This window comes from Levilactobacillus muriae (assembly GCF_045862015.1).
GTDB classification, from domain to species: domain Bacteria; phylum Bacillota; class Bacilli; order Lactobacillales; family Lactobacillaceae; genus Levilactobacillus; species Levilactobacillus muriae.
Genome location: NZ_BAAFRU010000004.1, coordinates 1 through 57,671, shown reverse-complemented (window position 1 = coordinate 57,671; position 57,671 = coordinate 1). Strand labels below are relative to the sequence as shown.

The window sequence follows — 57,671 nt, the reverse complement described above, 5'->3', positions numbered from 1 at the left end:
CAATGGCACTGGTACCATCCGCGTTCTTAGTGGTGTCGCTGACCAACTTGTAGCCCTTAGCGACAGCCGGATCGATCACGGAAGCGGAATCGAAGGTACTGGTGGTGCCAATGGCGCCCCGTAGTTCGGGATTGGTCGTGTAGTCTAAGGTTTGAACGATCTTGCCCGTCGTGGCGTCCTTAACAGTAACAGTGGCGCGCTTGGCGTTGGCGTAAACCATACGGATGGCTTGTTTAGCCCCAGCGAATGGAATATCGGCTGATTGACTGATATCGGTCCAAGTCTTGTCCGTCACACTGTCATCATCCACACTGGTTTCGGCACCGGTATAAACGTAGTCTGGGAAGTCCTTTTCGTAACTGGTCAAAGGCAACTGTACATTTGAAGTCCCGTTGTAGCTGTCGGTCACCGGCGTCCCATCCTCGTTGGTGATTGGCGTGAAGTTACCGTCAGCGTCCTTGGTCCCATAATCAACGGAAACGTTCCAAGGCAAGACATCCTTATAGAACAGAATCGTCCAGTTCTTGGAAGTATCCGTCAAAGTCGTGGTCCAATTAGGTTGAGCAGTCGCTTTACCGTTATTGGCTAAGTAGTCCGAATACAACCCCGTACCATCTAGAATCAGGTGTGAGAACGTATACCCCTTAGCAACCTGTTGGTTCAGGAAGGTCATAATCGTGGCGTTAGCTTGCACGTCCACTTCGGAACCCACATCACCAGAAATCAAGGTGGAAGGTGCCAATGTAAGTTGTTGCCCATCGGCTTGAAGCAGTTGAATGTTAACGTTTAAGTCGCTAACATTTTCGGCCATATCGTAGGGTTGAATGATGTACCCCGCAAAGTCACTGTTTGTATCCGCCCAAGTCGTAGACAGGCTCCCATAATCCGTGCTCGTCCCGGCAAGTAAGTTATACCAATTCAACGTGTTCGCGTTAATATTACCGGCATCCGCACTGGATGGGAATAAGGAAGGATACAGCGCCCCAGTAGCATTGTCAAATCCCTTAACTGGCAGATTACTTGCGCCTAAATCCTTAATGATGAAAGATGGCGTGGTGTAGCTCAGGGTGCCATCAGCTGTGGTGTTCTGGTCCTTACCCAGCTTGGTGCTAACCGTAATTGGCGCCAACAGGATGTGCTGCTCTTTTAGAGTTGTTCCCGTCTTAATATTCAAGTTTTTATCCGTAGCTAATGGTGAAATATCGGTGATCTGATTATAAGGCATGTCGACCGTGGTCAGCTGATCCTTATTGCTCAACGCAGAAATATCATTCACGGAGAACAACGTGATGCTAACCGTCTTCAGATTTTGCAAATTACTCAGCGCCCGAATATCCCATAGATTTCCGGACTGCATCCCATTGCCAAACGTATTTAAACTCACCATCGGATCGGGGTAAAGATACAGGGTTTGTAAATTAGTCGCATTCTGAAGCCCTTCTAACGATGTCATCGACATTAATGCCAAGTAGTAGCTTGTGTACTGCTGTTCAGCGCCGTTAACCGACTGTAACGGTTCCGTCGTTGAGATGTTCGTAACCGTTGCCAATTCAGCTTTCGTAAAATTATTTCTGAAATCCGCAATGGTTGCGTACTTCGAAGCAAAGTTATTCTGCCAAATGAGGTATTGCAGGCCAGCGTCGGGCATCCATTCATCAATGTAGAGTGGATATGTCCCATCGGTGAAATGAACTGGCGAATTCATATCTATTCCTTTGGCATCCTGAGCAATACTATTCGCATAAGCCTCACCTGACCAAACCTTTGATCCCTGAACCTGGTAATACTTGTCGTAAGCCTTTGGCACACTCAAGTCAGTGCTGACGCCATTAGCATCCGAGTGATCATAAGTATACTGAAGTCGCTGCGTCTTGCTGACGTTAAAGACTGGTTGACCCGTGACCTTATCCGTCAAGTCATCCGGATTTTGCACGGTGATCCCCGTCTGCACGTTAGTCGGTGCTGGCGCCACTGCATCTGCTGCTGCGATACTCAAGCTTTCTGCTTCTGCTGCCGGTTTCCCAGTACCAGTGGTCGTCCCACCAGCTGCGTTAGCCCCCTCATTAGTCGATTCCTGAGCAGGCGCTTTGGCTGCTGGTTGTGCCGCTGGCTGCTGGTTTTCGGTTACTTGTTCTGATGATTGCTGATTTCCCGCGCTCCCGGAAGATGCTGCTGCCGGTGTCTTTGGATCAGCCGAAGATGCTGGCGCTTGTGGCTGCTGTTGCTCACTAGCACTAACTGCCGCTACCTTACTTGCTGGTGTCACGGGCGTCGATGCCTTCAGGGATACTTTTGATGCCCCACTGACTGGTTGATTGCCATCAACCGATTCCGTCGCCGGGGCACTATCATCCGCCTGAACCGTCTGTGTGGTCTGTGGTCCCGCAATGATACCGACTGCCATACTCGTTACCGTGATACCGGCTACCAACCAGCCCTTGTGTGACTTGTACATCTTATAATGTGTTTTCCGTTCAAAGTTCTTCATGATTGGTCCCCCTCATTAACTATGACCAAACTAAGATAATTTGATACCAAACTTATATCGTGTATCATTCTATAAGTCCCTTTTCAATACCCATTATAACCAGGTTGTGAGGAATAATCAACGACGTAAAATTTTGCGGCACATAAATGTTCTTTGTGACAAGCAAGAATGCTGCAACGACGGGACATTCCATAATAATCATTTTAAATAAAAGTCATCAAATTGCATGACAAATCGATCGGATTTCGTATTAAATTGTGCACTATTTAAACGCTTTATCGGTATTTGCAATGCTAATTAAAAGAACTAAGAGCACCCTAACTTGAAGTGGTCATGCTTCCGTCATCCCCTTCAGTCCAGTAGTCACGACTTCGTTTCCTAACTGCACAAAAAGAGAGTGGGATAAAAGGCGGTTAGCTGGCGAGCCGGAAGCCCGCCCTTTGACTGGAGGCGTTCCCCACAGCAAGCGGAATCCCTGGCAGCCGGAGTGCGACTGTTTTCAATAATTTAGCTGTGTTAATTCCCACAGTGGCAAAAGTAATGTGCACGTTTCAGCAATATAGCTTTGGAGAGCGAAAAAAGAGTCTGGGGGATTTCCCCAGGCTCTAAGATAATCATTCGACTAGACCGGGTTCACACCCGTTTCAGGACTCGTCAGCTTTTCTGTTGACGCTTCACTAGATTCTGGACATACACAATGACTTTGCGTTTGTTCTCACTGCTTAGCTGCCCATATAAACTCGCAATCTCACCATTGGGTAATCCTAGTAAGTTACCCACATCTACATCTAAAGCCACTGCAAACGTCTCTGCCTTATTCAAGGGAAAGGTCCGCGAGCCACTTTCATACCGAGACAGTGTTGACTTGGCAATTCCCGTTCTTCGCGCAAGTTCAGAAAGCGAGATCGCCTTGCGCGTTCTGATTTTTACAATCGAGTCAATGACTTCTTCACTGGTTCTAACGATCTTCACCCCCTGACTATGTTGTATGAAGTATACCAAAAAAGTTCCCATACATAAACATTTGATGCGAAACCGGAACGTTTCGTTGACAATTGGGAACGATAACGGTATCGTTCATTGGTGAAAAGGAGGTTGGATACATTGCATTTTGACTTAAGAAGAATCAAAGCAGAACGCGTCGCAGCTGGCATCACTCAAGCCGAAATGGCCCAGCGTTTAGGAATGAGTCGAAGCTCGTACTGGAAGCGCGAAGCTGGTACTGTTCCCATTGATGTCAAAGAATTTGCATCCATCCTTACTGCCATTGGGATTAACCGAGATCAGATCTCGATTTTTTTCAGAGCTTAACCCACCCAACTGGCAACTTTTACATATTTCGGAGGTGGAGACATGGACAATAATGTGCAAACAATGTCCAAAGATTCTTTATTGGATACGCTTTCTGTTCTGGATAAAGCAGAAAGAATTTACGAGGGGGCGTTAACACAGAAACAAGCGATTAGTGATAACTGGCAACAGAAGTTGTATGACGTAGCCGATAATCAATACAGGAAACGCGTTTGGCAAGTAACTGGGGTCCTCACCCTTCCTTTCGCCTACTTATACCTTACCAGTGATGGTGGGCAAGGCCTTTCTTCAAAGATTGGTTCGATATTGCTTTTTTGGGGAATCTTATGGTTGGTTTATAAGCCGCTCGATAAACTTTTCAATATCAAACCGGAGTACCTAAAAAACTATTCAAAGAAACATATGTCCTCAAATCAAGATATTCTGATTCAAAAAAATAAAGCCAGCGATAAGGTGCAATACAACCTGAAAGGTCTAAAAAAGCTCGCCGACGCGGTCAACTACCCTGAGCGATACCTTTATAATTACGACCCAGCTAGAATTTACGACATTATCTCTGTTGGTCGTGCTGATACATTCAAGGAGTCTCTAAACGTGCTGGAAACCGATAAGTATCATGCTAAGATGCAGCAAACTTCTGAACTTACTTATCAATCCGCACGACAGGCCGAGATGGAAGCCCGAGCCGCCAAAGAATGGGCGGCCACCGCTGCCTTTTACGCCGCGACGAACAATCGCAAATAGCTTCTTGTCATCACATGCTTAGCAAGTTTACACCTATAATTAATTATAAAATAGACGGTCTGGGCAAACTCTCCGCTTATTTTTCATCCTCTGGAGGCTTTTACTATGAAGAAATTAGTCATGACGGCACTTGCTGCCGCCCTATTCATCAGCGGTGGTGTCACCGTTGCACAAGCGAAAACGTATACCCAACATGGCCATGCGCTCAGCAACTACAATGTCGCCAAGTACAAGACGGTTAATAATAAAAATATGTTCGTGAACCGTTCCAGTTTCCAACAGAGCTACAGCAACATTTTCCAAACTAGCCCTACCAGCATCACCAGCACCAAAGGCAAGTCCGCAACATTTAAATCCGCCGTCTTTCTTCCCGTCACCTACAACCGTTCGGCCGATTGGGGCAATCCGCAAAGCGCCGTACTTTCCAAGGATGGTAAGACGCTTTACGAATTGATCACGGACAGCAGTCAGAGCACCCGCGGTTGGATCGTTCGCTACAATCTCGGCGCCCTTAAAAAGTTTGGTATTAATACGACGCACATGGATGCCCTCCGCCGTGCAAGCTACGATCACTCGGTTGGCAAGCTCACCAAGACTGATAAGGCCATCCTCACAAATATCAAGATTGGGCCAAAATTCAATACGGGCCACGGCCAATCACTGGCCATGAATCCCAAGAATGGCCAGCTCTGGTTCGTGGGCAAGCCCGTCAGTGTAAAGACCAACGTTCAGCAAGTTTCGACCAGCACCTTGAAACCCGTTAAGCAGATTAACTTCACTTTAAAATCTTCTGTGACGATGGGCTCCAACCTGACCTTCGATAAAAAGGGAAACGCCTACTTCTTTACCTACGCCAATGGCGGCTGGGCACCTAAACGCTCCGTTAAGATCTACCAGGGTAAGATCGGCAGCAAGTCCGTGAAGTTCCACTTGGTCATGCAAGGCTTGCGGCACGCACCGGGCACTAAGACGCAATCTATCGCTTACAATGCCAAGCGTAACCGCCTGTACTTTGTCTCAGACAGCAGTATCTCCTCGATTCCACTGAGCAAATTAGGTCACTTAAAAGCGAGTCAGGTTGAAACCACTAACTTCAATGGTCATCGTGAATTTGAAGCCCTCCAGTTCACCAGCAATGGCGCCGGCTACTTGTTGACCAACAAGGCTGCTGAGCTGATGAAGACCACCACCAATAATTACTAAGGAAGTTGCTTATGTCTAAGAAAATCAAATGGTTCCTATTAATCGTGGCATTGGCCGCTGTGACCGTCCTGGCCATTCAACCAACGACCACCGCACAAGCCAAGTGGCACCATATCACCTACCAAGGTAAGACGTACCAGTCAAAATACACCATTAAACAAATGCGTCACAAGTACCACCTCAAGTACAAGAAGACTTACCACGGGTCGGGCGTCATGCGCTACTCGACAACCTATAATGACTTTTCCATCGTCCACGGCGCGCACACGGGTCACTGGGAAGGTGGGCGCTGGCAAAGTGGCAAGAAGCTCAAAGGCAACTATGCCATGTTTGTGAGCCAACCTACTGGCGATGGCAGTATCGTGGACTATCAGAGTATTGTGAGTCTAAAGACCGGTCACTTGTATAAAGCTCACAATAACTAGGATTTAAGCGTCTTCACAATTTAAAAACGGGAGGATATTATGAATAAGATTGTTAAAGGATTAGTCGTCACGGGACTCACCGTGACTGGTTTCATGGGCATGGCGTCTTTCGCCACCCCTCAAGCCAGCGCCTCAAGCGTCCACTACGTCAAATGGAACAAGCCCATGAAACATCACTCAGTGGCCGTTAACGGCCGCAAAGCGTCCTGGAAGGGTTACACCTTGAAGAAGGTCTCCAACAAGCACTACCGCTTCAAGACCGCTGCCAAGTTGAACAGCACGAGGTACCAGGTTCACACCTTAACGACGCTCCGTCACGCCAAGATTGACCACAGCATCTACTACGGCGTCCGGATCGGTAAGAAAGGCCAGATGGTTTGGGTCAACCGAAAGTACCTGACTGGCTTCGTTGAGAATCTGAACAGCAAAGCCACGACATCAACTAAAAGCTCTTCAAAAAAGGCCACGAACACAAAGAAGGTCTCTAAGAAGACGACTAATAAGACAACCAAAAAAACTTCTAATATCAGCAAAACAGCCGGCAAGATGTATGTGAATACAACTAAACATATCACTTGGACCCAATGGTTGAATCTACCGGCCTTTGGCGCTGAAGGTAACGGGATTCCCTTGTATAACGTCGACAACGTGCCTTACGATGAAGATGGCTTCCCTTACGTTTCAAACAAGATGGGAAGTGCATCGCCAATTGAGGTCACGCAACTGAAAAGTGACTTTACTGCGGCAGCATACGCCGCGATTCCTGACAAATCCAATACTTATTATATGAGTGATAAGAATGCCTTATACCATCCAACTAACCCAGAAGTCGGTCAAGCTATTCGCGACAAGATACCAAACGATACCTCTATCGCCAACTCAAAACAAACACAGGCGCAAGCTGGTAATCGCGTTGCCGAGATTTCATCCAACTTTACCCTTGCGAACATGACGGTTGGTGAAACCAAGACAGCGCAAATGTGGAGCTCGGTCTATGGTAACTTAAAGCTCAGTGACGCCGCACGTAACACATTCACCATGCAAGTCGCTGATCCCACGGTTGCTTCTGCGCCAAGCAAAACGACCACGGGTAAATTTACAATCACTGCCAAACATTCCGGAAGTACCACGATCAAAGTAACCAGTGTCAATAATCCGAACCTCTACGAAACATTCACGATTAATGTGAAATAACCATTCGGGATTGGTCTGAAACGAAGAAGGTTGCGGACTTATCCTCCAACTTCTATATCGCTAACCTGCACGTTGGCGATACCAAGAAGGTTCAGATGTGGTCTGGGACGGTCGGTGGTCTCAAGCTCTCCGACCTTCAAATGAACTCTTACACCATGACCAGTGCTAACCCAGCTGTCGTGACGGCTCCCAGCAAGACAACCAACGGGACCTTCACGATTATCGCAACTGGTGTTGGCAAGTCCAGTATTACCGTCCGCAGCGTCAACAATCCTAAGTTGAGTGAACGGATCGACGTGACCGTTAGCTAATTCAACAATAACGTATGACCTAAAATCTTCTAACTACACCCCTGTAGCTAGAAGATTTTTCGCTTTTTCCCAATCTTTTCGCCGAAAGCACTGGCTAATTCTCGACTAATTTAGCATCAAAAGCTTGAATCCGGTCAACGCAAAACCACTGTCAACCCAACGATTGACAGTGGCGAATTGTGGCTATTTTTTGTAAAAGTAAGTACGTTGCGGTGTACCATCACCGAAATGATCGAGGAAGACTAAGGCTGGTTTTCCCTTATGATTAACTTTCCTAATCGTTTCATCAAAAATACTATTCATCCGGTACCAGCTGATTCGCCAAGTTCCGGCATGCTTTTCTTTCTTTACGCTGAGGTCACTGTGATTATAGTAATGCGACTTCTTTTTCCCCGACCAATTGACCAACGTATCCTTTCTACCGTGATAATAAGATTGGTAGTGGTACACATACTTTGTAATCTTTAGCGTGTGCGTGATTGCCGGGTCCTCATCGTCCACGTTCACCCACGTGCCCTTGAATGACTTCGGCATTGTCGTATAGTGGATCTTCGCCTCGGCAGTAGCGGTTGGCATGGCCGCCCCACCCATCAGCAGGCCAGCTAGCACCGCCATCATGGAAATCAATAATTTTGTTTTCATTCGAATATTCTCCTCCTACTGTTGCGCTATTTATGCATCGGGTCGTGGAACTGAACGTCATCGTCAGAGATCGTCTTCAGCACCTGATAGTGATCGATTCTGTGCCAGGTCTTCTGACTCCGGTTAAGACCCTTGTTAGGATCAATATGATTCCACAACCGTTTCGTCCAGACCGTCATGTGCTTACCGGACTGTTGGACCTTGTAGCGCTGATCAGGATACCCGGATGCTTTCACGGTCGATTTGATCTGATAAGTATGCTTCCCCGTCTTCGTATAGGTAGTCGCCGGATCAACCATGTAACGCCGCGAATTGATCAAGAGTTCAACGAATGAATTCTCAAACTTACCATTCTTATAGTAAGACCGCATGACGTCGGCAAAGAAGTACCCACTGCCCTTACGATTGCCAGTTTCAATAAAGTTACGCGTATAGAACTGCTTACTGGATCCAAACCGTGATATTTTCTGACTCCCCCAGAGCCGGTGTTGCTTCAAAGCTTTGGGTAACCCCTTGTGCCAGGTGCTGGCGCTGGCCGACGTACTGACGGCCATGCCGCCTAATCCTCCAACGGCGAGTGCTAAAATCAGTGCCACTAAAAGCTTCTTCAATCGTTTCATCGCTATTCTCCTCATTTTCTGAATACCGCTAGTACTTGTAGAAAACGTTGCTGTACCCAAAGACCTTGATGTTCTTACCAACCTTGTCCACCGACATCGTTAACTTCTTGCCACCCTTGAACATGCCTGAGGCGTGCGCATCGTAGCGAATGACGTAGTGATTATGACCGGTCTTCTTGTAATGAACGTTGTAGCCTTTCTGAATAGGCATTCCTGAACCCCAAAACCAGGTCGACTTGGCACGAATCTTGGCCATCATCATGAGGTCCGCCCCGTAATGCTTGGTTTTAAACTTGCCACGAACGTTCTTAGGCGTCCCTTTGTGCCATTTAACCTTCGTTGTCTTGTGCTGGTACACCGGCGTTGTAGCTGCCTGAGCCGTTGTACCACCGACGCTGAATAATAGGAGTGCTGCACCCATAATAAGTCCTGTCTTTTTAATCATGACTGCCTCCGTCTTAAATTTCCGGCTGTTCAGCCGAGATTACACGATTCAATCGATGGTGACTGTACTTGCCTACTTCTTATCGTAATAAATGTTCAGGGGGGATCCGTCATCGTATGTATTCAGACTAACCAACGCCTGCTTGCCATTGTGCTTCACACGCTTGTACGTCGTATTAAAGTCATTATTCATGCCATACTGACTAATCCGCCAACGCCCATGTTTCCCCTTCTTAACGCCGAGGTTACTGTGATTATAAAAATGCGATTTTTTCTTTCCCGACCAGTTCGCCGTCGAAATAGTTCTGCCATTCACGACATACGTCATTTTATAAGTGTACTTGGAGATTTTGAGGGTCTCCCGATACGTATATATGGTGCCTGAAATATCATCATGGCTCAAATTAACCCACGTGCCAATGAATGATTTGGGCATTTGCGTGTCATGTATCTTGGCTTCCGCGGTTGTATTGGGCTGTGCAATGCCGCCCAAAGCTAAACCACCCGCTAAGGCCAAAGTCGATACCAGTAATTTTGATTTCATATGATCCCATGCTCCCTTGAATTTCGGACAACACCAATGGTGAGCCACCGCCTCCTAGGGTTGCGCTGACTCACCATGGTACTGATTTATTTTCGTGTGTTCATCGCTGTAAAGATATTAGCGGCTGCAGAGACCTTCGCCGCGGATTTGGCAGACTCTGACACGGCCAGGTTCTGCTGCTGAATAGCGATTTGATCGTTTTGAAAATCCTGATTTTCAGCCACGTTGAAGGCTTCTTGCAGCGTGGTTGCCCGGTTCTCTCTGACCAAATGAATCAATCGGTCGATGATCCAGTAGCTATAGAATTTCTGCGGGAAGTCCTGTAGCCCTTCAATGTATGCCGGTTGGGCCTTCTCATTAGCTATCTTCTGATTAATCTGATCCATCTTGACTTTGAGTTTTCCCAGGGCCGAGGAACGCGTGACCCTCAAGGCAATGTAACCGCCAACCAGGACGACAAGGAGGATAACTAATAAACTCACTTCCCCCGCCATAAGGGCAATGAACAACACCACAACCAAGAGAATATTCCGACGCTTCTTATACTTCTTTTGTTCGGCATCCGACTGGGACTGCACGACAGACAGGTCGTGGCGTAAGTCCTGCACGCTTGCCGTTAGTTGTTGTTTAGCCGTGAGGTACGCAATAATTTCTTCTTTTTTCATAAATGATACTCTCCGTTCTTTGCCTGACTGACGCCGTCTTAATTACTGGCTTGCGTGTATTTGTAGCCACTCGTCAAATTAGCGAGACCATCCGCTGAATTAATCACAAAAGTTTTCTTATCGTCTGACAATGTGGCATTCATGTTATAGCCACCAATCTTCATATTTAACTGATCTTTGTCGATCTTATAGGTTCCCGTATGAATTTTTTCGCCATCGGCATACTCAATTACTTTGTCACCATCAAATTTCAACGTGTCAGTTGATTCAGACAGTAGGAAGGTTGTGGTATGTGAATACTTGCCGCTCAAGTGCTTGGGCATCATCATTACCCCGGCAATGATAATCACAGCGATCAGGACGACCCCGCCACCAATCAACCATCCGCGTTTGATTTTGCCATTTCCATCTTTCATTGCTTGCATGTGTACTTTCTCCTAATCATTTTGATTCCTAACGCCAGCAATTCGCCGAGTTAGTCGTTGAATCCAGCTATGTATCTCACATCTTGCATTCAGCACTGGCTATGGCAATCCTGTCATAGCCCTCACTGAAGATTCTTGACACTACTACTTACCCTAGCCCCACCCTTTTCTGACTTAGCCTGCCCGGTTCTTCGTTCCACAACTGTCTATCAGTAACGTTACTTGGATTCTGTCAGTCATCACTAACCATCCCGCGTCCAATAGGCGCTGGATTGCTTGACGATTCGATTGATCTGGTAGTGTCTGGCACCGATTCGGCCTCAAAAATTTCAGTCACTTCGTATTGTATCTCGAATACTGTTAATACTGGTATTCTATACAGCTTATATTAATAAATTGTGTTTTAAATGTCAATATACCATTTACTTTGTACTGTTATTCTAGGTATAGGACTCTGCTATTCTGTAACGAGGGTGAACTTATGAACACAGATTTCTTCGGTGAACGCTTGAAGGCAGTTCGCAAATCAAAGCGCCTCACGCAACTGGGATTGGCTAACCGATTGGACGTCAGCAAAGGCACAGTTTCCGCCTACGAACAAGGTTTGTCCTATCCGTCACTTGAAACATTCGTCAAGATCTGCGGCATTCTTGATACATCAGCGGACTACCTGTTGGGCGTCTCGGATAATCTACCCTTTAAAATGGGCGGCCTAACGGAAGAACAAGTTGGCAGTATTCTGCAATTTGTCTCGTTGATTGAACATGCTAATGAGATTACGAATAGCCACGACAGTCATTAATAAGGCATCGCGTCGGCCCAGTTCAAAAATTATGATCGAAACAAAAACACGCTTACCATTGTCGGTAAGCGTGTTTTTTGGTACTTTTCAAGCCTCAGCTGAAGGTTTAAAGTTACACCACGCAAAACTACTGGGAATCCTTAAGCAGCGTCGACTTCGTGATAGATACCTTGGGACCTAAGGAACTTACCCATGAACTGGCTATTATCAAACCAGGGTGCCGTCTCCTTTCACTACGGACGGGGCCAAGCGTCACGAGGTGGACTACCACTTTATCCACGTCCGCAGCGATGGCCAGCAACTACGGGCATTGACCAAAATCATTGAAGATAACGCCATTGTACCGCCGCTGATCCCCAAGAATTTTCTTTAGACCAAGTCAACGATGCGCAGGCCTACCTGGCCAACGGGCACCCCAAAGGTAAGGTCCTCATTCACTTTGACGGAAAAGAAGCCCGCTTATGACCCCCTACATCAATGTTCCCACCAAAACCTTAGTCACCCCAGCACAGAAGACCTTTGCTTATCGCAAAATTGGCGTGCCCGATGATGTGCCCGTGATCGCGCCGATTCACCTTTCGGGCAATCTCGACAACTGGGACCCCGTCGTGATTGACGGCCTTGCCCAAGAACACCAAGGCGTCGGCGGGTCGGGCGGTAAAGCGGCCAAAACCATTCAGGGCATGGCCCAGGAAATTCGCGAATTTATTCACGCGCTCGGTCTCAAGTGGGGCGACCTGTTTGGCTTCTCAATGGGTGGCTTCGTTGCACAGGAAGTGATCAACTAAGAACCGACCTTAATCAGGCGTGCAATCTTGACCGGGACAGGGCCCCGCGGCGGTCAAGGAATTCGTGACGTCACCAAGATTTCTGATTGGTCCTTAGTCAAAGCAATCTTCACCCGCACCGCCAACGGTAAACGACAAGCGGTGCAGTTTTTGAAACGACTCACAGCCCGTCGCGAGAATCGGGATCGGTCAATCGGCTGGTCCGCCTACCGAACCCAGCTAAAAGCCATTCATCGATGGGGTTCGGAGCAGCCGATTGATTTCTCTGAACTTGAGATCCCCGTTCTAGTGACCAACGGGGATCATGATATCATGGTCCCCACCAAGCCCAATAGCGACAACCTAGCCAAGGCCTTTTCACACAGTCAGCTCATTATTTATCCGGACGCTGGCCACGCGGGGGGGTTCAGTTTGGCGGTGACTTTGTTGAGCGGGCTAACCAATTCTTGAAATAGCCCCTTTTGAATCTTCCCATCTACTCCGAATAATAGACAAGGCACCTGAGCAGCAAGTCTGTTGTTCAGGTATTTTGACGGTATTTACGGTAGTGGGAACCACTAAAGACCGGTTAAAACTGCTAGTTTTATTAGCCCATTTATGAAATAAAAGGCCCTTAACGACTGGTTAAGGGCCTTTGCTGTACCGGTATCAAAACAAAACATGTTAATCTAATCTGCATGGCTTATTGTTCTTCACTAACATGTTTTGTTCCTAATTTATCAAAATCAGAAACCGTATCCTTGTTTGTCGTTTTAGTCATCAAAAAAGTTTCATTCGAATCATTCGCCGGATTTGTATATCCTGTATACATCTCACTGAGGATTTTGACGGGTTTGTCGTAAATCAGCCGAAAACCATTCGTCATTGTATAGTTATAATAAGTCGGTACCTCTACGTCATCAGGAGCCCATTTTAGATGCTTTAGCTTTGCTGAATCTTTTTCCAATTCTAAACGTCGATGGGTGATATTTTCGAAATTCACGTTATTGCCAGAATTATCCGTTTTAACTTTGGCATTTAACAACTTGGGTGTTGGTTTTTCATATTTTGGCGTGGCTTTTAAAATCGTCGCTTCATTAGCTTTCAAGTAAGTCAATTCATCTTGATAGTCTCGAAGCGCTTTGTGGGCATCTATACTACCAAGGTAGTTTGGATGCTTTTTGTAATACCTATAGTCACTCTCCGTATTTTTAATAACGTTTTGAATGTACGTCTTATTTCCAATATTATCCTTCTGATCTATAAAGTCTTTATAGTGTTCTTTATCCTTTTTTTGAGCTAAAGTAATAATCTGATTATCACTTTTCCCATCAATATCACGCATACTAAAGTCGTTGTCTGGCATGTTATAAACCGTCGCCTTGCCATTCTTTGTCACTAAAATCTGTTCGATGTGTGTATCCTTGCTCAACTCATAATCGCTAGAGGAATCTGACTCCGCCATGTACCAAATTCTTTGATTAGCTGATTGCGCATCCCTTATGAAAGACACTTTCTTTTCATTAACCTGATTCGGCCCCGTTTTCCCACAAGCCGACAATGATAAAATGGCTATTCCTAATAAAGCGACACTCGTCAAGCGTTTGATGTAACGTTTCATATTCGAACTCTCCTCAGAAAAATTTTTTATGCAGCAATTGGGTGTTATTCAAAATAGGTGATTCTCTTCCCACAGTAAAATGCTCGCTTATGCGACAAAAGAGGCCAATTCAAGAGTGAATTGGCCTCTTCATATTCCCTTCATCAACACCGTTGACTGAAAGACCTTAGTCATACAAAATGAGTGATTTAAATCTCAGTAAAATGATCCAATCTCTCGATTTTACTATTTGATTTTAGTCATTCGCTCTGAACCCGAGGCATTCCCTGTATTGACATGCAGCACTTTAGCACTACTTTTCTTGATCTTGATGGTTTCTGTTTGCGACTTATCGTATTTTCCTTTGATGGTGTAGAGCTTGCCCTTCTTGGTGTAACGACATTTCTTCAGGGTCATGTTGTACTGCGCACCCTCAAAGTAAAGTGTTGACCCGTGGGTACGAATGCCTTCATAACGACGAGCGTTAATCTTTACCTTCTGACCGGCAAGAATATAGTACTTGGGTCCTAGCTTAGTTCGGTAAAAACTGTGCTTTAGAAATGACGGCACCCCATGATGCCAAGTCGCAGCTTGGGCATTGGTCTGCATGAAGAGTCCTGATGTGCAAACACCAACGGCGACTAACGAACCGACTATAATTTTTTTGAGATTCATCATTGTTCTCCTTTAGGTTTAATGGAAGACCCGAGCAATTCCAGCCACGTCAGAGCGTTGGCCGTTCTTGATTGGTTGCACCATGATCCGTGGTGGCCAACTTTCAATCACCTTACCCTTGCCTAAATAAATGGCCACGTGCCAAATCGTGTGCGTTCCGGGTTGGTAATAAAAGACCAAGTCGCCACGTTTCTTGTGACTGTAAGCAACGTGTTGAAACTTATTGCTGGCCCACAGGTTACGGGAATTCCATTCGTTGCCTGGATAAGCATGATGGATAGCACTGATTGGCTTGGGGTTAATCCCACCCGCATAGAGGGCCTGCATGACGAGGCCGGAACAGTCCGTACCATAAACAGGCTTGGAAGAAGAGCCAACCAGATAAGGATTGCCCTTGTACTTATAAGCTTGCTTGATCATCGCCTCAATATGGGCTGTGCGACCGTTCCAAGCATGGGCCCCTAGTGGCGCGACGTATGAATCAATACTCTTCCAGCTGGATTTAGAAAAGCCGAGTTTGACCCAGGTCTTTTCGTTGACAGTCCCTGTGACTTTCAGATGATGCTTACGCTGGAAATTCTTGACGGCATAAACCGTAGCTGAATTGTATTTGTTGTACCCATTAGCGGTACCTAAACGGTGCATGATCTTCCAGGTCTTGATGCCTTCGTAGCCACGCTTGACCGTATAACCCACCTTACCGTAAGGCTTGATCTGCGTGTAATTGACTTGATAATACTTCTTCGGGTTTTGGTAGCCGGTCGTCTTGGCAACGAATGCCTTGTTGGCGGTCACGTATTTGCCCGTATTGGTTTTTAACACGGGCGCGTGCCCCTTGACCGTAACCACCTTGGAAATCTTGGCGTAGTGGTCCTTATGTACCGTTGCCGCGTGATGTTTCTTGGCGGCATCCTTGTAATACGCAACCGTCTTCTTAACTCGGATAATACCGGGATTAGTCGTGTAATAACTGGTCTTAGCTTGCGCGGAAGTGGTGATTCCAACGCTGCTTAAACCGGCAATGACGAGTAATGCGGATAGCCAATGTTTCTTCATTATATTTTTTGCTCCTCTGTGAATTTATTTATGAATACTCACTTAATAGCTCAAGGCCCGATAAGCATCATGCTTGCGGTGCTTGTGTAAGCTAGTTAAGGTCATACTTGTTTTGCACTTTGTCCACGGGTCATTGTAGTAGGCCCGCGTACTGCTGTAGCCAGAAAGCGTGATAGCATGGTTCACAAAGCCATCGACACCAGCGACCCAGATCACGACGGGATGGCCTTGATTGATTTGGGCCTTCATCATTTTGAAGGAAGCTTCGGTCATGTCTGTAGCTGAGCCGAGATGATGCTTGACGGTCTTCATGAGGCCCTTGGGATAGATCCACCAACCAGAACGGCGATAAGGACTACCAACGAATCCCTTGTTAGGGTTCGAGCTCCGCGGCATCTCTTTGGCTAGCGACATCTTGGTGACTCTAGCTCCAGCGTACTGGAGCATCATGGTTGTCGCCGTGATTTCACAGCCAGTAGGAAGTTCCGGGCGTTGCCCAATCAAGGGAATGTTGAGCCACCGGTAGGACTTGACGGTCCCGTTGCGGTGAATCCAGCCCGTTTGGGTGTGCTGATAAGTAAACTTTAACCAAGTCCCATCGGCCATCGTTTCTTCACGCGTAATATGAACCTTTTTATTCGCGTAGTGCCGCCCGGTCGACATGGCTTTCATGTTCCTAGCCGAAGACTTGGCACCGCCCGTACGGTACACCTTGTAGTTATGTTGGCGGTTAGCCCCAATCTTGGTGTAGTAGTTCACTTTTTGCTTACCGATGACTTTGCGGTAAGTCACTTGTGGCTTTGGCCTCACCTTAGGTTTAGTTTTTGAGGCCGACGTCGCTGACGTATTGGAGGAAGATCCAACTGATTCAGATGAAGTAGACTCTCCCTTGACTGTGTTCGTCTTGGTCGTCGTTGACGAAGCGGTCGACGGTACCGTTGCCGCGTAGACTACGCCGCTGGGTGCAGCACCCAGGAAGAGGCCTAGTCCGACAACGGTCAAGCCTGCGATAAGTCGGTTCATGTCATTCTCACCCCTATATGCATAAAGTTATTAAGCCAAACGCTTTGAAGCTATTTAACGTGCACCGTCAGCAGGTGTTACTCTTGAAAAATGGCCCTGTGAATAATAGCCAACAGTGGCGCTGACTCTCTTCGCTTTAGGCGCATAAATTTTCTTATTGAAGCTGTGTGAACCCGTTAGTTTTACATAGCTAGTTCCCTTATAGGTCTTAATCCGAGCATAATTCGCTTTTTTGCCTATATTTACAGTTCCGGTAACTTTAACGTACTTCTTAGAAGACGTCTTTCTAGCCGTTAACTTTGTGATTTTGCTTTGAACGCTTGGCACACCAGTGACCTTATCCGGCCGGATGTTCGTCTCAAAGTACTGAATGAAATAGTCAGAAATATCACTAATACTACCCGGGTCAACATTATTTTCACTAATTTCCTGATCAGCTTCATCAATATCTTCATTGACGACATTTTGGTAATCAGTGTCTAAACGTCCTTTAAGCTGATCGTAAACAGCCAGCATTGCGCGATAGTCCTGCTTAAATGCTGGTGTTACCTGACCTTTCCGACCAAGCTCACTGACCGCGTGTGTCGCCAGAACATGCATGACTTCTGAGAAGTCAGCATAGGTTCCATACGCATTGACCGGCTTTCGTTCCATGCGCTTAAAGAAGGCAGCATTGAGTTGTTGTTTTACTTTAGGACTGGCCTTTTAAACCGTCTGTTTAACGCTATTTTCGTCATCCTTAAAAACTTGATAACTAATTGGTGCATCTTCATTGTTATAGGCTTGTGCTTGGTCGTGAACATGGGAACGGTGGTGGTGACACCCCCTACTAACACACTGCTCAATAGAATGGTCGTGGCTTTATTGATCCAGCTAAATTTCATTGATGTTTCCTTCTAGAATGGTGAGATTATTGTTTAACGACTTACCAATTCTTCATTTTGTGATAATACGGTTTATGCGTAAACGACTGGTTTTTTGAGAATTTGATCCGATGATGACTGTAAGTTCTGATGTAATAATGAACATGCTTGCCAGACCGGGTAACGCTCTTGATTTCATAAAGGTGCTTGCTGAGCTTGCGACAAGGTACCTGCAGCAGATAAACCTCAATTTTTCCGATACGTGTTTTAGGAAGATTAGCTTTCCGGTATTCGATGACAACGGCATCTCCGGCAAGTTCGATTTGATGGAGATGGTGGTTGACCACTTTTGTTCGATAATCGCCCCTCAGACTTTTGCCAATCCCGCTTTGCCATTTGGTTGCGGCACTTGCTTTCACTGGTGCGCCAAATAGCCCAGCACCGACCACCACCAATGCGATTGCGATCATCATTAAATAAAATTTCTTTTTCATAAATTTTGCCTCCTAAAATTTTGGATCTTCGGTGTCCGAATCGCCGATAAACGTGCCATCCTCGCGGTAATTAAATGTATAGCCTTCTGGTCCCAAGGTCAGTAAGTAACGGGCAGCTCCCACAATGGCGAAGAACAAGGCAAAACACCATAGGATAGCGTGGCCAAAGAACTTAAACATCATCTTCATCCCCGCCGCATCGCTCTTAATGGCGCTTTTCGTCTCGCCAAAGGAACGGTCATTGCCATTAAACCCGGTATTGACCAACCGAACGGCGCGAAACTGAGCTTTTCTGAAATCAGCGGCCTGCATCTCAGACAGGTTATCAAAAATTCCCTTGGCTTTTCGGCCATGTTCCCACTCGTATAACACAAGAAACCCGTTCGCAATCGGATAAAACATTGCGGCCTGAATGCCAATGAAGATAAAGTAAACCGGAAATTGACCACCCAGAAAGGCTTGCTTACCGAAGTAAATCCATGCAATGGCGGCACCAATTGCAATAGCGTAACGCGTTGCCCAAAACCGCATGTTCAGGGCGAAAAATTCCTGCTTGAAAATATCCAAAACCTTTTTAATCATGAAACTCCTCCTCATCGATAATTTGTCACTTACGCCAATATAAGCGGCTTTATAGTATAATATACAACAAACAAGTATTATTTTCCTCTTTTTATAAATAATAAGGTCTTTTTTTCTCTGTTAATGGCATAAATACTCCATTATGGTTAGCTTTAACGCCACGATAGGAGATAAGCCAACCATGCAAAACGCAATTAGTAAACTGGTAAGTCAGAAACGACGAGCCTTAGATTTGACCATTGAAAAATTGGCTGAAAGAGCTAGCGTTTCCGTTAGCCTAATATCGCGAATAGAGCGCGGAGAACTCGAGAATATAAGTCTTAACAAGTTGCAGTCTATTGCGTCGGCTCTGAACCTAAATCTAAGCGATTTCTTCACCGATGAGGCGCTAACTGGTGTCCACACTTTAGAATTAATTGCCTATCTAAAGTCCCTGCCAGAAAATCAACGTGAGATCGTCTCAGAAAGTATCTTGAAAATTTTAAAACTATAGTTGGTACTTCTCTACAATTAGATTTGCGATCTCAGCCAGCGTATACTTGCTCGCATAGGTCTGATACTCAGCCATCAAATCAATATTGCCAGTAGGCAGCCTAATTTCAAAAATACCAAATCTTCTGTAATCGATACGGTGGCCCGAATCTTGGTCGATAAGAAACTTCAAATCTTGCAATAGCTGTAGTCTGCTCAATAATGGATTCTCTACCTTTTTCATACGCAACTCACTCCCCAAAAAATAAGCTAAAAAAATAAGCTAACTTCAACCGAATTGGTTAAAGCTAGCTTAACGCCGCCACTAAATAAATAACAGACTTGTATAAATCTGAAAATTAATTTGGGGTTGTGGCAGGTAAATTTGTTTAAGTAAATTAATTTTAACATACGTGTCAAATTCTAATACAATTATAAGAAATTAAAAGGATCGCTACTAGCCAATTTCTCGGCTAGTAGCGATCCTTTTAAGTGTCCATTGCCCACGTTGCTGGTAGTGAACCCCTTATTTTTAAACTAAATTCGATCAGAAGTGGTTCTAACAAACACTGTCTTATCGGCATTTGTTACGCCATCAAGTTATGGGAATTATTCCCACTCAATAGTCGAAGGCGGCTTACTCGTCACATCGTAAAGGATGCGGTTCACGTGATCCACTTCGTTGACGATGCGGACAGAGATTTCCTGTAGCACGTCCCACGGAATGCGGGCGAAGTCGGCGGTCATACCGTCAATCGACGTCACGGCTCGGATACCGACTGCGTAGTCGTACGTCCGGCCATCACCCATGACCCCCACACTCTTGATGTTTGGTAAGACGGTAAAGTATTGCCAAATGTCGCGGTCGAGGCCGGCCTTCTTGATTTCTTCACGGAGAATCAGGTCACTATCACGCACGATTTGTAACTTGTCTGGCGTGATTTCACCAAGAACCCGAATCCCTAAACCGGGACCTGGGAACGGTTGACGCCAAACCAACGCGCTTGGCATCCCCAGCTTTTCACCCAACTCACGGGCTTCATCCTTGAATAATGAACGTAGCGGTTCGATCAACTGGAAGTGCATGTCTTCCGGCAGGCCACCCACGTTATGGTGCGACTTGATGGTCTGTGCCGTATCCGTCCCACTTTCAATGACGTCGGTATACAAGGTTCCTTGTGCCAGGAAGTCAATCCCGTCGAGCTTTTGTGCCTCGTCATTAAAGACTTGAATGAACTCGTTACCGATAATCTTTCGTTTCTGTTCAGGTTCAGTGACACCAGCCAACTTACCCAGAAAACGGTCCTGCGCATCGACTTTGACAATGTTCAGACCAAACTTCCCTTCCAGGCTGTCCATGACTTGCTTGGCTTCACCCTTCCGCAACAGGCCGTGATCCACGAAGATACTGGTCAATTGCGACCCGATGGCCTTGTGCAAGAGCACGCCGACCACGGAGGAGTCCACCCCACCGGACAGACCCAACAAGACGCGCTTGTCGCCGACCGTCTCACGGATGTGTTGAATTTGCAGGTCAATGAAGTCATCCATCGACCAGTTAGCTTTTGCGTCACAGACATCAAAAGCGAAGTGCTTCAGAATGTCATTACCGTACGTCGTATTACGAACTTCCGCGTGGAACTGAATCCCGTAGAAGTTCCGGTCAACATCTTGCATCGCAGAAATCGGGCAGTTTTCGCTCGTTGCCACACGTTCAAACCCATCGGGCACTTGGGTCACCAAGTCACCGTGGCTCATCCACACCGTCTGTGTCTTTGGTGTGTCCTTAAACAGCTTTGCATCGTCGCTTAAGACCGTAATGTCCGCCCGGCCATACTCGCGACTGTCGGCAGATTCAACCTTGCCACCGGCCAAGCTATGGGCCATCAGCTGCATCCCATAACAGATTCCCAAGATTGGAATCCCTAGCTTGAAGATCTCAGGGTCAACGTTAAACGCACTACTGTCATACACGCTATTCGGTCCACCGGAGAAGATAATCCCCTTGGGGCCCCAAGCCTTGATCTCGGCCGCACTCATGGTGTGCGCCTTCAATTCAGAGTAAACGCCCATGTCACGAATCCGGCGCGTAATCAATTGATTATATTGACTTCCGAAGTCCAAGACGATAATCTTATCGAATTTGGACATATCAACGTTTGCCAAGCCATTCACCCTTTCTTCTTTTTCAACATTGCTTATATCATACCGATTTCTGAAACGCGGGTCAATCTAAATCCAACAGAAATCCGGGAGAATTAAGTCACCCGTTAATCAATTTCACTCTCTCAGCAGTCACTACCACCGGTTACCACGCAAATTCAATCGCAGATGAAAATACGTCTGCCGGTCCAGCTTCCGTCGTTCAACCGCCACAAAACCATATTGGGCCGCCAATTTGGCAAGCTGACTACCCGGCCGCACATCCATCCCCATGGCGTTAGCGCCACTCAATCTTGCCCGGTGAATCGCGTCCCCCATCAGCCACTCGGCAAACCACCAGCCTTGATAGGTCTTCCCCTGGTAGCGGCCACGGACCGTCAGCATATCCAAATACCACTCGTCCGGCCGAGCCCGTGGTGTCACCACCACCTGCTGTGGCGGGGTGACCTGTAGCCGCTCAAATAACGCCGTCCACTGATTATCCAGTGTGTGCTCAACCGCCGCCGGATAGCCGTATGCCACGCCAACCGCGACGCCCTGGTTCTGATACACCCGCGCCTGCGGATAGCCATAGCGAAATGCCGATTGATGATAGCCGACAAATAAAAGCTGGGACAGCTGCTCCTTACTTAGACGCCGTAACCGCCGCAACTGTCGCCGCTCCAGCTCGTGGAGCACCAACATTGCCACAGCATCGGCATCCACAATGGTTGCGTCTCGTAGCATGGCAGTCCTCCTAATATTTCCGCAGCAACAGCCGATCCACCCGGTGATGGAACGTCTTATGAATAATCATATCCGCCCGATTACGCGTGGGTAAGATGTATTCCTCCAGATTCTTCAGGTCAATGTCGTGCCACACCTGCTTGGCCTTGGCGATGGCCTGGTCGTGCCCACCAATCGCATACGGATAATAGTAATTCGTGGGATCCTGAAAGGCCGTGTTCAGTAAGAGGTCGAACCGTTCCAGGAACCAGTCCTCGATCAGCCCCGGGTCTGCATCCACGTACAGGGAAAAGTCGGTAAAATCGCTCACATAAATTTGTTCATTGGTCGGTAATTGCAGGGTATTAATCCCTTCCACAATCAACACGTCAGGATGCACAATATATTCGGACTGTCCCGGCACAATATCATAAATCTTATGCGAATAGACGGGGGCCTTAATCAGCGACTGCCCGGCCTTCACGCTGTTTAAGAAGTGAATGAGGCTCGCCATATCATAACTCTCCGGGAAGCCCTTACGCGCCATGAGGTTGCGTTTCTTCAACTCCTCATTGCTATAGAGGAACCCATCGGTCGTGATCAACTGAATTCGCTGCCCTTGAAAGTAGTGATTCAGCAAGACCTCCAGCAGTCGTGCCGTCGTACTTTTTCCAACCGCCACGCTCCCGGCGATACCAATGATAAAGGGAACCCGGTGCGCCGGTCGTTGGAGAAAACGGGCCTTGTCCTGTTGAAGCCGCTGATAGTGGTCGAACTCTAGCCGCAGTAAGTGCACCAACGGAATATAAATATCCTGAACGTCTTGCAGGGAAATCCGGTCGTTAAAGGCCTTAACTTGCCGCAAGCTCTCCTGAGTCAGCGGCAACGTCGCATCGTCGGAAAACGCCCGCCACTGAGCACGGGTAAACGCATTGTAATTGATGGGATCTGACATGGGGACACCTCAACTTTTCAGAAATAATTAGCCCCATTATACCGCAGATAACGCCGGATTCCTCATGGTTCGCTAAGAAAGTTTAAAGCCAAATTTCCCACCCCATCGCGCGCCACAATAATCACTGCCCCCCCAAAAAACAAATAAAAAGGCCAAGCATATCGCTGAGCTTGACCCTGATTGTAATTAAATAATAACTGAAGGTTGAAAGTTCTAAAACACGCATTATGACTGTTGTCACAACAATACTGGGCCTAAAATTAGGCAACGTTATCCAAATATCGCCTTACCGGCCGGCAGATATGGGCTGGAGGCTCCCCACAGCAAGCGGAATCCATGCCGCCGGAGTGCGCCCATTTCAACTAGTTTAACGGTGATAACCCTACTATCACAAGAGTAACATGAACATTTCATCTTTCAACCTTCAGATAATAACCCACATCAGACACAGGCTACCGAACTAGATCAGTTTGAAATAGTCGATCACTATGTGAGCCGTGAGGGTGGTGGAAATTAGCCCAGCCGTGGGAATTCTCTAAGTGGCAGAGCCACTTGGAGAATTGGTGGTTTTGAAACTCGCTTCTCAGAGGTTCAAAACCAAGCTGGAAGACCGCTCTTCGGCTTCCAGCGTCCGCCCACAGCGTCACGGCCAATTTCCACCACCCGGTAAGGCGCAATATACAGTCTAGACCATTTCATACTCATCGGTTGGGACGTCGCTCAGTAAGGGGGAAACGTCGCCTACCGCCACCAAGCTCAGCCGGTGCATTGCCCGCGAACAAATGGTGTAGAGCAACTGGCGTTCATCGTCCACCTCAAAGCGGCTAGCCGATGCCTGCCACACAATGACCGCATCGAATTCCAGCCCCTTGGCCAGGAACGATGGGACCACGATCAGACCTGGTGCCAGTCGTTGATTTTCCGACTGGATCAGCGTGACCGCGACGCCCTGATCCCGCAATTTTTCGGTCAAATCTCGGCAATCCGCCAAGTCCTTGCCAATAATCGCGGTTGTTTCGTCCTCAGCGTCATTCTGCTTGACCAGGTCAATGACCCGTTGCAAGCCATCCGCTTCATCCGCAGCCACCGTAACCGTTGGCAGCTCACCCTCTCGATCGAAGGCCGTGACCGCTTCACCATTCTTCAAGATATGCTTGGTGAAGTCCGTCACCTGCTGTGTCGACCGGTACGACTGCGTTAACTGAACCACCTTGGTCTTGTCCGGATCGAACATCGTACTGAGTTCCTGCAGCAACGTACGACTATTTTCCTTGGTGAAGATGGCTTGGTTCAGGTCCCCCAGCATCGTGAACCGTGCGCGAGGGAAACTGAACTTCAAGAATGCCAGTTGAAAGGCATTGTAGTCCTGAATTTCATCTAAGAAGACGTAGCGCATATCCCGTTCGCCGGCCTTCCCCGTCATCTTGTCGTAGAGGTACAGGTACGGTGTGGTATCGACCAGCTGCATGCTGTGATCGCGCAATTTATCAACTGATTCTTCCACGCTGGCCTGCCAATCCGCCACACTAATGTGGTAATCACTCAGTGTCATGCGGTTCGGTATGTCCCGTAGCAGGTGCACGTACTGGTTATTGATACTCAGGAACCGCGCCCGGACGATGGCCTTACGAATCGGGCTAAACGCCTGCATGACCACCTTCCGTGCTAGGAATTGGAATTCTTTGTCGGCGGATTCAAATTCCCGCGGTTCATCCCCGTACAACGCGTTCAGATGTTCACGGTCGAGGTCCTGAATCGTCTCTTCGACCCACTTCGTCTTCATTTCACTAGAAATGCGCCGGTTGAGGATCCGAATCAACGACTCCTTCGTTGCCTGGAGCCGGTTAGCCAAGTGATAGTTACGGTTAAAGCTGTAGTAAATTTCTTGAATTTTTTCTTTCGGGATAAAGACTTTCCCGTTGAATTTAATATTTCTGAAGACCATGTCGGTGCTTTCAAGATGGTCGGCATAGCCAGTCACGGCGTCGAAGAACTCCAGGCTCCCCTTCAGGCGACTGATACGTTCCTGAGCGGGGGTGTTGGTCTCGTCAAACCGTTGGGCCAGCGTTTCCACGTCAATCTTCGGCAACCGACGCCCGGCGTACTGGTAGTACGTCATCTGGACCATGTTGTGCTCACCGAGTTCTGGCAAGACCTGGTCGATGTAGTCGTTGAACAATTGGTTCGGCGAGAATAGCATGACTTGACCGGCCGTCAAATGGCCCCGGTAGCGGTACAGCAGGTAGGCGACTCGTTGCAGAATCGCCGCCGTCTTCCCAGAACCCGCGGCCCCCTGCACGAATAACAGGTCGGAGCCAGTGTCTCGGATAATCCGGTTCTGTTCCTTCTGAATGGTCGTCACGATACTCTTCATCTTGGTATCGGAGTGCTCACTCAACGCGGACAACAACATCTGGTCAGTCACCGTTTGGTCGGTATCGTAGAGGGTGACAATCGTGCCGTCCTCAATCTGGAACTGTCGTTTGAGTTGGACGTCCACGGTCTGTTCCCCATCGGGCGTCTGGTAGCTGACGTTGCCCAACTCACCATCATAGTAAATGCTGGAGATGGGCGCCCGCCAGTCGTAGATTAGAAAATGGTCGGGTGAATCGGAAAAGGACCCCAAGCCAATGTAGATGGTTTCTGGCTTGGACTTGGCCCCTTCTTGGAAATCAATACGGGCAAAGTAGGCCTTCTTCTCCAAGCGGTTCAGGGTCGTCAACTCAGTTGTCGCGTGTTGCCAACTGTTCTGCCGTTCGGCCAACATCTGTTGTTGCTGACGCACGGATAACGCCGTTTCCAAGATGCCTTCGTAACTGTCCGTCTTGATTCTTAAGTCGTTGACGAAGTTCTTGCGAATCCCTGCCTCGTCATCCTCGGCAGAATCGATCCGCTTCTTGGATTCAGTCTGCGCGACCTTGATCTTCGCGACCACTGCATCTAAATGTTCCTGCTCATGAGCCTTAATTGAATCTGGCAAGCCAATCCCTCCTCGAATTAACCGGGCAACCTAGTCGTGATATACCTAATCATCATACCTTAGTGCCACCTCTGTAGACCGTCAGGGGCAATGGCTGGTGGGCCTCATTTTGCAGGCCCTTCATTTTCACCGATACCGCTTACGCTCCCCCCGGATTCAGCGACGCTAAGGCTAATAATTCGACTTACAATTCTACACTTAATCCCCCTATAAATAAAGAAATGTGACTGCTTAATGTCGGCTAGTTCGCGCCAACTTTGGTATAATTGAGGAGATATTTTTTCGGGGGTGACATTATGGACCAAGTTTCCGTATTAATTATTCTAACCGCCGCGTTAGTCACGCCGCTAGTCATGGCGAAATTCAAGCTCACCATGCTACCGACCGCCGTAGTGGAGATCCTAGTCGGCATCATGCTGGGACCCAGTCTCTTCAATATCGTTCACACCAACGATACGTTAACTTTATTATCAAACACCGGGGTCATCTTCCTGATGTTTCTCAGCGGGATGGAGATTGACTTCAGTCTCTTCAATCGCCGCAAGCAACCCCAGACGCCACTGGCCGCCAAGGTCGCGGGTAGTGCGCCCAAGTACTCGCCGGTCTTCATTGCTGTCAGTAGTTACGTTGCCGTGGCCGTCAGCGCCCTTCTACTCGGCTTCATCTGCCAGTGGATCGGCCTCTTCAAGGACCCCTGGTTGGCCGCAATTATCTTCATGACGATTTCTCTAGGCATCGTCATCGCGACGCTGAAGGAAAAGGAACTGTTGAGTAAACCCTTTGGTCAGACCGTTCTTCTGATTGCTGCTTTAGGGGAAATTATTCCCCTGTTCGCGCTGACCATCTACGCCTCCATCTTCGGCAAGAGTGGCAAATCACTCTGGCTGTTGCTTCTGGTCTTTCTGGCTGCCGGCATCCTGTTCCGTCGGTTCAAGCCCTTCTTTACCTTCTTCAATAGCATCAACAAATCCACGACGCAACTGGATATTCGGCTGGCGTTCTTCCTGATCTTCAGCATGGTGGTCATCGCCGAATCCGTCGGTGCCGAGGGGATCCTAGGGGCCTTCGTTGCCGGGATCGTGATGAAACTCTTACAGCCACAAGAGGACACCCGGACCCGGCTGGACGGTATTGGTTACGGGTTCTTTATCCCGATGTTCTTCATGATGAGTGGGGTCGCGCTGAACCTGCGCACACTGCTGTCCGATTCCGCCACGTTGCTCTTGATTCCCGCTTTTCTGGTCGCCTACCTGCTTGCCAAGACCGGGGTCTACTTCATCCTGCGCTTGCGGTTCAAGCGGGGCAACGCCTTTGCTGGTATGGCCATCACGTCAACCACAATCACCATGGTTTTAGCCGTCTTACAGGTTGCCAAAACCATGAAGGTCGTCACTAGTCAACAGTCTGGTGCCTTCCTCTTGGCTGCCATTTTAACCTGTGTGCTGGGTCCGTTATTGTTTAACACCGGCTACACCGCCGAGGCCGAAGACTTGAAGAAGTCGACGGTCCACTTCATTGGGACCAACCTCTTGACGGTACCAGTCGCCCAACAATTGGCGGACAGTTGGTATGATATCAGTATGTACACCGACAAACAGGCAAATTACAAAACCTACGACTCCGAAGTCAACGTTTCCCTGCTAGACTCGCTTGAGACCGACTATGTCACGGCACAGGATGTCTTCGACGCGGATATCGTGGTTCTGGGACACTTCAATGCCAATAAGAACTATGAGCTTGCTAAGGCAGCCAAAGCTTACGGTGTCAATCGCGTCATCGTGCGTTTCGAAGACCGTAACATCCTAGATGAGCGGGCCGACGAGCTGACCGATCTGGGTATCGAGGTCTACAACACCCCCAACGTCAATATCGCCATGCTGCGGAGCCTGATCGAAGCCCCAACAACGTTGCGGATGATGACGGCTTCAACCTCTGCCGTCTACGAAGTGGCGCTGCGTAATCGGCGCTACACCGACCAGCAGATTCGCAACCTGGACTTTGTAGGTGACGTCACTATCAGTCAGATCTTCCGTAACGGTCACTTTGTCCGGCCAACTGGTGGGACTCTGCTGAAGTTCAATGACCGGATTATCTTCACGAGCTCGCCGGAAAAGGCACGGGAAATCCGGCGCGAGCTAGGCATTCTCAATTAAACCTGTTACAATGGTACCCGCAACTTGAGGGACGATTAACCGCCTACGATGGCAAGGCATCGCGCTGTGGGGCGATCCTCTAGAGCCAAAAAGCGGTCTCTAGAGGCGAATGGAAGCCTTACAAAAAACGTAAGTCTCCCATCCGGCCCAGGTTCTAAGCCGGAATGACACCGACAAAGAACCTTGTCACTGCGCGAAGCCTTGCCCTCTCCGGCTAATAATCTACCACTTCGTTGCGGGTATCATTATCCAGTTGAACAGATCATTATCAACACTTTATAAAAATTCATACAGTATTTTCCAAAGCATTCATGGGTAGTAGCACACTGCATAACCTTAACCTCTAAATTAATTTAGAATTGGTTCCTGCATGTAAGCCGTGAGGGAGCCGCAAATCAATCCAGCCGTGGGAGTTCTCTTAGCGGTGAGCTTTACCGCTTAGAGAACTGGGACGTTGAAAACTCGCCTTCCAGAGGTTTTAACGTCAGTCCAGAGACCGCTCTTTGGCTCTGGACGTCCGCCCACCGCGTCACGGTTGATTTGCGGCTCCCTGTAAGGCACGGCTATCCGCAATCATCAGTAATTTAATTTTAAAGGAGCGAATGACATGGCGACAGTTGAACTTTATTTGGTCCGTCACGGCCAAACCTTTCTGAACAAGTATTTCCGCATTCAGGGGTGGATCGATGCCCCATTGACCGACAAGGGGCTGGCCGACGCTAAACGTGCTGGCGAGCGAATGGCCAAGATTCCTTTCGCGGCAGCTTATGCCAGCGATATGTCCCGGGCCCAAAAGACGGCGGACATCATCCTGGCCGCGAATCCACTCGACCAGAGTGCCCTTCAGACTGACCCCGCTTTCCGTGAAGAGAGTTTCGGCTTCTTCGAAGGTATGGATGAAGGCGAAACCTGGCACACGGTCGGCAGTCCCAAAGGGTTCCACACCTTCGACGACATGATCGCCGGGCTGACGATTGAGAGGACCAAGGACATGTTTCATGCCCAGGATCCTTACGGCGATGCCGAAGATAACGCCGCCTTCTGGGCTCGTCTCCAACCCGGATTTGATCGGGTGGTGGCCGCAGCCAACGATGGCGATAAGATCATGATTGCCACGCACAGCACGACCATCCGGAGTACCGTCTCCAAGTTCTCCGACATTGATATCTCAATTCCCGTCGACAACGGGAGTATCACCAAGCTAACCGTCACCAATGGTCGGTATCACGTCGACTACTACAACAACTCTGAGGGCCCCGTACTCTAGGTGCCCGCTCGCAAATAAAATCATTGAACGTCAAACCATGCTTGCTGGTTTGGCGTTTTTTTGGCTGCCTTGATAGTGATTGTGGCCCAACACCGTTCGGAGGTCTATTGGCAGTATTAGCATGTGGAAAGTGATCGTGACTGCTTGCTTCAACGTCAGTTCACGTTCGGTTAGTCACACAACTCGCTGGTGTAAAGATTAAGTTCTAGTAAAGGTCAGGACTTTCATGAGACTAAATCGGCGAAAATTACATTGGTAGTAGTGTAGCGACTGTTTCAAAAGTATTCATGTATGGCTAAGAGGTTAGATGATTTTTTCGCGAATACCTAAGGTTAAAATCTGGCTTAGTAAGAAGCAATCAAGGTGTGGCCGGTTCCACGACGGACGGACCTGCCGGCGATTGGGGTTGCCCTTGGTGGTCGCAAAAAAGCCCAAGAGCTGGATTGCTCTTGGGCCTTCTGTTAAAGCGTTCTTTATGCTTATGTTGCCGAAACGTGTTCCGCGAGGCAGCCGGTTCCGCTTAACCCCGCTAAGCTAAAAATCCAGGTTCGGGATTTCCACCTTAGCGACACGAAAAGCCCAAAAGCTTGACTGCTCTTGGACTTTCCTTAAGGCGTTCTTTGATTTTATGTTGCCGAAACGTGTTCCAGCAGACAACCAGCTCCGCTTAACCCCGTAAAGTCAGAAATCCAGGTTCGGGATTTCTAACTTTACGACGTTAATGCTCACTAGTTACCGCCTGCCTCCACACTCTTTAATCTTTAATCCCTAATCAATGACGCTTCTTGAGCCCGTTGCTTGTAGAGGGAAACCTCATCACTTGCAGCACGGACCCAGTGCCGTGGCGCGATTTCTACCAAGTGACGTTCCTTACCGTCATTTTCTTGGCTGCCATCATAAGCAATCTCTTCCCGTGTCCGTTCGAACTCTGGATCGGGTACTGGGACGGCTGACAATAGGCTCTTGGTGTAGTCGTGTAACGGGTGGGCGTAGATCTCGTCAGAGTCGGCGATCTCTAGCATTCGGCCGTAGTGCATCACCCCGATACGATCGGAGATGTACTTGACCATGGAGAGGTCATGGGCGATGAACAGGTACGTTAAGCCCTGCTCACGCTGTAACTGCTTCATCAAGTTCACGACTTGCGCCTGAATCGACACATCCAACGCGGAAATCGGTTCATCGGCGATCACAAACTTGGGGTTCACAGCTAACGCCCGGGCAATCCCGATCCGTTGTCGTTGCCCACCTGAGAATTCGTGGGGGTACCGGCTGGAATGATCCTTGTTCAGACCCACCGTTTCCAGTAAGTCCTCGACCTGCTTCGTCCGGTCAGCGTCATCCTTGGCAAGGTGGTTGATATCAATCCCCTCAGCCACGATGTCTTTGACCTTCATCCGTGGATTCAGTGAGGCATAGGGATCTTGGAAGATCATCTGCATCTCTTGGCGGAAATCATGTTGATCCTTCTTACTGGTGAAGGCATCAACGTTCTTACCGTCAAATAGAATCTCACCAGACGTTGGTTCGTACAAGTGAATGATGGCCCGACCAGTGGTGGTCTTACCTGAACCAGATTCACCAACTAGCCCAAAGGTTTCACCCTTATAAATATCAAATGAAATGTCATCAACGGCGCGCACTTCATCAGCCTTACCAACGTTGAAGTACTGCTTGAGGTGCTTGACCTCGAGGATTTTTTCGGCATTTTCGTAGTCCATTATTGCTGCTCCTCCTCTTCTTCAATCGGCGTCGTCGACTCTTGAGTCTTCAACCACGTCTTTTGCATCTTCGCGTACTTCTCTTGGCGTTCAACAATCTGTGCTGGCGGTGTTACCTTGGGTGCATCCGGATGGAGCAACCAAGTGGCCGCATAGTGCGTATCGGAAACTTTGAAGAATGGTGGCTCTTGTTCCGTATCAATCTTCAATGCATAGGCGTTCCGAGCCGCAAAGGCATCCCCAGTTGGTGGATCCAGTAAGTCCGGTGGCGTCCCGGGAATCGAGGGTAAGGAGTCCCCACTCGAATCCAGCGTTGGCATTGAGCTCAGTAAGCCCCACGTGTAAGGGTGCTTTGGGTTATAGAAGATTTCATCAACCGTTCCGTATTCCACGATTTTACCCGCGTACATGACGGCGACCCGGTCGGCCATCCCGGCAACCACCCCTAAATCATGGGTGATAAAGATGATCGACGTTGAAATCTTGTCTTGCAGTTCCTTCATCAAATGCAGAATCTGCGATTGGATGGTGACATCCAAAGCAGTCGTTGGTTCATCGGCAATCAGCACTTCGGGGTAGTTGATCAACGCAATCGCAATCACGATCCGTTGCCGCATCCCACCGGAGAATTGATGCGGATAGTCGTTGATCCGGTTTTCAGCATCCGTGATCCCAACTAACTTCATCATTTCCAAGGCTTGTGCCAAGGCTTTTTCCTTCTTCATGCCCTTGTGCACCATTAAGGGTTCAGCAATCTGCCGACCAATCTTCATGGTGGGATCCAACGAGGTCATTGGATCCTGGAAGATTTCGGCGATGTCTTGGCCCCGAATGGCCTGCATTTCACTTTCGCTCTTCTTCAACAGGTCTTGTCCCTTGTAAACGATCGAGCCACTGGCAATATTCGCATTCGACGCGTTCAGACCCATGATGGTCCGCGTCGTAACGGATTTCCCAGAACCAGATTCCCCAACAATGGCAAGTGTTTCACCTTTCCGTAAATCAAAGCTAACGTTCCGAATGGCCTTAACGTCACCGGCATAGGTCTTGAAGTTAACTTGTAGATTCCGGACCTCTAAAATGTCTTTTTCGTTATCCATGACGTTATCTCACCTACTCTTTCGTCCGCGGATCGAATGCATCCCGCAACCCATCACCCAAAAGGTTAAAGGCTAGCATGATAATACATAGGATCAGTGCTGGCCACCACATCTGATAAGGCAGGAACTGGAAGTTCTTTTGCCCATCATTTAACAGTGTCCCTAACGAAGCTTGTGGGGATGAAATCCCGATCCCAATATAGGACAACGTGGCTTCGAAGAAGATGGCACTAGGAATGGTAAACATCGTGTTGATGATGATGACACTCGACAGGTTTGGCAGCAGATGCTTGAAGGCAATCTTGAACGAACTTTCACCCAGCGTTTTCGCCGCCAGGATATACTCTTGTTCCTTGATTTCCAGCGTCTGCGCTCGCACCAGCCGGGCCATGTTCACCCACGAGGTTAATGCAATAGCGATGATGATAGACATCATCCCAGGTTTCAGAATCAGAATTAACAGAACGATAACCACCAGGTTAGGAATGGACAGGATGATTTCAATGACCCGTTGCATGAACGTATCAACCCGTCCCCCTTTCCAACCGGAGACTAACCCGTAGGTCACCCCGATGGTTAAGTCAAACAGTGTGGCGACGAGCGCAATGATCAGGGAGATCCGTGTCCCGTAAAGAACCCGGGAGAACAAGTCCCGACCTAAGTAGTCGGTTCCCATGATGTAATGTACACCAGTGGCCCCAGCTTGCTTGTAGGCGTCGATCCGTTGACCGGCCTGAACCAGCGTCCCATTGAACCCGTTGATACCGATTCCAGGAATTTTTGAGGGCAAGTTTGCGTATGATGGATTCACAGCGTTAGGGTTGTGTGGTGAAACGACGAGAGACCCAAAAGCCATTAAGAAGATGATACCTAAGACAATCAGAGACACCCAGGCGCCTCTGTTCTTCTTTAATCGCCGCCACGCATCCTGTCTAAAGGTCAGTGACGGTGCTGCAATTTTTTCGCTATCTAAAGCTTCGCGATCCGCAGCCGTAATGGTTTTAAAGCTATCTTCTGGGAGTTTTACTGTATCTGCCATTTATTTACCTCCTAGTTAGCCTTTCCTGTAAGCCGAATCCGTGGGTCAACGATTCCGTAAAGGATATCGGTGATCAACAGAACGACACACAACATGAATGAATAGATGATGGTCAAGCCCATGATGGTTGGGTAATCGTTCGTCAAGACGGACTTGACGAACTGTTCCCCAATCCCGGGGATGGAGAAGATGTTTTCAACAACCATCGACCCGGTCATGATGTTAACCGCTAAAGGACCCACAATCGTGATTAGTGGAATCAGACTGTTCCGTAGCGCATGGTGGTAAATAACCCCCATCCGACTCAAGCCTTTAGCCTTGGCCAACTCAATGTAATCAGAACTCAACACATCGACCATTTCCGTCCGCACGAACCGCGCCGACTCGGCTAACGGCGTCGCACCTAACGCTAAGGTTGGCAGTACTGTGTAGATAAAGCCACCCCATTCAGCGATTGGGAACCAACCCAACTTCAGCCCCAAGTAGTACTGTAACAACACAGCCAGAACGAAGGAAGGAATTGAGATCCCCAAGATGGAAACAACAGTTGTCGTGGTGTCGACCCACGTATTTTGCTTCATCGCACCGAAAGCCCCGATGATGATTCCAAGAATGACACCCACAATCATGGCTTGCAGCCCAATCTGTAAGGATGGTCCAATCCGGCTGGAGAGCAGGTAGGACACGGGTTGGTCACTGAACTGGAATGAAGTCCCGAAGTTACCTTTGACGGCCCCTGCTAGGTACAGCAGGTATTGTTGCCACACCGGCTTATCCAATCCATATTGCTGGTAAATTAACGCAATCTGGCTTTTGGACAACTTGGCTTGGTTCGTCAGTGGCGTCCCGGGTAACAACTTCATCAGGAAGAATGTGACGGTAATAACGATGAATAAGGTCAGGATCAGATAGAAGATCCGCTTTGCTAGGTACTTTGCCATTTGTTTACCTCTCAATCAGTAGACTTATTCGTTACCGTTAAGTTGTTAAGCTTAACAAGAATTATATGAAAACAACAAGACGATAAATGATTGCTATATATCGAAAAGTAAGGACTAACTGCTTCGTTAATCCTTACTCCCCGATTAAAACTATAACGTTCTCTTACGCGTAATGACTAATTTAAATTCGATTATTTAGCAATGTATGCCTTACTGAAGTCCCAGTTAGCGCCGGTTGGGAAGTAAGTAATTCCCTTGACGTTAGACTTGACCAGTTGTGATTTCCCTTGTTGGTACAGTGGGATGATCCCTTGATCCTTCATCAACGTCTTTTGAGCGTCAACTAAGTCAGCCCAACGTGCAGCTTGGTTGTTGGCATCTTTACCATCAGCAGCGGCAATATCCTTGTCGTAAGTGGCATTGACCCACTTCCCACGGTTGTAGGAGTTCGTCTTCGTGAACATTTCCAGGAAGGAGATGGCATCAGGGTAATCAGCACCCCAGCCAGAGACAACGGCTTGGAATTGACCATTTTCAGAACGTGATAAACGCGTCTTAAATGGCAAGCTTTGGTTGGTAACCTTGATGTTGCCCAACTTAGACCATTGACTTTGAACGAATTCCAATGTGTTCTTACCAGCTGGCGTATCGTCAGCCATCAGGGTCAAGTTGTAGCTTGAACGACCCGTTTCCTTCAAGGCTTCCTTCCATAACTTCTTCGCTTTGGTTAAGTTATGGTCAGTGGCTGAGGCAACGTATGCATCACTGTTGAAGTCCTTACCCTTGTAAGACATCAAACCAGTTGAGACCAAGCCCTTAGCTTGCGTTGAGCCATCAGCTAAGACCTTGTTGACGAATTGCTTCCGGTCGATAGCCAAGGATAATGCTTGACGGGCCTTCTTGTTCTTCATCATGCTGTCTTTCCGTTGGTTCAATTCAATGTAGAAGGTTGAAGCCCCTTTACGTTCAACGTATTGCTTGCTGTTCTTGTAGTTCTTAGGTTGTTGACCACTTAAGTAAGTCGCGTCCAACTTGCCGCTCTGGTATTGACTCAAAGCAGTTTGTGGATCCTTCATCGTCTTGAAGTTAATCTTCTTCAGTTTAACATTCTTTGCGTTCCAGTACTCAGTGTTTTTACTCAACGTCCAGTTATCAGACGTCCCGGTCCAGTAAGTTAACTTGAATGGACCGTTGTAGACGTTGTCCTTGGCGTTAGTCGCGAACTTCTTACCATACTTGTCAACGACTGCTTTACTCTGTGGGAAGAACATAGGACTAGCAACTAAGGATGGGAAGTAGCTCGTTGCTTGGGTCAACGTCACGACCACTTTGTAATTGCCTTCTGCCTTGATCCCTAAGCTAGAGACTGGCTTCTTGCTGGTCATGATCTCGTTAGCGTTCTTCACAGGTGCGTACATGTAAGCATACTGTGAAGCCGTCTTAGGGTTAACGGTGCGTTGCCAGGCATAAACGAAATCTTTTGCCGTAACCTTGGTACCGTTACTCCAGTTAGACTTCCGTAAGTTGAAGGTATACGTCTTACCGTCTTTAGAAACCGTATAGCTCTTGGCAACCCCAGGGTGAACTTTACTGTTCTTACCGAACCGTAACAGACCTTCATTGGTGTTGTTCAAAGTTTCTCCAGAAACCACGTCAGTTGCCGTGGCGGAATCCATTGATGGTAATGCAGAATTTTCCATCCAATTTAACGTTTGCTTGCTAGCCTCGCTAGAACTACTTGATGATGACCCACACGCTGCAAGTAATATTGCCGCGAACGTGGCCACCGTCCCGAGTTTGACTGCCGAATTGATTTTCATTAATATCCAACCCCTCTATGTGTTGTAAGTGAAATAAATTGACATCCTCAAATTTGATGTTTCCAATTGTATATTAGAAAACAATTAAAATCAATGGTAAAAACTAATAAAATTTAAATATGCAGTTATAAACCCTGTTAAATCGGGATTCATTGTGCAAAAATAAAATTTTTAAGTATAATTTTTCTCATTTTAACGATAATTTTAAGATAACGCTTACATAAATATTTACCTATTATACATTCATTATGGCTGGCCGCGTCCCCCGCTTATCCCGTTACTTTCCCGGCAGACCTCGTCCACCACTGGTCTTCAATCCCATGTGGCATCCTCAGGTTAGGCTATTGCCGTCAGAGTAGGATTCCCGTCGGCTGATAAACCGGGAAACCCAAGAACGAAAAATGGCACATTTAATGGTCTAGACGCGCCGCAATCCCAAATCACCCCTCATCATTCGCTGGATTCAGGGACTATTAATTTATGAATATTATTCAATTTATAGAAGCGGTCAAATTATGAGAAAACTGCCACTGCTTTTGATTAGAAACGAGATTGACCCTGAACGACCGCAAAAGTCACCGTAAATCGCTTTAAAATCCTCCAGGTGACGATAGGCCAGCTACATCTGCCAGATAGACACCTATGCCAAGTAAACGCACCAGCGAGCTCTCAAGATGTTTCATCTAGCTGTTGAAGGTTGAAAGTCCAAGTACACCTAACAGGCCCGGCTAACACCGTCGACACAGCTACCTACATCTCTGGCCGCCTCCGGTTATGGTTTTTTATTCCTTAACCTGACATTGCCGTGACAATCGCTGGACTAGCAACGTTAGTCCACGATGGACGATGGTTGGTCACCGTCTACGTAGGCGTGAGTGAGCCAAATTTAGGCTCAGTCGTGGGATTTTCCGAGTGAGTTAACTTGGAAAATGGCGACTTTGAAACGCGGGTTGGGCGGTTCAAAGCGAGCTGACAGACCGCTTCTCAGGCTGACAGCGTCCTACCCACAACGTTCCAGCCTAAATTTGGTGAACGGTAAGCCAAGAGGTCGGCAGATATGGGCTGGACGGTAAGGCGATGACTGGACAACATTCAGTATCTGATATACAAAAAGAGCTTTTCGAAATCAGACACATTTCGAAAAGCTCTAATAACTATAAGATCTCAATTGTTACTAGTCTGCAGGCGAGCATTACTTCGCGATGTAAGCCTGGCTGTAATCCCAGTTGGCGCCGACTGGGAAGTAAACGACGCCCTTAACCTTAGACTTCACTAATTGTGGCATCCCCGTCTGATAGATCGGAATGATCCCTTGATCCTTCAGCAGGACCTTCTGGGCATCCACGAGGTTCTGCCACCGAGCAGCCGGTTTGTTGGCATTGGTAATGGTAGCCTCGTTGATCAACTTGTCGTAAGCCTTGGAAGACCATCTCCCGTTGTTGTAAGTGTTCCCCGTGGTGAAGAGGGACAGATCGGTGATTGGATCTGGGAAGTCGGCGCTCCAGCCACTAACGACGGCTTGGAACTGACCATTTTGTGACCGAGATAATCGCGTCTTGTAAGGAATATTGGCGTTTGTCACTTTGAAATGATCCAGCTTGCCCCATTGACTCTGAATGTACTCAGTTGCGGATTTTCCGGCTGGCGTATCGTCACCCAGTAAGGTCAGTGAGTAGCTCGTCCGACCCGTTTCCTTCAGGGCTTGGTTCCATAACTTCTGGGCCTTAGCTAAATTGTAATCCGTCGCTGATGGCACGGTTGCTTCCTTGGCAAAATCCTTACCGTTGCGGATGGCTAAACCGGTAGAGACGATTCCAGTCGCTGGCGTTGAACCATCTTGTAACACTTTGTTCACGTATTGCTTACGGTTAATGACCATGGACAGGGCTTGCCGTGCCTTCGTGTTCTTTAACATGGTATCCTTTCGCTGGTTCAGTTCAACGTAAGTGATCCGAGAACTCTTCCGGGAATGGAAGTCCTTGCTGTTCTTGTAGTTCTTAGGTTGTTGGCCACTCAGTGAAATGATGTCCAACTTACCACTCTGGTATTGGCTCAGTGCCGTCTGTGGATCCTTCACAGCACTGTATTTCACATGCTGAAGCTTCACAACCTTGGCGTTCCAGTACTTCTTGTTCTTAGTTAACGTCCAGTTGTCAGAGGTCCCGGACCATGATGTCAGCTTGAAAGGTCCGTTGTAGACGTTTCGCTGGGCGTTGCTAGCATACTTGCTGCCGTATTTGTCAACGGCTCCTTTGTTCACTGGGTAAAAACATTGTTGCGCGACCAGCGTTGGGAAGTAACTCACGGGATGGGCCAGTGTGACGACCAACTTGTAGTCACCAACCTTCTTAACCCCTAGAGCAGCGGGCACCTTCTTACCATTCATCACCGCATTCGCATTTTTAATATCTGCGTAGAGGTAAGCATACTGTGAGCTAGTCTTCGGGGCAACGGTCCGGCGCCATGAGTAGACAAAGTCTTGGGCGGTCAGCTTCTCACCGTTACTCCATTGTGACTTCCGAAGGTTAAACGTATAGGTCAACCCGTCCTTAGACTTGGTATAGCTCTTCGCCAACCCAGGCTTCGTTTTGCTATTCTTACCAAATCGCAACAGGCCCTCACCTGTGTTATTCAGCGTTTCACCAGAAATGATATCGGTAGCCTTGGCGTTATCCATTGACGCTAACGCGGAGGTCTCCATGACATGAACTGTTTGATTCTTGGCCTTGTTATCGTTGGAGCTGGTACCACACGCCGCTAACGAAATCGTCGCTAACGCCGCCACCACCCCTAACTTGGCAATTGACTTAACCCTCATATAATTCCGACCCCTTCACAAATTATCCTCAAGTGACATAACGTTGACTAACATATTAGATTATAAAACGATGAGAATCAATAGCAAATTTTAATTTTTATTCACAATATCAGTGACAAAGGCCGCAAACATTGGGTTACTGCCACTTGAAAAACATTTCAGCAGGTCCTCATTATGCATGGCAATGCATCTACCAAGAGCACCGTTGATCGCATTCACCTCAAGAAACGGCGCCCACTGGATACAAAAAACTCCCAGAAGTTAGAGACAACTTCTGAGAGTTCTCGATGATTTTGACCAAATTTGACAGTATACCTACGCTGTCGGCGAGCAACCAATAATCTGTGTGGCATAGCCGGAGGCAGTCAGGGATGCAGTCCTGCAGTGACGATGGTGTTAACTCGGGCGTCAGGTCCTTCCCGGGGTTACAGCATGGGACGCGTTTGGAACCTCGCATGACCTTCGCGAGGTTCCAAACCGAGCCGGAAGCCCGCCTCTTGGCTGCAGGCGATCCCCACAGCAGGCGGAATCCCTGACTACCGCAGGCGACTCCCGCGACAAAGATTACTTGGTAGCGATGTAGGCCTTACTGAAGTCCCAGTTAGAGCTGACAGGGAAGTAGATGACACCCTTGACCTTAGACTTAACCAGTTGTGGCTTACCACTTTGAGAAACAGGGATGATTCCTTGATCCTTCAAAAGAACCTTTTGCGCATCGATCATGTTCTGCCAACGTGCGGCTGGCTTGTTTGCATTCGTGGTCGTCGCTTCATTGATCAGCTTGTCATAAGTCTTGTTAGCCCACTTACCATTGTTGTAAGCGTTGTCAGACGTGAAGAGTGACAGGTCAGTGATTGGGTCAGGGAAGTCGGCACCCCAGAGGGTAACAACGGCGTCAAATTGACCAGAGGCAGACCGAGATAACCGGGTCTTGTATGGCAAGTTTGAGTTGGTAACCTTGAAGTTAGACAGCTTGGACCATTGACTCTGAACGTATTCGGTCGTGCTCTTACCTTCGGCGGTGTCATCGGCCATCAGGGTCAATGAGTAGTTCTTCCGGCCGGTTTCCTTTAAGGCTTGCTTCCAAAGCTTTTGAGCCTTGGCAACGTTATGTTCCGTGGCAGCAGGAATCGTGCCTTCCTTGGCAAAGTCCTTGCCATTCCGGATAGCTAAGCCACTGGTAACGATCCCGGTAGCGACCTTAGACCCATCGTCCATGACCTTGTTGACAAATTGCTTCCGGTTTAAGACCAGAGACAAGGCTTGACGAGCCTTCTTGTTACGCATCATAGAATCTTTCTTTTCGTTCAATTCGATGTAAGTGACCCGAGAACTGTTTCGCGCATGGTAGTCCTTGCTGTTCTTGTAGTTCTTAGGTTGTTGACCGCTCAAGTAGATCGCGTCCAACTTACCACTCTGGTATTGACTCAGAGCGGTTTGGGGATCCTTAACGGCGCTGAACTTGATCTTGTCCAGCTTCACGTTCTTAGCGTCCCAGTACTTGCTGTTCTTGGAAAGGGTCCAGTTGTCTGACGTTCCAGTCCAGTAAGTCAACTTAAATGCCCCGTTGTAGACATTGTCCTTGGCGTTCGTGGCGTACTTCTTACCGTACTTCGTCACCACTGTCTTGTTCTGTGGGAAGAAGGCGGTCTGTGCGACCAGCGTTGGGAAGTAGCTGACTGGGTGAACCAAGGTTACTTTGACCTTGTAGTCACCGACAGCCTTGATGCCTAACGTGGAAACGGCCTTCTTGCCCTTCATAATAGCGTTGGCGTTCAGCACGTCAGCGTATAAGTAGGCGTATTGTGACCCCGTCTTCGGGTTGACTGTGCGTTGCCACCCGTAAACGAAATCGCGAGCCGTTACTTTGTCCCCATTACTCCAGTTGGACTTCCGTAGATTAAACGTGTAAGTCTTCCCGTCCTTGGACTTGGTGTAACTCTTAGCAACCCCAGGATGGGTACTACTGTTCTTACCGAACTTCAGCAGACCTTCACCTGTGTTGTTCAACGTCTCACCGGAAACAACATCGGTTGCCAGTGAATTATCCATCGTTGGTAAGGTAGAACTTTCCATCCAGGTCAAGGTTTGATCCTTAGCCTGCTTGCTACTGCTAGAAGAAGTGCCACACGCTGCTAATGAAACTGTTGCCAGCGCTGCCACCGCCCCTAATTTGACGATTGACTTTACCTTCATAAAATTCCGACCCCTCTAAATATGTAATGCTCACATTGCGGCGTTAGTTTCAGCACACATCCCCGATTGGAAAGCTACCGTGGCAACACATCCCTCACAGGAGGTCCGCTGACCCACAGCCAATCGAAATCAGCAATCGTGCCCAAAACTAGTAGCTCAAATCAAGCTTGCCTGTTGACTAAGCAACAGCAACCATTGTAGGTTAAAATTCAATGAGAATCAATACCATTTTTTAATTTTATGGTGATTTATTTATTTTTCAATGGACAATCCAGACATTGGAGACCATCGGGGAAGCCTATATCCACAGTTTTAGCCCGCCAAGTATGCCGTTAAATAGGCATTCAGCACAAGCTTATATTTGTTCACCCACACGCTGCTCTTCACTTTTAAAATGAGATATCACTAACAAAATAATTTTCATTTCGTCAATTTCGTTTCACCCTGCCTCCCAATCTCACCTGAATCATCTGTGAGGCCGGTCACGCCTTACTTACCTCGGCTAATCTTTATTCGCTTGTGAGCAAACATGTTATACTCAAGTCATAGACTTTAAAGGAGGGTGATCTTTTGGAAGAAACCCCACGTACACCCGTCATCACGATTGGTCTAAACGCTGGTCAATCCACGTTTAACTACTCTATGACGGAGCTTAGAAATTTGGTAGAAGCCAATAACATGACCGTGGCAGAAGAGATTCAACAATCTTTGACTAAGCCCAACCCCAGCACCTACTTTGGTACTGGAAAGGTTGAGGAGCTCGCCCAAATCGTGGCCGACGATGGTGTGGACATCATTATCGTGAACGATGAGCTGAGCCCTAGTCAGATTCGTAACCTGGAGAACGGGACGAAAGCCAGAATCATTGACCGGACCGGCCTGATTCTCGAGATCTTCGCCAACCGGGCACAATCTCGTGAAGCCAAGTTACAGGTTCAGCTGGCCATGTTGCAATACCAACTGCCTCGTCTGCACACCAGCGCCTCACAACGACTGGATCAACAGACTGGTAGCGGTGGTGGCGGTGGCTTCACCAACCGTGGTTCCGGTGAATCACAGACTGAAATGAGTCGCCGGACCATTCAACGTGCGATTAACCACGTGAACCACGAACTCAAAGAAATCACCCAGGCAGCAGCAACCCAACGGCAACAACGGGAACGCAACGAATTACCTTCCGTCGCTCTGGTAGGGTATACCAATGCTGGGAAATCAACGTTAATGAACGCCCTCGTCCGTGAATTTGGGAAGAATGACGACAAACAGGTCTTCGTGAAGGATATGCTGTTCGCCACGCTGGATACCAGCGTCCGGCAGTTGGTCTTCCCCGACCAAAAGAAGTTATTGTTGAGTGATACGGTTGGATTCGTGAGTCAGTTGCCAACCCAACTGGTCAAGGCCTTCCGTTCCACGTTGGCCGAAGCAGCAAGCGCAGACTTGCTGGTTCAGGTCGTAGACTATGCTGACCCGAACCGTGAAGCCATGATGGCCACCACGGAGAAGACGCTGGAAGAGATCGGCGTGACCGACGTGCCAATGATCACGGTCTTCAACAAGGCCGACCTGACAGAAGCTAGCTATCCTAGCCGCGTCGGCGACCAACTGATTCTATCGGCCAAGGATCCCGATTCCGTTGCCATGCTAGTCAAGGCAATGAAGGAAAAGGTCTTCCACAACTACGTCACCGCCAACTTCCTGGTGCCTTTCTCAGACGGCGAAATCGTCTCGTACTTAAATGAGAACGCCCACGTTCTGGATACCAGCTACGAGGCTGAAGGCACGGCCTTGAAGGTTGAGCTGCAACAGGCTGACTTCGACCGCTTCAAGAAATTCGTGGTTACTGAATAAGTCAAAAAAGATCATCCCCACACCAGTTGAGGATGATCTTTATTTGGTTACTGGTCGTTGTCACGCCTCCGGGTTGGTGAAAATGGACCGTGACACTGAGAGCACACCAATTCTCTAAGCGGTCTACCCGCCGCCAAGAGAATTCCCACAGCTGGCCCCATTTTCACCACCCCTGTGGCATACACAGTAGTAACCAGGACCGACCAACCTACCACGCCAAATAGCCATCAATGCATTCAAAATGAATGCATTGATGGCTATTTTCAATTTACTGACTGAAGGTTGAAATTCCAAGTACACCTAGAATGGCCCAGCTAACAGAGCTTTAATCCACAAAATTAGTTGGTCACTGTCTACGTAAGCGTGAGTGAGCCTAAATTTGGTGAACGGTAAGCCGGCTGGTTTAGACGACGCTACCGTCACAGCCCAACCATAATTTTTGTTAGAGCTGTTACGTAAAGCCGGGGGCAGCCAGGGATGTAGCCGGCCGTGACGATGGTGTTAGCCCGGGTGCTAGGTTCTCCCCGGGGTTACAGCACGGGACGAGCTTTAGGCCGCACCCGAACCTGGTGTGGCCTAAAGTCGAGGTGAAAGACCGCTTCACAGGCTTTCACCGGTCCCCACAGCAGGCGGAATCCCTGGCTGCCGCAGGCGACACACTGACACAACCAACGCCCTAACACAACTTAAGCTTGGCGCTTTTCCAAGTAGCGTGATAGGAGCGATAGCAGATAGCAAACGACGAAGTACATCAGCGCAATCGCGACGAACATTGGAATAATGTAGTTGGTGTTTTGCCCATAAATAATCTGTGACCGGAATAACATTTCTGGCAACAGAATAATCGTCGCCAAAGATGTATCCTTGACCAGCGAGATGAACTGACTCACGATCGCTGGAATCATCTTGACTAAGGCTTGTGGCAATACGATGTGCCATAGCCCTTGCCAGTAACTCAGCCCGTTAGCCCGGGCCCCTTCCATCTGGCCGGAGTCGACCGCTTGAATCCCAGAACGCACAATTTCAGCGAGCATCGTGGATTCGAAGATGGTCATGGCTAGGATCGCCGCCGGAATAATTTCCGGTTTGACCCCCAGGTTGGGTAAGCCAAAGTAAGTAAAGAACAGAATCAACAGCAACGGCAGATTCCGAATGACATCGATAATGAAACCGACGACTGCCGATAAATATTTAATCTTCACGTAGCGAATCACACCGAGAACCGACCCAATAATAAAACTGCCGATAATTGAAATGACGGAAACCAGAATCGTAATCCATAAGCCCCCGAGCAGGTAGCGTAGGTTGTCGGGAGAATAGGCATCAATAAAATTTTGCAGCATAATGATTCTCCTCCCCTTAAGCTAACCGCTTTTCCAAGTAGCGCATGTAGTAACTGATTGGCATCGTAATAATCAAGTAGAGGACCCCAACGGCAGAGTATGCCGCCATGGTTTCCAGTGAGCTTGAGGCGATGACGTTTCCTTGATACATCAGATCAAACCCACCGACAAAGGCTAACGTTGAGGAGTTCTTGACCAAATTCACGAATTGATTGCCCAGTGGTGGAATGACGTACCGAAAGGCTTGGGGTAACACCACGTAACGCATGGCTTGCCAGTACGAAAACCCGTTCGACCGTGACCCTTCCATTTGGCCGGGATCAACGGATTGAATCCCTGCACGGACCGTTTCGGCAATAAAGGAAGACGTATATAGCGTCAGCCCAATCGTCCCGGCAGTAAATCCATTCATCTTGACCACGTACAGCGGGAAGACGACATAGAAAAACATCGTGATTACCAGCAGTGGAATATTCCGGAAAAGTTCAATGTATGCCCGCGCAATTCGCCGGCCAGTCTTGTTCGGTGATTCTTCCAGTAAGGCGAAGAACGTCCCAATGATCAGACTAAAAACCAATGCGATGAAGCTACACAACAACGTTTGGCCAAGGCCATAGAGGAGTGTGCCTCCGTATGCTTGAAAGATATGAATCATTCTTTAGCCGCCTCCTTGTAGTCAAAGCCCTTCACGTTGTGGAACCACTTGTGAAGAATCTTGTCGTATTCACCATTCTTCCGCAGTGTGGTCAACGCCTGGTTCACGGAAGTCTTAAACTGTGCCTGGTTCTTGTCAATTGCGATGCCGTAAGGTTCGGAGACAAACGTGCCCCCCGTAACCTCGTAGCCAGGGTTCTGAACGGACATCCCATAAAGAATCCCGTTATCGGTCGTCAACGCTTGACCTTGACCAGATTTCAAAGCAGTCATCGCTTGCGCGTAGTCGGTCAGTTGAAGCACCTTAGCATCGGGAGCAACCTTCGCCACATTCTGCACGGAGTCCGACCCAACTACCCCTAAGACGGTCCCCTTCTGCTTGTTCAAGTCCTTCACATTCTTGATGCTACTGCCCTTCTTAACCAGCAGTGATTGCCCGGCAAAGAAATACGTGTTCGAGAAATCAACTTGCTTCCGCCGTTCTGGCGTGTTAGTCATCGTGGCAATGATGGCATCGATGTTCCCGTTTTTCAGCATCGGCATCCGTGTCGAACTCGTCACTTGAATGAACTTGGCTTTGGCATCCTTGCCAAGCATCTGCTTAGTCAGTGCTGTGGCAAGATCCACTTCAAAACCTTTAATCTTATTGTCCTTGGTATCGAGCAATCCAAAGAGCCGGGTGTCGGCTTTGACACCCCAAGTAATCGTCTTGTTCTGGCGGTCCGTCTGCAACACATTACGTTGCGACAGTGGCTTATGACCACAGGCACTGACGACCACCGTCAGGGTTACCAGGGTCAGAACTAAGCCGAGGATTCGAATAAACTTTTTCATATGTCGTGTTCCTTCCCCGTTTTAGTGTGTAATAATCTTGCTTAAGAATTGACGTGCGCGTTCGTTGGTTGGTTGCCCATCGAAGAAGGTTTCCTTGGAGTCATCTTCCAGGATTCGGCCATCAGCCATAAAGATTACCCGGTTAGCCACTTCACGTGCGAAGCCCATTTCGTGGGTAACCACGAGCGTCGTCATACTAGAATCCCGAGCAATGGTCTTCATAACGTTCAACACATCGTCGATCATTTCGGGGTCCAAAGCACTGGTAGGTTCATCAAATAACAGACACTTAGGCTTCATTGCCAGTGATCGGGCGATTGCGATTCGTTGTTGCTGCCCCCCAGATAATTGGGATGGCATCTTTGGTGCTTGATCAGCCAGTCCAACTCGGTCGAGCATTTCCATGGCGATCTTCTTGTTTTCGTTTTCCTCACGATGCAGCACGATGCGTGGCGCTAACATGATATTTTCTAGAATTGTTTTGTTGGCGTATAAATTAAAATGTTGGAACACCATCCCCACGTTCTTGCGGATCCGGTTCATATCGGTCTTGGGGTTGGCGAGGTCCTGACCGTTTACGATCAGTTGCCCATGGCGAATCGATTCCAGACCATTGATTGTCCGAATCAACGTCGACTTCCCAGACCCAGATGGGCCGATCAACACGACCGTTTCACCGTCCTCAATCGTCAGATTAATGTTATGCAGTGCGTGAAAGCTACCGTAGTATTTTTCAACGTTGTGAAATTCAATCATTGACATAAGTCTTTCCCTCCACTAACTAAAGTATTTGCCCGTAGGCGACTCCCACTCCTGAATTTTTATTCCGGTTTTTTTGAGTCTAGGTTAAAGTTTAAACCAAAAAAATAACCCGGTCAAAATAAACACATCATATGTAACGACCCCCAGTGATGGTTCAAGTACAAAAACGTTAGACACACCACGGGTTAAGGCTCTATGATATTCGTGAAAAATTTTTTCTATAAGTTGGCATCGTGATGTCAGAAAACGTAACATTTAAGTCATCAAAACCCGAACTATTTAAATGATTTCAGGCGATTTCCTTTTCAGATTCGGCCCTCACATGAGCTGCTGACCTGCTCCAAGTGTTTAGCACCGTTACCAGCCACATTCTTTTGTTGCAAAAGTTGCCTATCCACTTCAACTAACTTGTTGCAGACTGACGTCACAATGTCAGGCCTCGCGCTGGCATCTCAGCAAGGTTTTACCGTTGGCGAATTATTTATCTTCTTACACCCTGCACAAAAAACGAGCCTGAGAGAAAATCCCAGGCTCGCTTATATCTTCAAATCTATATTGCGGCAACGTACCAGTTGTCGTTGTGGCTCATTAATGATGGTAACGCGAGGTCCGAGTCATGGGTTCCGACTCGGTCTCCGTCTGTGGGGCATCGTTGTCGTAACGAGCCCGCCGTGATGTTGCCGTGGATTCGCGGGTCATTCGGTCCGTACTCGTTGCCGTTGACGCGGTGTCGCCCTGATGCTTGTATGCCAGTTGAACAGCGACTTGAAAGTCGTTCGCTTGTTCGATCACCGACGTTCGGCCAAGGACCTTGAAGGGTCCCCCGACCAACGTGGCGTTGGCTAAATAAAGTTCGATCTGATCACGAACGTCTGCGACATTTTGCAAACCAACGGTGCTAACCACACCGACCCGCTGTTTTTCAGCTTGGTTAATGCCAGCGTAAACGGCTAACTGATTGTTTTCCGTTTGCATCTCGAAGTAAGGAATCAAGGCACCAGGACCCGAAGCGTAAACGGGCTTTCCCGTCTGTCGCGTCTGTTCCGTAATTTCACGGTCGCCCAAGCCCGAGTAGTCCATCTGCAACAACTGGTTCTGTTGCAGGCGGCCCGCCAAGTTTTGAATATTGGCCTGTTCGCTCGGTGTCGAGGTTAATTTCCCAGGTAATATTTTCTTCTCATCGAAGTAACCGTTAGCTGGAATGTTCCGCCCGCCCATCGTCCGTCGGGGCTTCTCCTCTTCGGCTTCCTTGGGCTTCATGTGCAACATCTTTTCAATCTTTGGTGAAATATCGAACGGCGCCTTCTTCTTGGTGAAGAAGTACACTGTGTTGAGGTAGACAAAGTACAGCAGCACCAAGGCAATCAACAGAATTAACAGGCCCCAGAATGGGTGTCCGTTTTGAAGATAACGCACGGCGATATAAAACAAGTAGATATCCCCTAGTGCGCCTAAAACGACGTAGATCCGGTTCTTAATCTTAACACTCACATTGATGTAGCCCAGGTAATGGTTGACCATATCAAGAAAACTAAGCATTGTCGGTCCCCCTTTCTTCGTTATTGACCCGTATCGTTGGTGTCATTCGTATTGTTGTAAGTTGTGGCGTGACTATACGTGCTTGACCCAGTATCGCCCGTGGTGTCATTGCTAGTCGTGTCGTTACTGGTTGTATTATTATCGGTTGTGGCCGAGCTTGTCGTACTGGATGACGTCTTCTTGGAAGTCGTCCCGGTACTCCCGGTCGTTCCAGTAGTTGTCGCACTGCTGGTATTGGCTTCGGACGTAGAATTTGCCGAAGAGCTTGCCGTATCCGTTGAGGAGGAACTGCTACTACTGCTGTCCTTGCTAGATGAATCGCTACTGCTCTTCTTGGAAGAATCTGAATTCTTCTTACTGTCGTCACTAGCCTTCTTCTTAGAATCGTTCGACTGGTTGACGACGAGTGATGAACTCGTCGACGTCCGTGAAGCCCCTTCATTGGTCTTCGTCACGGAATTGGTGACCACGTTGGTAGCGCCGAGCGCGAGTGCCATTGAAACGATGGCAAACGGCGTGATAAAGGGTGGTGTCCGGTACGCCATGCTACATTCCTCCTTCTGATTTAACTCAATGGTTCTTATTATCCCACGTTAAGTTCAAAAATTTCTCAAATTTCTTTTAATTTTTCCTAAGGTTTTAAACGGTGTTTACTTTCGCCTGCGGCTGCCAGTGATCCCCACAGCAGGCGAAAACGCTGACTGACACAAGCGATAACTTTTAACCGTTAGTTGTTGACCAACGTCTTCTTGGGTGCCGCAACAACACCGGCTGCCTTGCACTCCGAACAGATACCGTAGAGTTCAAAGCTGTGGCCCATGATGTCGTAGCCCGGCAGTTGATCCGTGAAAAAGTCCATCGGGCACATCTGTAGCTCGGTGACCTTCCCACAATTCTGACAGATGAAGTGATGATGGTGTTGATGGTGGAAGTCACACTGATACTTCACCCGCGTACGTTCCTGTTCCGTGTTCTGTTCAACGATCCCGACCTCTTCGAATTCTTTCAGATTCCGGTATACCGTGTTGTGACTCATCCCAGGAAATTCAGTCCGCATGTAAGCGTCAACCGTCACCACATCCGTATAATGACCTTGATTAGTCAACAGGAATTCCAATAATGCGTGACGCTGCTTGGTTAACTTGAACTTGTTCTTTCTTAAAATCGCCACAGCGGCGTTCAACGTATCTGCCATGATGGGCGGCCTCCTCTTAAAAATTTAGTCCGAATTCCTAGTAAGTTTCGCACATTTTCAAACGAAACTCAACCAAGACGCAGCTTATTCTGCCTGTAAGCGTTTCATCAGCTCATCCAACTTGATCTGAGTTTGTTGCCAGTTATCATTATTCAGCTGAACGGCCTTACCCTGGAGCGCTAACGGCATGGTCAAATCACGCCGATACTCAGGACTCGCGAACCGTTGCTTGAGCATGGTTCGATCGTCGCCACGCTGGGTCACCCGCGTGAGTAACTCGTCCGGTTGACTGACCGTTAGAAAAATCACGACGGCCTCGTCCCCCAGTTCCTGCGCGTAGGTAATGGCCCCCTTGCTGTCCAAAACGATGGCGACAAAAGGTGCCCGTTCAAAACCGGCCGCCAAACCTTCACGTGATGAGCCGTAATGGTACCCGGCATAGAAGACAGACTCCAGATAATGATTCTTCGGGAAGCTCTCATCAGTCTCAAAATAATAATCGCGACCATTTACCTCTCCCTGACGCGGTGGTCGGGTCGTGTGGGTAATCACCTTGGTCACGGGATACTCATCGACCAGATAATCCTGAACAGTGGTCTTGCCGGTTCCGGTTGCCCCGGTGATGACCAATACTTTATTTGACATGCCGATCCCCCGTTAAGAAGGTGTTGGCCTGCGTCATTAAGTCCTGCAGATTCGGGTAGCTCAGGCGTTCGTGAGCCGTCTCAAAATCAAACCAGCCAAATTCACTAATCTCTTCAACTTGCCGGTGAATCGTGACGTCGGCTGGTACCTGCGAGGTGTAAAGAACCACGTGTTTGTGGTGTCCGTTCTTCATATCGTAATCCAGATCGGCGTGGAACGTGGGGTCAACCGTCACGTTCAGGCTCGTTTCCTCGCGAATCTCACGAACGGCCGTTTCAATATCGGTCTCGTTACCTTCCACGTGACCCTTGGGGAATCCCCAGAAGTTGCTGGTGGCACTCTTTAATAATAAGTATTGTGGCTGGTCGTTGACGAGACGATAAACGACGGCGCCACTTGCATTTTCGGTAATCATGATGAAATTGCCTCCTCTTTCACTTCTTCACAACCATTTGGTAGCTGGTTAGACACCTGTTCGCCTTACCGGGTGGGCAAAATGGACTGGGTCGCGGTGGGCGGACGCCTGGAGCCATAAAGCGGTCTCCAAGCTTGCCTTGAACCTCTGAAAACCGAGTTTCAAGGACACCAATTCTCTAAGCGGCAAGCCGCCAAGAGAATTCCCACGGCTGAGTCCATTTTGCCCACCCTCACGGCTGACACGGTGCTAACCCACCCACACATCTGCCGCCCACTTTTAATCACCAATAGTCAGTCAGGTGATGCAACGACACGGTGTTTTTCAACTATGATACTAACTCATGTTGACTTGACGGCTGAACCTCTAACTAACAGCGCAGTCATTCTTCACGTAGATAAATGAAAGTTAACCATACCACGAACTGCTTTTGATTTGGGGATTTTGTCAGAAAAAAGGCCATTAATATTCTGTCTGGCTCGTTGCGCCTGATTACTGACTGCTTCTACCGCTAGATTCCGATGAGTTTATGCGCGCCTATCCGACCAAAACAGCATAACCACGGTCTTTCAGCCGGTTATTTTGCTCTTAACCAGTCTCCCTAATCGCTAGGCCGCACCAAATTTACTGTGACCATATCTGTTCTATTTTATATCGAAAACCGAAGTTGTGGGGATTTTTTAATCGGGTTTTGACAAAACTCTTGCTAACTCTCATTGACTTTTAATTTAAGTCTAGGGTACACTATCCGAGATATCATCATTATTAAGGAGGCTTTTTATGGGTATTTCGCGAATCTTTCGCCGCGAACGCTTAGATAATTACTTAAAAAGTGACCAGCACTTTGCCAAAACTATGTCGGCAAAAGATCTGATGTCACTGGGCATCGGTGCCGTCATTGGGACTGGGATCTTCATTCTCCCCGGAACCATCGCCGCACAGTACAGTGGGCCCGGCATCGTTTTATCCTTCCTGTTAGCGGCCATTGTCTGTTCGACAGCGGCCATGTGTTACGCCGAATTTGCTTCCGTTTTGCCAGTCGCCGGGTCCGCCTATTCTTACGGTAACCTGGTGTTTGGCGAAATCATCGGCTGGGTTCTCGGATGGGCCTTGATCTTGGAATATGTCTTGGCGGTCGCCGCTGTGGCTAATTCCTTTGGGGCTTATTTTAACGCGTTTCTGGCCGGTTTCCACCTGTCCCTCCCCACGGCCGTCACGGGGCCCTACGATCCCGCACACGGCACGTACGGGAACGTCGTGGCTATCCTCGTCGTCCTGCTGATCAGTTGGTTACTCAACCGGGGCATGCGCGAGTCGATGCGGATCAATAACGCCATCGTCATCGTCAAAATTGCCATCATTATTTTATTCGTCCTGGTGGGGATGTTTTACATAAAGCCAGCCAACTGGCACCCCTTCGCACCGTTCGGAAGTAAAGGGATTCTGCGGGGCGCCTCAACCGTCTTCTTCGCCTATCTAGGTTTCGATGTGGTTTCCGCGTCGGCCGCCGAGGTGAAGAATCCCAAAAAGAACATGCCAATTGGGATTATTGGGACATTGATCGTTGCCTCAGTTCTCTACATGCTGGTCGCAGTTGTCCTGACTGGGATGGTTCACTACACCAAGCTCAACGTCGCCGATCCCGTAGCCTTCGCGTTGACGCTGGTCCATCAGAACTGGACGTCTGGAATCATCTCGCTGGGAGCCCTAGCTGGGATGTTTACCATGATGGTCACCATGATCTACAGTTCCTCACGGCTGATCTACTCGATTGGTCGAGATGGCTTGTTACCCAAGTTTCTCGGAAAGATCGACGAATCCAGCGGGACGCCTAAGAACAGTCTGGCCGTTATCACCGTGGTCATTGCTTTACTAGGCGGCTTCGTTCCTTTGGCTCAGCTGACCAACCTGGTTAACATTGGAACGTTGGTGGCCTTTCTCTTCGTTTCCTTTGGGATTATCCGCCTGCGACACATCAAGGAACTCCCAGAAAATTCTGGCTTCAAGGTGCCTTGGTATCCCGTATTGCCGATTGTCTCCGGTCTGTTGTGCTTTGGGATGATGCTCCAACTGCCGGCTGAGACTTGGATTGCCTCGTCGATCTGGTTTGCACTGGGGCTGGTGATCTACTTCACCTACGGCCTCCGGCACAGCCGTCTCAACGACGAAATGCCAAAATAACTCGGTGGTTTCAGTCGCCTTACCGGACAGTATAAATCGGCCGGGACGCGGTGGGCGGACGCCCGGAGCCACAGAACGGTCTCCAGACTTGACTTTGAACCTCTGAAAACCGAGTTTCACCAGCACCAATTCTCTAAGCGGTAAACCGCTAAGTGAATTCCCACGGCTGAGCCGATTTACACAGTCCTCACGGCTTACACTGGTTCTTTTGGCACTTCGGCGTTCACCAGCTGTTTGTACCTTTTGTCTTTTATATTTTATTATTTTACTTCTACATTTTTAAAACGATGTTTAGTTGACTTTTTTGCCTACCGAACAAAGTCGTCGCTTGCCAATTTGTAATCCGATTATTTTGACTCTAAGGTTACGTTTACGAAGAAAAGTTAGCTTTGCAGAAAGCAATAATTTCAGTACGTCACTTAAACGAGCTAATACCATGACCCTTTAATTTATTCAGGAAGGTGATTAATTTGCGTAATCAACAATTTGCTATTCGTCCCACGCAGCCGGCTGATGCCCTGCGCGAGCTGGAACAGATTCACTTTTTAACTGCTACTAACCAACAATTGACTAGCCCCAGTGCCTTACTGCGGGACTTCTACGATAAGAGCTGGCCGGAATACACCACGGCTAACGTGGTCGACCAACAGCTTAGTAATTTAATGGCAACATCAGACGCTGATGGACTGGCCTTCTTGACCCAACATGACACCGTCTCAGTTACGGGCTTTTACAACCTGGCCTTGCAACGCCTCGGCTTCACGCCCGACCTCGACTTTCAGCTCGCCGATCCCCTGGCCGCAATGGTTAAGATTCAACTGCCAATTGCCGACCACGCCGGTGATGACTTTACACTCGCCGAACTCAAACAAGCTTGGTACATCCTGCTTACGACGCACACCAAGACTGGCCAGACCTTTCTCGACCACTTGACGACCCACGGCTACTTTGCGCCCTTCGTCCATGACGCCAGCGTTGAAAAGCCATTGCTCTTTAACGGCAAGACCCAGGCCGTCTTCGACACGACCCACCTCATTCGCGAAGTGGTCTACGTTGAAAGTCCGCAAGATACCGACCACGACGGTCACCGTGACCTACTCAAAGCCGAGGTTATTCGGCCAGCCGAAACGGAAAACGGTCTGAAGGTTCCGGTTCTCTACACCGCAAGTCCCTATAATCAAGGAACGAACGACGAAGCCGGCGACCAAATGATGCATAACGTCAATGTTCCTCTGGAGCCTAAACAGCCCAACGACCTGACGTTAGCTGATGTCACCGCACAACCTGACACCACGCCACTCCCCGATCCACGGCCCGTGACGACCACCACCAAGACGGCCGAAGAAACCTTTGCGCGCGAACAATCTTACACGCTGAACGACTACTTTCTCGCTCGTGGCTTCGCGGTCGTTTACGCTGCCGGTATTGGGACGTTGGATTCTGATGGTGTCCGCACCACTGGTGACCCTGAGGAAACAACCTCGACCATTGCCATCATCGAATGGTTGGCGGGCAACCGCACCGCTTTCACCAGTCGTGCCGCTACCCAAGCCATCCCCGCCTGGTGGAGCAATCACGCCGTCGCTATGACCGGCCGTTCTTACCTGGGAACGCTGGCCACGGCGGCCGCAACCACTGGTGTTGAAGGCCTCAAGACGGTCATTTCTGAAGCCGCCATTTCCAACTGGTACGATTACTACCGTGACGGCGGACTGGTCATTGCCCCCGGCGGCTTCCCTGGTGAGGACACCGACGTCCTGGCTGAAGAGACTTTCAGTCGCCAACTCAAGGCCGGTGATTACCACCGAATTCAGGCCAAGTGGCAAGCCGACCTTGCCGCCATCACTCACGGTCAGGACCGCAAGACAGGGGATTACAGTACCTTCTGGGACGCCCGCAACTACCTGAAAAATGCCAAGAATATCAAGGCTGACCTTCTATTAGTCCACGGATTAAACGACTGGAACGTCAAGCCACGAAACGTCAACAATCTTTGGAACGCCGTCCGCGACCTGCCCGTGACCAAGAAGCTGATTCTCCACCAAGGCCAACACATCTACATCAACGCTTTCCGGTCTATCGACTACACGGACATCGTCAATCTCTGGTTGACCCACGAACTACTAGGCGTCGATAACCAAGCGGAAACGCTGTTGCCAAACGTGATTATCCAAGACAACGTCAAGCCAGAGACCTGGCACGCTACCGACGATTGGGATGCCCCAAGTAATCCGACGCGCACTTTCAACCTCCAACACGATGAGCTGGTCGACCAATCCACGCACGAACCGATGGAATTTGCCACCAGCTTTAACGACCAACTGCCGGTCGCCCAATATCAGAACTACATCAAAGACATTGACGCTTGGCAAACGGCCCTCCTCGGCGACAAGCATAACGACATGTTTGGTCACCGTTTGATCTTCAAGTCTGCCGTTTTAAAGGACGACTTGGTCTTAGATGGTAAGCCAATCGTGAAACTACAAGTCGCCGTCAACCAACCCGTTGGGATGCTGAGCTTCCAGATCGTGGATTATGGGGATGCCAAGCGCCTCGGCGTGAGTCCAACGCCACTACGGGTCAGCCTTGATGAAGGTTACCATTGGCGTGAAGATAGCCTGCGTGAATTCCAGACGACCAAGTCGACGCCGTGGAAGATGATTACCAAGGGCCACCGCAACCTGCAGAACCGAACCAACGCCTACCACGTGGACGCGTTAAAACCGAACCAGTTCTACGATTTATCCGTGACCTTACAGCCAACCCACTACCGGTTGCTGGCGGGCCACCAACTGGGCCTGGTCGTCTACGCGACAGACTTTGGTATGACGGTTCGTGGGAATCAGGATCTACAGTATTCCATCCAGCTCGGCGCATCCGCCTTAACCCTCCCCTTCGTTGAGAAGTAAGCCTTGCGCTTGAATCCGCCTTACCACCTATGATGGCGAGACGGTTGTGCTGTATACTGCTAGCCACCTAAATGATAACTTGCTACAAACTCTTTGAAAATTAACCGTGACTTCACCACTTGGCCTCTATGACAAATCAATGATCTTTGGTTTCGGATTTACAGGTACAGTGATAAAATATTAATTAACCTATCTGTTTGGTGCTGGTCAGACCCTGACTAGCTAACCACAACTAGTGGCAGTCTACGCGTAATTGGTCGCAGGCACTGTTAGCATGCAAGATCAGCACGACGGATAACTCATTAGAAACGGGGGAATTACTCATGAAACAAGGCACGACGATCATTACCTTAGACAACGGCTACCACCTCTGGACCAACACTCAAGGGACTGGTGACATTCACCTGCTCGCCCTTCATGGTGGCCCTGGTGGTAACCACGAATACTGGGAAGATACTGCTAAACAACTCGCCGCACAGGGCCTGAACGTTCAGGTTCACATGTACGATCAACTTGGTTCTTGGTACTCCGACCAACCCGACTATAGCGACCCCGAGACGGCTAAGAAGTATCTGACCTATGATTACTTCCTGGATGAAGTCGAAGAAGTTCGCCAAAAATTAGGCATCGATAAATTTTATTTGATTGGCCAATCATGGGGTGGCGCCTTAGTTCAAATGTACGCTGCTAAATATGGTCAGCACTTAAAGGGTGCCATCATTTCCTCCATGGTTGATAACATCGACGAATACGTTGAAAGTATCAATCACATCCGGGAAACCGTCTTGTCTGCCGACCAAGTTGCCTACATGAAGCAGGTCGAAGCCGATGGTAACTACGACGATCCTCAGTACCAGAGTTACGTGGACATCTTGAATGACGGCTACGTGGACCGTAAGAAGCCCGCTGCTATCTCCCACTTAATCAGCACGATGGCTACCGATGTTTACGGTGCCTTCCAAGGTGACAACGAATTCGTCATCAAAGGCAAGCTGAAGGAATGGAACTTCCGTGACCATTTGAAGGAAATCAAGGTACCAACCCTGTTGACTTTCGGTGAACACGAAACGATGCCAATTGCCACCGGTAAGAAGATGGCTGAACTCATCCCCCACTCTCGCTTCGTCACGACGCCTGAGGGTGGTCATCACCACATGATCGATAATGCACCGGTCTACTACGACCACTTGGCCACGTTTATCCGCGATGTGGAATCTGACAATTTTAATGCTTAATCTCAATATTTAGTTTCTAAATTGAAACGTTCTGAAATCTCCTTGATTAGGAAATTTCAGAACGTTTTTTCTGAGCACTTATAGCTGTGATAAAGTCATGACTTGTAAGATTGCCAACGTACCAATCAAGCAGTACTGCCACTTAAGAACGATTCTGCCATAACACTTTAGCACGAATTACACAAAGTACATCATAGTTCCTTCAATTTGAAAAAGTAATACACACAAAATCGAATAGGCATTCTTTCCAATTACTTGTCTTTTCCAAAGAGTTACAAATACTAACAACTGGGTTATAGCTATGGCCAGCGCTGCCCCCACTTTAGACGAAGAAAAGAAGAGATTCAAAAAAACTAATGCTCTGAAGTGAACCATTAAAGTTGGACACAGAATTTACGCTGCTTGCTGGATGGCGAGTTCCCGGTATTTTTCCGGGGACTTGCCATCCAGTTTTGTTTTGATTCGACGTTTGTTGTAGAAGTTAATCCAGTCAGTCATGGCTTGAATCAATTCTTCCTTATTCTCAAAATGTTCATCCATGACTTCGACCTTCATGATGTGGAAGAATGATTCAACTGCCGCATTGTCTAGACAAGTTGCTTTGCGTGACATGCTTTGAAAGACGCGATGTTCTTTGAGTGTTTCTCGCCAGAACTTGTGTTGGTACTGGAATCCCTGATCCGTGTGGACTGTTGTTCGATAACCTAACTTTGGCAGTCCTTCCAAGGCTTCTCTAAGCGGTTTTAAGGCGAATTCTACTGTCGGATGGTCACTGACGTTGAACGCTAATACTTCGCCTGAGAAGAGGTCAATGACTGGTTCTAAATAGACACGTTCACTTTGACTCATGCCACCGTATCGAAATTCACTGACATCCGTGACGAGTTTTTGATAAGGTCGGTCC

Annotated in this window: 53 protein-coding genes (1 of these 53 running past the window's edge); 16 read left to right on the top strand and 37 right to left on the bottom strand. The window is 48.4% G+C overall.

Going from position 1 to position 57,671, the window contains the following annotated elements; translation table 11 throughout:
• Window positions 1-2,488, bottom strand: partial view of a mucin-binding protein gene (locus ACKTSF_RS03470; protein WP_407886686.1) — the 5' portion only. 842 nt of this gene lie to the left of the window's left edge; only the first 2,488 of its 3,330 coding nucleotides appear in the window; the start codon lies at window positions 2,486-2,488; its stop codon lies beyond the left edge, outside the window.
• Window positions 2,489-3,142: 654 nt separating this feature from the next.
• Entirely contained in the window at window positions 3,143-3,460 is a 318-nt protein-coding gene (locus ACKTSF_RS03465) for a helix-turn-helix domain-containing protein (RefSeq protein WP_407886684.1), read from the bottom strand.
• A gap of 132 nt (window positions 3,461-3,592) precedes the next feature.
• On the opposite strand from ACKTSF_RS03465, the gene ACKTSF_RS03460 reads away from it, so the two are divergent.
• From ACKTSF_RS03460 to ACKTSF_RS03435, 6 genes are all read left to right on the top strand, one after another.
• The gene (locus ACKTSF_RS03460; protein WP_407886682.1) at window positions 3,593-3,799 is read left to right on the top strand and encodes a helix-turn-helix domain-containing protein; all 207 of its coding nucleotides are present in this window, start codon (window positions 3,593-3,595) and stop codon (window positions 3,797-3,799) included.
• A 42-nt stretch (window positions 3,800-3,841) separates the two neighbouring features.
• The gene (locus ACKTSF_RS03455) at window positions 3,842-4,543 is read left to right on the top strand and encodes a hypothetical protein (protein ID WP_407886680.1); all 702 of its coding nucleotides are present in this window, start codon (window positions 3,842-3,844) and stop codon (window positions 4,541-4,543) included.
• Window positions 4,544-4,648: 105 nt separating this feature from the next.
• Window positions 4,649-5,746: a hypothetical protein gene (locus ACKTSF_RS03450; protein WP_407886678.1), complete on the top strand. Its 1,098-nt coding sequence runs from the start codon at window positions 4,649-4,651 to the stop codon at window positions 5,744-5,746.
• 11 nt (window positions 5,747-5,757) lie between these two features.
• Complete coding sequence (locus tag ACKTSF_RS03445) at window positions 5,758-6,171, top strand: hypothetical protein (protein ID WP_407886676.1); 414 nt, start codon at window positions 5,758-5,760, stop codon at window positions 6,169-6,171.
• Window positions 6,172-6,210: 39 nt separating this feature from the next.
• A complete protein-coding gene (locus tag ACKTSF_RS03440) occupies window positions 6,211-7,365 on the top strand; it encodes a hypothetical protein (RefSeq protein ID WP_407886674.1) in 1,155 nt (384 codons plus the stop codon).
• Window positions 7,366-7,460: 95 nt separating this feature from the next.
• Complete coding sequence (locus tag ACKTSF_RS03435; protein WP_407886672.1) at window positions 7,461-7,676, top strand: hypothetical protein; 216 nt, start codon at window positions 7,461-7,463, stop codon at window positions 7,674-7,676.
• A gap of 183 nt (window positions 7,677-7,859) precedes the next feature.
• Here the strand turns inward: ACKTSF_RS03435 and ACKTSF_RS03430 are convergent, their stop codons facing one another.
• The 6 genes from ACKTSF_RS03430 to ACKTSF_RS03405 all read right to left on the bottom strand — a co-directional run bounded on the left by ACKTSF_RS03430 (window position 7,860) and on the right by ACKTSF_RS03405 (window position 11,016).
• Entirely contained in the window at window positions 7,860-8,318 is a 459-nt protein-coding gene (locus tag ACKTSF_RS03430; RefSeq protein ID WP_407886670.1) for a hypothetical protein, read from the bottom strand.
• A 26-nt stretch (window positions 8,319-8,344) separates the two neighbouring features.
• Window positions 8,345-8,938, bottom strand: a complete 594-nt coding sequence (locus tag ACKTSF_RS03425) for a hypothetical protein (protein WP_407886668.1) — start codon at window positions 8,936-8,938, stop codon at window positions 8,345-8,347.
• A 28-nt stretch (window positions 8,939-8,966) separates the two neighbouring features.
• Window positions 8,967-9,383, bottom strand: coding sequence for a hypothetical protein (locus ACKTSF_RS03420; RefSeq protein WP_407886667.1), 417 nt, complete (start codon window positions 9,381-9,383; stop codon window positions 8,967-8,969).
• A 72-nt stretch (window positions 9,384-9,455) separates the two neighbouring features.
• Window positions 9,456-9,926: a hypothetical protein gene (locus ACKTSF_RS03415; protein WP_407886665.1), complete on the bottom strand. Its 471-nt coding sequence runs from the start codon at window positions 9,924-9,926 to the stop codon at window positions 9,456-9,458.
• 86 nt (window positions 9,927-10,012) lie between these two features.
• A complete protein-coding gene (locus tag ACKTSF_RS03410; RefSeq protein ID WP_407886663.1) occupies window positions 10,013-10,591 on the bottom strand; it encodes a hypothetical protein in 579 nt (192 codons plus the stop codon).
• 38 nt (window positions 10,592-10,629) lie between these two features.
• Complete coding sequence (locus ACKTSF_RS03405) at window positions 10,630-11,016, bottom strand: hypothetical protein (protein WP_407886661.1); 387 nt, start codon at window positions 11,014-11,016, stop codon at window positions 10,630-10,632.
• 481 nt (window positions 11,017-11,497) lie between these two features.
• Here ACKTSF_RS03405 and ACKTSF_RS03400 point away from each other — a divergent pair, with 481 nt between their 5' ends.
• The 3 genes from ACKTSF_RS03400 (at window position 11,498) to ACKTSF_RS03390 (ending at window position 13,056) form a co-directional block, all read left to right on the top strand.
• Window positions 11,498-11,818, top strand: coding sequence for a helix-turn-helix domain-containing protein (locus ACKTSF_RS03400; protein WP_407886659.1), 321 nt, complete (start codon window positions 11,498-11,500; stop codon window positions 11,816-11,818).
• 461 nt (window positions 11,819-12,279) lie between these two features.
• Complete coding sequence (locus ACKTSF_RS03395; RefSeq protein ID WP_407886657.1) at window positions 12,280-12,606, top strand: alpha/beta fold hydrolase; 327 nt, start codon at window positions 12,280-12,282, stop codon at window positions 12,604-12,606.
• A 27-nt stretch (window positions 12,607-12,633) separates the two neighbouring features.
• Window positions 12,634-13,056, top strand: coding sequence for an alpha/beta fold hydrolase (locus tag ACKTSF_RS03390; RefSeq protein WP_407886655.1), 423 nt, complete (start codon window positions 12,634-12,636; stop codon window positions 13,054-13,056).
• 232 nt (window positions 13,057-13,288) lie between these two features.
• Here ACKTSF_RS03390 and ACKTSF_RS03385 read toward each other — a convergent pair whose 3' ends face one another.
• The 7 genes from ACKTSF_RS03385 to ACKTSF_RS03355 form a co-directional block, all read right to left on the bottom strand.
• Window positions 13,289-14,206 carry a hypothetical protein gene (locus ACKTSF_RS03385; RefSeq protein ID WP_407886653.1) on the bottom strand — a complete coding sequence of 306 codons (918 nt, stop codon included), beginning with the start codon at window positions 14,204-14,206 and terminating at the stop codon, window positions 13,289-13,291.
• Between the two features lie 225 nt (window positions 14,207-14,431).
• Window positions 14,432-14,860, bottom strand: a complete 429-nt coding sequence (locus ACKTSF_RS03380; protein WP_407886651.1) for a hypothetical protein — start codon at window positions 14,858-14,860, stop codon at window positions 14,432-14,434.
• Between the two features lie 18 nt (window positions 14,861-14,878).
• Window positions 14,879-15,916 carry a DUF5776 domain-containing protein gene (locus ACKTSF_RS03375; protein ID WP_407886649.1) on the bottom strand — a complete coding sequence of 346 codons (1,038 nt, stop codon included), beginning with the start codon at window positions 15,914-15,916 and terminating at the stop codon, window positions 14,879-14,881.
• Between the two features lie 42 nt (window positions 15,917-15,958).
• Entirely contained in the window at window positions 15,959-16,939 is a 981-nt protein-coding gene (locus ACKTSF_RS03370; RefSeq protein ID WP_407886647.1) for a C39 family peptidase, read from the bottom strand.
• 54 nt (window positions 16,940-16,993) lie between these two features.
• Window positions 16,994-17,593: a hypothetical protein gene (locus tag ACKTSF_RS03365; protein WP_407886645.1), complete on the bottom strand. Its 600-nt coding sequence runs from the start codon at window positions 17,591-17,593 to the stop codon at window positions 16,994-16,996.
• Window positions 17,594-17,864: 271 nt separating this feature from the next.
• Complete coding sequence (locus tag ACKTSF_RS03360; RefSeq protein WP_407886643.1) at window positions 17,865-18,296, bottom strand: hypothetical protein; 432 nt, start codon at window positions 18,294-18,296, stop codon at window positions 17,865-17,867.
• Between the two features lie 12 nt (window positions 18,297-18,308).
• On the bottom strand, window positions 18,309-18,878 hold the full coding sequence (locus ACKTSF_RS03355) for a hypothetical protein (protein WP_407886641.1): 570 nt from the start codon (window positions 18,876-18,878) through the stop codon (window positions 18,309-18,311).
• A 181-nt stretch (window positions 18,879-19,059) separates the two neighbouring features.
• On the opposite strand from ACKTSF_RS03355, the gene ACKTSF_RS03350 reads away from it, so the two are divergent.
• A complete protein-coding gene (locus ACKTSF_RS03350) occupies window positions 19,060-19,371 on the top strand; it encodes a helix-turn-helix domain-containing protein (protein ID WP_407886640.1) in 312 nt (103 codons plus the stop codon).
• Here the strand turns inward: ACKTSF_RS03350 and ACKTSF_RS03345 are convergent.
• The 5 genes from ACKTSF_RS03345 to helD all read right to left on the bottom strand — a co-directional run bounded on the left by ACKTSF_RS03345 (window position 19,366) and on the right by helD (window position 26,152).
• A complete protein-coding gene (locus ACKTSF_RS03345; protein ID WP_407886638.1) occupies window positions 19,366-19,593 on the bottom strand; it encodes a hypothetical protein in 228 nt (75 codons plus the stop codon). The genes ACKTSF_RS03350 and ACKTSF_RS03345 overlap by 6 nt on opposite strands.
• A gap of 365 nt (window positions 19,594-19,958) precedes the next feature.
• A complete protein-coding gene (gene guaA, locus ACKTSF_RS03340) occupies window positions 19,959-21,500 on the bottom strand; it encodes a glutamine-hydrolyzing GMP synthase (protein WP_407886935.1) in 1,542 nt (513 codons plus the stop codon).
• Between the two features lie 147 nt (window positions 21,501-21,647).
• The gene (locus tag ACKTSF_RS03335; protein WP_407886636.1) at window positions 21,648-22,238 is read right to left on the bottom strand and encodes an N-acetyltransferase; all 591 of its coding nucleotides are present in this window, start codon (window positions 22,236-22,238) and stop codon (window positions 21,648-21,650) included.
• Window positions 22,239-22,248: 10 nt separating this feature from the next.
• Complete coding sequence (gene coaA / locus ACKTSF_RS03330; RefSeq protein ID WP_407886634.1) at window positions 22,249-23,172, bottom strand: type I pantothenate kinase; 924 nt, start codon at window positions 23,170-23,172, stop codon at window positions 22,249-22,251.
• 685 nt (window positions 23,173-23,857) lie between these two features.
• Complete coding sequence (gene helD / locus ACKTSF_RS03325; protein WP_407886632.1) at window positions 23,858-26,152, bottom strand: RNA polymerase recycling motor HelD; 2,295 nt, start codon at window positions 26,150-26,152, stop codon at window positions 23,858-23,860.
• 296 nt (window positions 26,153-26,448) lie between these two features.
• Here helD and ACKTSF_RS03320 point away from each other — a divergent pair, with 296 nt between their 5' ends.
• Window positions 26,449-28,305, top strand: coding sequence for a cation:proton antiporter domain-containing protein (locus ACKTSF_RS03320; RefSeq protein WP_407886630.1), 1,857 nt, complete (start codon window positions 26,449-26,451; stop codon window positions 28,303-28,305).
• A 607-nt stretch (window positions 28,306-28,912) separates the two neighbouring features.
• Window positions 28,913-29,572, top strand: a complete 660-nt coding sequence (locus ACKTSF_RS03315; RefSeq protein ID WP_407886628.1) for a histidine phosphatase family protein — start codon at window positions 28,913-28,915, stop codon at window positions 29,570-29,572.
• A 761-nt stretch (window positions 29,573-30,333) separates the two neighbouring features.
• Here the strand turns inward: ACKTSF_RS03315 and ACKTSF_RS03310 are convergent.
• The 7 genes from ACKTSF_RS03310 to ACKTSF_RS03280 all read right to left on the bottom strand — a co-directional run bounded on the left by ACKTSF_RS03310 (window position 30,334) and on the right by ACKTSF_RS03280 (window position 41,207).
• Window positions 30,334-31,293, bottom strand: coding sequence for an ABC transporter ATP-binding protein (locus ACKTSF_RS03310; protein ID WP_407886626.1), 960 nt, complete (start codon window positions 31,291-31,293; stop codon window positions 30,334-30,336).
• Complete coding sequence (locus ACKTSF_RS03305) at window positions 31,293-32,393, bottom strand: ABC transporter ATP-binding protein (RefSeq protein ID WP_407886624.1); 1,101 nt, start codon at window positions 32,391-32,393, stop codon at window positions 31,293-31,295. The genes ACKTSF_RS03310 and ACKTSF_RS03305 overlap by 1 nt, the downstream gene beginning before the upstream one ends.
• 13 nt (window positions 32,394-32,406) lie before the next feature.
• The gene (locus ACKTSF_RS03300) at window positions 32,407-33,432 is read right to left on the bottom strand and encodes an ABC transporter permease (protein ID WP_407886622.1); all 1,026 of its coding nucleotides are present in this window, start codon (window positions 33,430-33,432) and stop codon (window positions 32,407-32,409) included.
• 11 nt (window positions 33,433-33,443) lie between these two features.
• Window positions 33,444-34,373 carry an oligopeptide ABC transporter permease gene (gene opp3b / locus ACKTSF_RS03295; protein ID WP_407886620.1) on the bottom strand — a complete coding sequence of 310 codons (930 nt, stop codon included), beginning with the start codon at window positions 34,371-34,373 and terminating at the stop codon, window positions 33,444-33,446.
• Window positions 34,374-34,564: 191 nt separating this feature from the next.
• Window positions 34,565-36,193, bottom strand: a complete 1,629-nt coding sequence (locus ACKTSF_RS03290) for a peptide ABC transporter substrate-binding protein (RefSeq protein WP_407886618.1) — start codon at window positions 36,191-36,193, stop codon at window positions 34,565-34,567.
• A 1,192-nt stretch (window positions 36,194-37,385) separates the two neighbouring features.
• Window positions 37,386-39,011 (bottom strand): peptide ABC transporter substrate-binding protein, encoded by a 1,626-nt coding sequence (locus tag ACKTSF_RS03285; RefSeq protein WP_407886616.1) that lies wholly within the window; start codon window positions 39,009-39,011, stop codon window positions 37,386-37,388.
• A 564-nt stretch (window positions 39,012-39,575) separates the two neighbouring features.
• A complete protein-coding gene (locus ACKTSF_RS03280; protein WP_407886614.1) occupies window positions 39,576-41,207 on the bottom strand; it encodes a peptide ABC transporter substrate-binding protein in 1,632 nt (543 codons plus the stop codon).
• 570 nt (window positions 41,208-41,777) lie between these two features.
• On the opposite strand from ACKTSF_RS03280, the gene hflX reads away from it, so the two are divergent.
• Window positions 41,778-43,055 carry a GTPase HflX gene (gene hflX / locus ACKTSF_RS03275; protein ID WP_407886612.1) on the top strand — a complete coding sequence of 426 codons (1,278 nt, stop codon included), beginning with the start codon at window positions 41,778-41,780 and terminating at the stop codon, window positions 43,053-43,055.
• A gap of 686 nt (window positions 43,056-43,741) precedes the next feature.
• On the opposite strand, the gene ACKTSF_RS03270 is transcribed toward hflX, so the two are convergent.
• The 9 genes from ACKTSF_RS03270 to ACKTSF_RS03230 all read right to left on the bottom strand — a co-directional run bounded on the left by ACKTSF_RS03270 (window position 43,742) and on the right by ACKTSF_RS03230 (window position 50,442).
• Window positions 43,742-44,395: an amino acid ABC transporter permease gene (locus ACKTSF_RS03270; protein WP_407886933.1), complete on the bottom strand. Its 654-nt coding sequence runs from the start codon at window positions 44,393-44,395 to the stop codon at window positions 43,742-43,744.
• A gap of 19 nt (window positions 44,396-44,414) precedes the next feature.
• Entirely contained in the window at window positions 44,415-45,053 is a 639-nt protein-coding gene (locus ACKTSF_RS03265) for an amino acid ABC transporter permease (protein ID WP_407886610.1), read from the bottom strand.
• Window positions 45,050-45,886 carry a transporter substrate-binding domain-containing protein gene (locus tag ACKTSF_RS03260; RefSeq protein WP_407886608.1) on the bottom strand — a complete coding sequence of 279 codons (837 nt, stop codon included), beginning with the start codon at window positions 45,884-45,886 and terminating at the stop codon, window positions 45,050-45,052. Before ACKTSF_RS03260 ends, ACKTSF_RS03265 begins: the two co-directional genes overlap by 4 nt.
• 21 nt (window positions 45,887-45,907) lie before the next feature.
• A complete protein-coding gene (locus tag ACKTSF_RS03255; protein ID WP_407886606.1) occupies window positions 45,908-46,648 on the bottom strand; it encodes an amino acid ABC transporter ATP-binding protein in 741 nt (246 codons plus the stop codon).
• A gap of 588 nt (window positions 46,649-47,236) precedes the next feature.
• Window positions 47,237-48,187 (bottom strand): DUF6681 family protein, encoded by a 951-nt coding sequence (locus tag ACKTSF_RS03250; protein ID WP_407886604.1) that lies wholly within the window; start codon window positions 48,185-48,187, stop codon window positions 47,237-47,239.
• A gap of 20 nt (window positions 48,188-48,207) precedes the next feature.
• Entirely contained in the window at window positions 48,208-48,732 is a 525-nt protein-coding gene (locus tag ACKTSF_RS03245) for a hypothetical protein (protein ID WP_407886603.1), read from the bottom strand.
• Window positions 48,733-48,914: 182 nt separating this feature from the next.
• Window positions 48,915-49,382, bottom strand: a complete 468-nt coding sequence (locus ACKTSF_RS03240) for a Fur family transcriptional regulator (protein WP_407886601.1) — start codon at window positions 49,380-49,382, stop codon at window positions 48,915-48,917.
• A gap of 84 nt (window positions 49,383-49,466) precedes the next feature.
• Window positions 49,467-50,027 (bottom strand): guanylate kinase, encoded by a 561-nt coding sequence (locus tag ACKTSF_RS03235; RefSeq protein ID WP_407886599.1) that lies wholly within the window; start codon window positions 50,025-50,027, stop codon window positions 49,467-49,469.
• Window positions 50,017-50,442, bottom strand: a complete 426-nt coding sequence (locus ACKTSF_RS03230) for a bis(5'-nucleosyl)-tetraphosphatase (RefSeq protein WP_407886597.1) — start codon at window positions 50,440-50,442, stop codon at window positions 50,017-50,019. Before ACKTSF_RS03230 ends, ACKTSF_RS03235 begins: the two co-directional genes overlap by 11 nt.
• Window positions 50,443-51,222: 780 nt before the next feature.
• Here ACKTSF_RS03230 and ACKTSF_RS03225 point away from each other — a divergent pair.
• The 3 genes from ACKTSF_RS03225 to ACKTSF_RS03215 all read left to right on the top strand — a co-directional run bounded on the left by ACKTSF_RS03225 (window position 51,223) and on the right by ACKTSF_RS03215 (window position 56,767).
• Window positions 51,223-52,623, top strand: coding sequence for an APC family permease (locus tag ACKTSF_RS03225; protein WP_407886595.1), 1,401 nt, complete (start codon window positions 51,223-51,225; stop codon window positions 52,621-52,623).
• Window positions 52,624-53,093: 470 nt separating this feature from the next.
• Entirely contained in the window at window positions 53,094-55,532 is a 2,439-nt protein-coding gene (locus ACKTSF_RS03220) for a Xaa-Pro dipeptidyl-peptidase (protein ID WP_407886593.1), read from the top strand.
• 323 nt (window positions 55,533-55,855) lie between these two features.
• Window positions 55,856-56,767, top strand: a complete 912-nt coding sequence (locus ACKTSF_RS03215; RefSeq protein ID WP_407886591.1) for a proline-specific peptidase family protein — start codon at window positions 55,856-55,858, stop codon at window positions 56,765-56,767.
• A gap of 393 nt (window positions 56,768-57,160) precedes the next feature.
• Here the strand turns inward: ACKTSF_RS03215 and ACKTSF_RS03210 are convergent.
• Window positions 57,161-57,671 (bottom strand): IS3 family transposase (locus ACKTSF_RS03210; RefSeq protein WP_407886589.1); only part of this gene is annotated, 511 nt, incomplete at its 5' end.

Excerpts from the sequence above, each read along its gene's own strand:
- ACKTSF_RS03380 (WP_407886651.1), bottom strand. The coding sequence starts at position 14,860 with ATGAATCTCAAAAAAATTATAGTCGGTTCGTTAGTCGCCGTTGGTGTT.
- ACKTSF_RS03335 (WP_407886636.1), bottom strand. The coding sequence starts at position 22,238 with ATGCTACGAGACGCAACCATTGTGGATGCCGATGCTGTGGCAATGTTG.
- ACKTSF_RS03285 (WP_407886616.1), bottom strand. The coding sequence starts at position 39,011 with ATGAGGGTTAAGTCAATTGCCAAGTTAGGGGTGGTGGCGGCGTTAGCG.
- ACKTSF_RS03230 (WP_407886597.1), bottom strand. The coding sequence starts at position 50,442 with ATGATTACCGAAAATGCAAGTGGCGCCGTCGTTTATCGTCTCGTCAAC.
- ACKTSF_RS03305 (WP_407886624.1), bottom strand. The coding sequence starts at position 32,393 with ATGGATAACGAAAAAGACATTTTAGAGGTCCGGAATCTACAAGTTAAC.
- ACKTSF_RS03315 (WP_407886628.1), top strand. The coding sequence starts at position 28,913 with ATGGCGACAGTTGAACTTTATTTGGTCCGTCACGGCCAAACCTTTCTG.
- ACKTSF_RS03265 (WP_407886610.1), bottom strand. The coding sequence starts at position 45,053 with ATGATTCATATCTTTCAAGCATACGGAGGCACACTCCTCTATGGCCTT.
- ACKTSF_RS03215 (WP_407886591.1), top strand. The coding sequence starts at position 55,856 with ATGAAACAAGGCACGACGATCATTACCTTAGACAACGGCTACCACCTC.
- ACKTSF_RS03300 (WP_407886622.1), bottom strand. The coding sequence starts at position 33,432 with ATGGCAGATACAGTAAAACTCCCAGAAGATAGCTTTAAAACCATTACG.
- ACKTSF_RS03255 (WP_407886606.1), bottom strand. The coding sequence starts at position 46,648 with ATGTCAATGATTGAATTTCACAACGTTGAAAAATACTACGGTAGCTTT.
- ACKTSF_RS03385 (WP_407886653.1), bottom strand. The coding sequence starts at position 14,206 with ATGAAACGTTACATCAAACGCTTGACGAGTGTCGCTTTATTAGGAATA.
- ACKTSF_RS03455 (WP_407886680.1), top strand. The coding sequence starts at position 3,842 with ATGGACAATAATGTGCAAACAATGTCCAAAGATTCTTTATTGGATACG.
- ACKTSF_RS03430 (WP_407886670.1), bottom strand. The coding sequence starts at position 8,318 with ATGAAAACAAAATTATTGATTTCCATGATGGCGGTGCTAGCTGGCCTG.
- ACKTSF_RS03355 (WP_407886641.1), bottom strand. The coding sequence starts at position 18,878 with ATGATTAAAAAGGTTTTGGATATTTTCAAGCAGGAATTTTTCGCCCTG.
- ACKTSF_RS03280 (WP_407886614.1), bottom strand. The coding sequence starts at position 41,207 with ATGAAGGTAAAGTCAATCGTCAAATTAGGGGCGGTGGCAGCGCTGGCA.
- ACKTSF_RS03360 (WP_407886643.1), bottom strand. The coding sequence starts at position 18,296 with ATGAAAAAGAAATTTTATTTAATGATGATCGCAATCGCATTGGTGGTG.
- ACKTSF_RS03250 (WP_407886604.1), bottom strand. The coding sequence starts at position 48,187 with ATGCTTAGTTTTCTTGATATGGTCAACCATTACCTGGGCTACATCAAT.
- ACKTSF_RS03395 (WP_407886657.1), top strand. The coding sequence starts at position 12,280 with ATGACCCCCTACATCAATGTTCCCACCAAAACCTTAGTCACCCCAGCA.
- ACKTSF_RS03420 (WP_407886667.1), bottom strand. The coding sequence starts at position 9,383 with ATGATTAAAAAGACAGGACTTATTATGGGTGCAGCACTCCTATTATTC.
- ACKTSF_RS03425 (WP_407886668.1), bottom strand. The coding sequence starts at position 8,938 with ATGAAACGATTGAAGAAGCTTTTAGTGGCACTGATTTTAGCACTCGCC.
- ACKTSF_RS03240 (WP_407886601.1), bottom strand. The coding sequence starts at position 49,382 with ATGGCAGATACGTTGAACGCCGCTGTGGCGATTTTAAGAAAGAACAAG.
- ACKTSF_RS03435 (WP_407886672.1), top strand. The coding sequence starts at position 7,461 with ATGTGGTCTGGGACGGTCGGTGGTCTCAAGCTCTCCGACCTTCAAATG.
- ACKTSF_RS03225 (WP_407886595.1), top strand. The coding sequence starts at position 51,223 with ATGGGTATTTCGCGAATCTTTCGCCGCGAACGCTTAGATAATTACTTA.
- ACKTSF_RS03415 (WP_407886665.1), bottom strand. The coding sequence starts at position 9,926 with ATGAAATCAAAATTACTGGTATCGACTTTGGCCTTAGCGGGTGGTTTA.
- ACKTSF_RS03405 (WP_407886661.1), bottom strand. The coding sequence starts at position 11,016 with ATGCAAGCAATGAAAGATGGAAATGGCAAAATCAAACGCGGATGGTTG.
- ACKTSF_RS03290 (WP_407886618.1), bottom strand. The coding sequence starts at position 36,193 with ATGAAAATCAATTCGGCAGTCAAACTCGGGACGGTGGCCACGTTCGCG.
- ACKTSF_RS03245 (WP_407886603.1), bottom strand. The coding sequence starts at position 48,732 with ATGGCGTACCGGACACCACCCTTTATCACGCCGTTTGCCATCGTTTCA.
- ACKTSF_RS03370 (WP_407886647.1), bottom strand. The coding sequence starts at position 16,939 with ATGAACCGACTTATCGCAGGCTTGACCGTTGTCGGACTAGGCCTCTTC.
- coaA (WP_407886634.1), bottom strand. The coding sequence starts at position 23,172 with ATGTCAGATCCCATCAATTACAATGCGTTTACCCGTGCTCAGTGGCGG.
- ACKTSF_RS03375 (WP_407886649.1), bottom strand. The coding sequence starts at position 15,916 with ATGAAGAAACATTGGCTATCCGCATTACTCGTCATTGCCGGTTTAAGC.
- guaA (WP_407886935.1), bottom strand. The coding sequence starts at position 21,500 with ATGTCCAAATTCGATAAGATTATCGTCTTGGACTTCGGAAGTCAATAT.
- ACKTSF_RS03310 (WP_407886626.1), bottom strand. The coding sequence starts at position 31,293 with ATGGACTACGAAAATGCCGAAAAAATCCTCGAGGTCAAGCACCTCAAG.
- ACKTSF_RS03400 (WP_407886659.1), top strand. The coding sequence starts at position 11,498 with ATGAACACAGATTTCTTCGGTGAACGCTTGAAGGCAGTTCGCAAATCA.
- ACKTSF_RS03440 (WP_407886674.1), top strand. The coding sequence starts at position 6,211 with ATGAATAAGATTGTTAAAGGATTAGTCGTCACGGGACTCACCGTGACT.
- ACKTSF_RS03320 (WP_407886630.1), top strand. The coding sequence starts at position 26,449 with ATGGACCAAGTTTCCGTATTAATTATTCTAACCGCCGCGTTAGTCACG.
- ACKTSF_RS03445 (WP_407886676.1), top strand. The coding sequence starts at position 5,758 with ATGTCTAAGAAAATCAAATGGTTCCTATTAATCGTGGCATTGGCCGCT.
- ACKTSF_RS03235 (WP_407886599.1), bottom strand. The coding sequence starts at position 50,027 with ATGTCAAATAAAGTATTGGTCATCACCGGGGCAACCGGAACCGGCAAG.
- opp3b (WP_407886620.1), bottom strand. The coding sequence starts at position 34,373 with ATGGCAAAGTACCTAGCAAAGCGGATCTTCTATCTGATCCTGACCTTA.
- ACKTSF_RS03260 (WP_407886608.1), bottom strand. The coding sequence starts at position 45,886 with ATGAAAAAGTTTATTCGAATCCTCGGCTTAGTTCTGACCCTGGTAACC.
- ACKTSF_RS03450 (WP_407886678.1), top strand. The coding sequence starts at position 4,649 with ATGAAGAAATTAGTCATGACGGCACTTGCTGCCGCCCTATTCATCAGC.
- ACKTSF_RS03350 (WP_407886640.1), top strand. The coding sequence starts at position 19,060 with ATGCAAAACGCAATTAGTAAACTGGTAAGTCAGAAACGACGAGCCTTA.
- ACKTSF_RS03410 (WP_407886663.1), bottom strand. The coding sequence starts at position 10,591 with ATGAAAAAAGAAGAAATTATTGCGTACCTCACGGCTAAACAACAACTA.
- ACKTSF_RS03345 (WP_407886638.1), bottom strand. The coding sequence starts at position 19,593 with ATGAAAAAGGTAGAGAATCCATTATTGAGCAGACTACAGCTATTGCAA.
- ACKTSF_RS03365 (WP_407886645.1), bottom strand. The coding sequence starts at position 17,593 with ATGGAACGAAAGCCGGTCAATGCGTATGGAACCTATGCTGACTTCTCA.